The sequence below is a fragment of the Streptomyces sp. NPDC056503 genome, assembly GCF_042794995.1.
Taxonomy (GTDB): Bacteria; Actinomycetota; Actinomycetes; order Streptomycetales; family Streptomycetaceae; genus Streptomyces.
Genome location: NZ_JBHTST010000002.1, coordinates 1 through 57671, shown reverse-complemented (window position 1 = coordinate 57671; position 57671 = coordinate 1). Strand labels below are relative to the sequence as shown.

40 protein-coding genes and 1 pseudogene (1 of these 41 running past the window's edge) are annotated in these 57671 nt (G+C 74.6%); 9 read left to right on the top strand and 32 right to left on the bottom strand.

The annotated features are described in order from the left end of the window. From ACFQ8C_RS00915 to ACFQ8C_RS00895, 5 genes are all read left to right on the top strand, one after another. Positions 1–560 carry the 3' end of an extracellular solute-binding protein gene (locus ACFQ8C_RS00915; protein ID WP_383450731.1) on the top strand. The gene continues 703 nt to the left of window position 1, outside the view, so the window shows 560 of its 1263 coding nt (coding positions 704–1263); its start codon lies off the left edge, out of view; it ends in the stop codon at positions 558–560. Positions 561–563: 3 nt separating this feature from the next. Then, positions 564–1493, top strand: coding sequence for a carbohydrate ABC transporter permease (locus ACFQ8C_RS00910; RefSeq protein WP_383450728.1), 930 nt, complete (start codon positions 564–566; stop codon positions 1491–1493). After that, positions 1490–2344 carry a carbohydrate ABC transporter permease gene (locus ACFQ8C_RS00905; RefSeq protein WP_383450726.1) on the top strand — a complete coding sequence of 285 codons (855 nt, stop codon included), beginning with the start codon at positions 1490–1492 and terminating at the stop codon, positions 2342–2344. The genes ACFQ8C_RS00910 and ACFQ8C_RS00905 overlap by 4 nt, the downstream gene beginning before the upstream one ends. Before the next feature lie 61 nt (positions 2345–2405). Further along, complete coding sequence (locus ACFQ8C_RS00900; RefSeq protein ID WP_383450724.1) at positions 2406–3989, top strand: beta-N-acetylhexosaminidase; 1584 nt, start codon at positions 2406–2408, stop codon at positions 3987–3989. A gap of 85 nt (positions 3990–4074) precedes the next feature. Continuing rightward, the gene (locus ACFQ8C_RS00895; RefSeq protein WP_383450722.1) at positions 4075–5526 is read left to right on the top strand and encodes a cellulose binding domain-containing protein; all 1452 of its coding nucleotides are present in this window, start codon (positions 4075–4077) and stop codon (positions 5524–5526) included. 61 nt (positions 5527–5587) lie between these two features. Here the strand turns inward: ACFQ8C_RS00895 and ACFQ8C_RS00890 are convergent, their stop codons facing one another. From ACFQ8C_RS00890 to ACFQ8C_RS00875, 4 genes are all read right to left on the bottom strand, one after another. After that, on the bottom strand, positions 5588–6022 hold the full coding sequence (locus ACFQ8C_RS00890) for a PLDc N-terminal domain-containing protein (protein ID WP_383450719.1): 435 nt from the start codon (positions 6020–6022) through the stop codon (positions 5588–5590). A 67-nt stretch (positions 6023–6089) separates the two neighbouring features. Beyond that, complete coding sequence (locus ACFQ8C_RS00885) at positions 6090–6746, bottom strand: HdeD family acid-resistance protein (RefSeq protein ID WP_383450716.1); 657 nt, start codon at positions 6744–6746, stop codon at positions 6090–6092. Positions 6747–6957: 211 nt separating this feature from the next. Continuing rightward, positions 6958–9342 carry an FtsX-like permease family protein gene (locus ACFQ8C_RS00880; protein ID WP_383450714.1) on the bottom strand — a complete coding sequence of 795 codons (2385 nt, stop codon included), beginning with the start codon at positions 9340–9342 and terminating at the stop codon, positions 6958–6960. After that, on the bottom strand, positions 9339–10031 hold the full coding sequence (locus ACFQ8C_RS00875; protein WP_383450711.1) for an ABC transporter ATP-binding protein: 693 nt from the start codon (positions 10029–10031) through the stop codon (positions 9339–9341). Before ACFQ8C_RS00875 ends, ACFQ8C_RS00880 begins: the two co-directional genes overlap by 4 nt. Positions 10032–10280: 249 nt before the next feature. Here ACFQ8C_RS00875 and ACFQ8C_RS00870 point away from each other — a divergent pair, with 249 nt between their 5' ends. From ACFQ8C_RS00870 to ACFQ8C_RS00860, 3 genes are all read left to right on the top strand, one after another. Further along, positions 10281–11579: a sensor histidine kinase gene (locus ACFQ8C_RS00870; protein ID WP_383450708.1), complete on the top strand. Its 1299-nt coding sequence runs from the start codon at positions 10281–10283 to the stop codon at positions 11577–11579. Continuing rightward, positions 11576–12292, top strand: coding sequence for a response regulator (locus tag ACFQ8C_RS00865; RefSeq protein WP_383450705.1), 717 nt, complete (start codon positions 11576–11578; stop codon positions 12290–12292). The genes ACFQ8C_RS00870 and ACFQ8C_RS00865 overlap by 4 nt, the downstream gene beginning before the upstream one ends. Before the next feature lie 124 nt (positions 12293–12416). After that, positions 12417–13100, top strand: coding sequence for a phosphatase PAP2 family protein (locus ACFQ8C_RS00860; protein WP_383450703.1), 684 nt, complete (start codon positions 12417–12419; stop codon positions 13098–13100). Positions 13101–13118: 18 nt separating this feature from the next. Here the strand turns inward: ACFQ8C_RS00860 and ACFQ8C_RS00855 are convergent, their stop codons facing one another. From ACFQ8C_RS00855 to ACFQ8C_RS00730, 26 genes and pseudogenes are all read right to left on the bottom strand, one after another. Beyond that, entirely contained in the window at positions 13119–14444 is a 1326-nt protein-coding gene (locus ACFQ8C_RS00855; RefSeq protein WP_383450700.1) for a glutamate-1-semialdehyde 2,1-aminomutase, read from the bottom strand. Positions 14445–14452: 8 nt separating this feature from the next. Continuing rightward, the gene (locus ACFQ8C_RS00850; RefSeq protein WP_383450697.1) at positions 14453–15004 is read right to left on the bottom strand and encodes a dTDP-4-dehydrorhamnose 3,5-epimerase family protein; all 552 of its coding nucleotides are present in this window, start codon (positions 15002–15004) and stop codon (positions 14453–14455) included. Beyond that, positions 15001–16236 carry a polysaccharide pyruvyl transferase family protein gene (locus ACFQ8C_RS00845; protein ID WP_383450694.1) on the bottom strand — a complete coding sequence of 412 codons (1236 nt, stop codon included), beginning with the start codon at positions 16234–16236 and terminating at the stop codon, positions 15001–15003. Before ACFQ8C_RS00845 ends, ACFQ8C_RS00850 begins: the two co-directional genes overlap by 4 nt. Then, the gene (locus ACFQ8C_RS00840) at positions 16233–17180 is read right to left on the bottom strand and encodes a glycosyltransferase family 2 protein (RefSeq protein ID WP_383450691.1); all 948 of its coding nucleotides are present in this window, start codon (positions 17178–17180) and stop codon (positions 16233–16235) included. The genes ACFQ8C_RS00845 and ACFQ8C_RS00840 overlap by 4 nt, the downstream gene beginning before the upstream one ends. A 98-nt stretch (positions 17181–17278) precedes the next feature. Beyond that, a complete protein-coding gene (locus tag ACFQ8C_RS00835) occupies positions 17279–18577 on the bottom strand; it encodes a hypothetical protein (protein WP_383450689.1) in 1299 nt (432 codons plus the stop codon). Next, positions 18574–19857 carry a DUF4910 domain-containing protein gene (locus tag ACFQ8C_RS00830; RefSeq protein WP_383450686.1) on the bottom strand — a complete coding sequence of 428 codons (1284 nt, stop codon included), beginning with the start codon at positions 19855–19857 and terminating at the stop codon, positions 18574–18576. The genes ACFQ8C_RS00835 and ACFQ8C_RS00830 overlap by 4 nt, the downstream gene beginning before the upstream one ends. Further along, positions 19845–20870, bottom strand: coding sequence for an NAD-dependent epimerase/dehydratase family protein (locus tag ACFQ8C_RS00825; RefSeq protein ID WP_383450685.1), 1026 nt, complete (start codon positions 20868–20870; stop codon positions 19845–19847). The genes ACFQ8C_RS00830 and ACFQ8C_RS00825 overlap by 13 nt, the downstream gene beginning before the upstream one ends. Before the next feature lie 3 nt (positions 20871–20873). Continuing rightward, positions 20874–21521 carry a PIG-L deacetylase family protein gene (locus tag ACFQ8C_RS00820; RefSeq protein ID WP_383450683.1) on the bottom strand — a complete coding sequence of 216 codons (648 nt, stop codon included), beginning with the start codon at positions 21519–21521 and terminating at the stop codon, positions 20874–20876. Further along, entirely contained in the window at positions 21518–22309 is a 792-nt protein-coding gene (locus ACFQ8C_RS00815) for a glucose-1-phosphate cytidylyltransferase (protein WP_383450681.1), read from the bottom strand. The genes ACFQ8C_RS00820 and ACFQ8C_RS00815 overlap by 4 nt, the downstream gene beginning before the upstream one ends. Further along, positions 22306–23541 carry a class I SAM-dependent methyltransferase gene (locus ACFQ8C_RS00810; RefSeq protein ID WP_383450678.1) on the bottom strand — a complete coding sequence of 412 codons (1236 nt, stop codon included), beginning with the start codon at positions 23539–23541 and terminating at the stop codon, positions 22306–22308. Before ACFQ8C_RS00810 ends, ACFQ8C_RS00815 begins: the two co-directional genes overlap by 4 nt. Then, positions 23541–24749, bottom strand: a complete 1209-nt coding sequence (locus ACFQ8C_RS00805; protein ID WP_383450676.1) for a glycosyltransferase — start codon at positions 24747–24749, stop codon at positions 23541–23543. Before ACFQ8C_RS00805 ends, ACFQ8C_RS00810 begins: the two co-directional genes overlap by 1 nt. A 7-nt stretch (positions 24750–24756) precedes the next feature. Further along, positions 24757–25977, bottom strand: a complete 1221-nt coding sequence (locus tag ACFQ8C_RS00800; protein WP_383450674.1) for an O-antigen ligase domain-containing protein — start codon at positions 25975–25977, stop codon at positions 24757–24759. After that, on the bottom strand, positions 25974–27509 hold the full coding sequence (locus tag ACFQ8C_RS00795) for a right-handed parallel beta-helix repeat-containing protein (protein WP_383450938.1): 1536 nt from the start codon (positions 27507–27509) through the stop codon (positions 25974–25976). The genes ACFQ8C_RS00800 and ACFQ8C_RS00795 overlap by 4 nt, the downstream gene beginning before the upstream one ends. 80 nt (positions 27510–27589) lie before the next feature. Continuing rightward, on the bottom strand, positions 27590–29548 hold the full coding sequence (locus tag ACFQ8C_RS00790) for an alginate lyase family protein (RefSeq protein WP_383450671.1): 1959 nt from the start codon (positions 29546–29548) through the stop codon (positions 27590–27592). Next, positions 29545–31734: a bi-domain-containing oxidoreductase gene (locus ACFQ8C_RS00785; RefSeq protein WP_383450669.1), complete on the bottom strand. Its 2190-nt coding sequence runs from the start codon at positions 31732–31734 to the stop codon at positions 29545–29547. The genes ACFQ8C_RS00790 and ACFQ8C_RS00785 overlap by 4 nt, the downstream gene beginning before the upstream one ends. Positions 31735–31750: 16 nt before the next feature. Continuing rightward, the gene (gene asnB, locus ACFQ8C_RS00780; RefSeq protein ID WP_383450667.1) at positions 31751–33685 is read right to left on the bottom strand and encodes an asparagine synthase (glutamine-hydrolyzing); all 1935 of its coding nucleotides are present in this window, start codon (positions 33683–33685) and stop codon (positions 31751–31753) included. 2 nt (positions 33686–33687) lie between these two features. Then, positions 33688–35202 carry a Wzz/FepE/Etk N-terminal domain-containing protein gene (locus ACFQ8C_RS00775; protein WP_383450664.1) on the bottom strand — a complete coding sequence of 505 codons (1515 nt, stop codon included), beginning with the start codon at positions 35200–35202 and terminating at the stop codon, positions 33688–33690. Next, the gene (locus ACFQ8C_RS00770; protein WP_383450663.1) at positions 35199–36596 is read right to left on the bottom strand and encodes a Wzz/FepE/Etk N-terminal domain-containing protein; all 1398 of its coding nucleotides are present in this window, start codon (positions 36594–36596) and stop codon (positions 35199–35201) included. Before ACFQ8C_RS00770 ends, ACFQ8C_RS00775 begins: the two co-directional genes overlap by 4 nt. Further along, positions 36593–37840, bottom strand: coding sequence for a glycosyltransferase family 4 protein (locus tag ACFQ8C_RS00765; protein ID WP_383450660.1), 1248 nt, complete (start codon positions 37838–37840; stop codon positions 36593–36595). Before ACFQ8C_RS00765 ends, ACFQ8C_RS00770 begins: the two co-directional genes overlap by 4 nt. Next, complete coding sequence (locus ACFQ8C_RS00760) at positions 37830–39146, bottom strand: nucleotide sugar dehydrogenase (protein WP_383450657.1); 1317 nt, start codon at positions 39144–39146, stop codon at positions 37830–37832. The genes ACFQ8C_RS00765 and ACFQ8C_RS00760 overlap by 11 nt, the downstream gene beginning before the upstream one ends. Before the next feature lie 73 nt (positions 39147–39219). Then, a complete protein-coding gene (locus ACFQ8C_RS00755; protein ID WP_383450655.1) occupies positions 39220–40698 on the bottom strand; it encodes a sugar transferase in 1479 nt (492 codons plus the stop codon). A gap of 395 nt (positions 40699–41093) precedes the next feature. Further along, entirely contained in the window at positions 41094–41867 is a 774-nt protein-coding gene (locus ACFQ8C_RS00750; RefSeq protein WP_383450653.1) for an SDR family NAD(P)-dependent oxidoreductase, read from the bottom strand. 95 nt (positions 41868–41962) lie between these two features. Beyond that, positions 41963–42274: pseudogene (locus ACFQ8C_RS00745) on the bottom strand (4'-phosphopantetheinyl transferase family protein); the annotation flags it as partial. 235 nt (positions 42275–42509) lie between these two features. Then, positions 42510–48356, bottom strand: coding sequence for an SDR family oxidoreductase (locus ACFQ8C_RS00740; RefSeq protein ID WP_383450650.1), 5847 nt, complete (start codon positions 48354–48356; stop codon positions 42510–42512). Beyond that, positions 48353–49807 (bottom strand): acyltransferase domain-containing protein, encoded by a 1455-nt coding sequence (locus ACFQ8C_RS00735; RefSeq protein WP_383450648.1) that lies wholly within the window; start codon positions 49805–49807, stop codon positions 48353–48355. Before ACFQ8C_RS00735 ends, ACFQ8C_RS00740 begins: the two co-directional genes overlap by 4 nt. A gap of 205 nt (positions 49808–50012) precedes the next feature. Further along, the gene (locus ACFQ8C_RS00730) at positions 50013–50300 is read right to left on the bottom strand and encodes a hypothetical protein (RefSeq protein WP_383450647.1); all 288 of its coding nucleotides are present in this window, start codon (positions 50298–50300) and stop codon (positions 50013–50015) included. A gap of 240 nt (positions 50301–50540) precedes the next feature. Between ACFQ8C_RS00730 and ACFQ8C_RS00725 the strand changes: the two genes are divergently transcribed. Beyond that, complete coding sequence (locus ACFQ8C_RS00725; protein WP_383450644.1) at positions 50541–52817, top strand: collagenase; 2277 nt, start codon at positions 50541–50543, stop codon at positions 52815–52817. A gap of 205 nt (positions 52818–53022) precedes the next feature. Here the strand turns inward: ACFQ8C_RS00725 and ACFQ8C_RS00720 are convergent, their stop codons facing one another. After that, entirely contained in the window at positions 53023–54867 is a 1845-nt protein-coding gene (locus ACFQ8C_RS00720; RefSeq protein WP_383450642.1) for a hypothetical protein, read from the bottom strand. Then, a partial coding sequence (locus ACFQ8C_RS00715; RefSeq protein WP_383450639.1) for a DUF5682 family protein occupies positions 54864–57671 on the bottom strand: 2808 nt, incomplete at its 5' end. The genes ACFQ8C_RS00715 and ACFQ8C_RS00720, both read right to left, overlap by 4 nt.

Sequence of the window (57671 nt, the reverse complement as noted above, 5' to 3'; positions counted from 1 at the left end):
GGCTCCAGGCGCTCGGCAAGGGCCCCAAGGACTCGGACGAGTCCCGCCCGCTCCAGGCCGAGGTCGTCGCCAAGGGGCAGATCGCCCAGGTCATCGCCACCCCGGGCGGCGCCAACGTCATCGCCCAGAACAACCCCGAACTCAAGGGCAAGCTCGGCTTCTTCCCCATCCCCGGCAAGACCGCCGACAAGCCCGGCGCCGTCTTCACCGGCGGCTCCGACCTCATCGTGCCCGCCGTGGCCAAGCACCAGGACGAGGCGTACACCTTCGTCAAGGAGCTCACCGGCGACGCCTGGCAGACGAAGCTCGCCCTCGCGATGAGCTACGTCCCCAACAAGACCACGCTCGCCACCGCCGTGGCCTCGGACCCGGGCGCGGCGGCCATGGCGGTCGGCGCCGCCAACGGACACGCCACCCCCAACACCCCGCAGTGGGCCGCCGTCGAGGCCAAGAACCCGATCAAGGACTACATGACGGCCGTCCTCACCGGGCGCGACGCGAAGACCGAGGCCGCCAAGGCGTCCCGGTCCATCACCACCGCGCTGAACAGCGGTTCCTGACGGATGACGAGCCGATCCGTCCGGCGGCCCGGGCACGCGCGCCGCCCCCTCGCCCTCGGCCCGTACCTGCTGATCGCACCCGCGGTCCTGGGGATGCTCTACCTCCTGCTCTATCCGTTCGGCCGGGCCCTGCTCATCTCCTTCCAGGACTTCGGACTGCGCCAACTGATACGCGGCGAGGCCGAGTTCGTCGGGCTGCGGAACTACCGGACCCTGCTGACCGACCCGGTCTTCTGGGAGGTCGTCCGCCGCACCTTCCTCTTCATGGCCGTCAACGTCGCCGCCATCATGATCCTGTCGACGCTGGTCGCCCTGATGACCGAACGCCTCGGCAGGATCGGCAGGACCGTGGTCCTCAGCTCGCTGGTGCTGGTGTGGGCGGTGCCCGTCGTGGCCGCCACCACCGTCTTCCAGTGGCTGTTCCACTCCGAGTTCGGCATCGTCAACGAGACCCTCACCGACCTCGGCTTCCACTCCTTCGAGGGGTACGCCTGGTTCGCCGACGGCCGCGCCGCCTTCACCATCCTCGTCGTCCTCATCGTGTGGCAGTCGGTGCCCTTCGCCGCCGTCACCCTCTACTCGGCCCTCACCACCGTCCCCGGGGAACTCTACGAATCCGCCCGTCTCGACGGCGCCGGCGGCCTGCGGATCTTCCGCTCGGTCACCTTCCCCCTCGTGCGGCCGATCTTCCTGCTCGTGCTCTCCCTCGAAGTGATCTGGACCTTCAAGGCGTTCGTCCAGATCTGGGTGATGACCCGGGGCGGCCCGGGCGACGCGACGACGATCCTGCCCGTGTACGCCGTGCAGACCGCCCTCGCCAACCAGCGCTACGACCTGGGCTCCGCCGCCTCCATGGTCACCGTCCTGCTCATGAGCGGCGTCCTCGTCCTCTCGTTCCGCCGACTCTTCCGCCAGGAGGGGGAGCACCTGTGAACACCACCCGCGGGCGCGCCCCGCAGCGCGCACTCCGCCGGCTCCCGCTGTACGCGGCGGCCACCCTGACCGTGACGGTCTGCCTCTTCCCCGTCTACTGGATGGTCGCCACCGCCTTCAAGCCGTCCCGCGACATCCAGTCGTACGAGCCCCGGCTGATCCCCGCCGAATGGACCTTCGACCACTTCCGCACCGCGGTGGGGGCCGACGGCTTCGGCCTCTTCTGGCGCAACAGCGCCCTGGTCACCCTCGGGGCCGTACTCCTCGCGCTGGTCGTCGCGCTCGGCGCGGCGTACGCCGTGGCCAGGCTGCGCTGGCGGGGCCGCCGCCAGTTCATGCTGGCGGTGTTCATCGCGCAGATGGCGCCGTGGGAGTCGCTGGTCATCCCCGTCTACATCATCTCGCGCGACACGAACATGCTCGACCGGCTGCCCACCCTCACGCTCGTCTACTTCATGATCACCCTGCCGTTCACGGTCGTGGTGCTCCGCGGCTTCATCGCCGGCATCCCGCCCGAACTGGAGGAGGCGGCCCAGGTCGACGGCTGCACCCGCGTCGGCGCCTTCCGGCGGATCGCCTTCCCCCTGCTCGCGCCGGGGCTGATGGCCACCTCGCTCTTCGGCTTCATCACCGCCTGGAACGAGTTCACCTACGCCAACTTCCTCATCATCAAGCAGCAGGACAGCCGGACGCTGCCGGTCTGGCTCTCCTCCTTCCAGACCACCTTCGGCACGGACTGGGGGGCGACCATGGCCGCCTCCACCCTCTTCGCCCTGCCCGCGCTGATCGTCTTCCTCGCCCTCCAGCGCCATGTGACCTCGGGCCTCACCGCCGGAGGCGTCAAGGGCTGACCGAAGCGACCACCACCCCCGTCCGCCTTCCGCGTCCCGCAGAGCACCGGAGTCAGAACCCGTGGACCTGCCCCCTCCCGCCCCCGCGCCCCCCCGCCCCGACCTCACCCTCGTCCCCCGCCCGACCCGGCTCTCCCCGCGCCCCGGCCGGTTCCGCGTCGACGACACCACCCGGCTGCGCGTCGCCGCCGGCGCCGAGAAGGCCGCCGACCTCCTGCGCGGCTACCTCGGCGCCGCCGTCGGGCCGCGCCTGGACCACGCCGACGACGGTGCCTTCGTCCTCGCCCTCGACCCCGCGCTCACCGGCCTCGGCGAGGAGGGGTACGGCCTGACCGTCTCCGCCCAGGGCGTACTGCTGCGCGCGGCCCGGCCGACGGGACTGCTGCGCGGCGTCCAGACCGTCCGTCAGCTGCTGCCGTACGAAGCCCTCGCCGCGCCGCCCGGCGGGGGAGTCGAACTCCCCGGCGTGGAGATCACGGACGTGCCCGCGCAGCCCTGGCGCGGCATGCTGCTCGACGTCGCCCGGCACTTCCAGCCCGTGTCGTACCTGCACCGCTTCGTCGACCTCCTCGCCCTGCACAAGCTCAACGTGCTCCAGCTCCACCTCACCGACGACCAGGGCTGGCGGATGCCGGTGGCCGCCCACCCCCGGCTCACCGAGATCGGCGGCCGGCGCACCGAGTCGATGGTCGGCCCCGCCGGCAGCGACCGCTTCGACGGCCGCCCCCACGGCGGCGCCTACACCCGCGCCGAACTCGCCGGCCTCGTCGCCCACGCCGCCGCCCGGGGCGTCACCGTCGTACCGGAGGTCGGCGTCCCCGGGCACGTGCGGTCCGCGCTCGCCGCCTACCCCGAGCTCGGCAACCGGCCCGGCCTGCCCCTCGACGTCTGGACCCACTGGGGCGTCTGCGCCAACGTCCTCGGCGTCGGCGACCACGTCCTCGACTTCTTCCGCACCGTCCTGGACGAGGTGATGGACCTCTTCCCGTCCCCGTACGTCCACATCGGCGGCGACGAGGTCCCCACGGAGGAATGGGAGTCCAGCCCGGAGGCCGTCGCCCGCGCCGCCCGGGAGGGGCTCGCCGGCCCGCGCGCCCTGCACGGCTGGTTCATGGGCAGGATGGCCGACCACGTCGTACGGGCCGGTCGCCGCCCGGTCGCCTGGGCCGAGGACGGCGCGGCGCTGCCCCCCGCCTGCACGGTGATGAGCTGGCGCACCCCCGAGCACGCCTGGGCGGCGGCACGCCGGGGCCACGACGTCGTCCACGCCGACCACCGGCGTACCTACTTCGACTACGCGCGAGGCCCCGGCCCCGGCGAACCGCCCGCCCAGCCCGGCCACACGATCGACCTGCGCTCCGTGTACGGCGTCGGCGCCGACCTGCTGCCGCCTCCCGGCGAGCCCGGTCTCGCCGGGAAGGTCCTGGGCGTCCAGGGGCAGCTGTGGACCGAGTTCGTGCCGACGCCCGGGCACATCGAGTACCTCACCTACCCCCGGCTGTGCGCCCTGGCCGAGCGGGCGTGGAACCCCGCCGACGACTGGCGGGACTTCCGCACCCGGCTGGACGGGCACCGGGCGCGGCTGTCCGCGCTCGGCGTCCCGCACGACGCCCCGGAGGACCGGACGGCGCACGTCCCCGCGTGAAGCGGCCCTCCCGGCACCACCCCGCACCTCCCGCACCCCCGAACCCTCCCGCCGGACGGCGGGAGCGAACGAAAGGAACCGTCGGATGAGAACCCGTACCACCAGCCGTTCCACCAGGGCGGCCCTCGCCCTGACCGCCCTCGTCGGCAGCGCGGCCCTGGCCACCCTTCCCCTCGCCACCGCCTCCGCCTCCTCCTCGGACGCGGCGGCCGCCGGGATCGCCGTCCAGTACCGCACCAGCGCCTCGGGTGCCACCGCGGACCAGAGCGAGCCGTGGCTCAAGGTGCGCAACACCGGCACCACCGCGGTGGAGTTGAGCCAGGTCAAGGTCCGCTACTACTTCAAGGCCGACTCCCCGACCGCCACGTACCGCTTCGCCTGCTCCTGGGCCGTCAGGGGCTGCTCGGCGATCACCGGCACCTTCGGCACCCTGGCCGCCCCCACCGCGACCGCCGACCGCTACCTGGAGATCGGCTTCACCCCGGCGGCCGGCTCCCTCGCCCCCGGCGCCGACACCGGCGACATGCAGCTGCGCTTCCACCAGACGAACTGGCAGACCCTGACCCAGGGCGACGACTACTCCTTCGGCGGCGCCCAGACCTCGTACGCCGACTGGGGCAAGGTCACGGCGCGGCTCGCCGGAGCGTCCGTGTGGGGCACCGCCCCCGCCGGCAACGAGCCGACCGACCCGCCGACCCCGACCGACCCGCCCACCGACCCGCCGGCCGGCGGCGCGACCCTCTTCGACGACTTCTCCTACACCTCCCACACCGACCCGGCCCTCGCCTCCCACGGCTGGAACGTCCGCTCCAACTCCGGCGGCCCCGGGGTCCCCGGCGCCACCTGGGACCCCTCGAAGGTCACCTTCGTCGCCCAGAGCGGCAACACGGTGATGAACCTGGAGACCTCCAGCGCCGGCACCGGTGCCACCACCACCCACACCGAGGTCCTCACCAAGGCCACCAAGTTCAGGAACGGCACGTACGCGGCCCGGGTCAAGTTCTCCGACGCGCCCAAGTACGGCCCCGACGGCGACCGGATCGTGCAGACCTTCTTCACCATCAACGACCTCAAGGCCCCGATGGCCGACGACTACGCCGAGTACGACTTCGAGTACCTCCCGAACGGCGGCTGGGGCGAGCCGGCCAACATCCTCTACACGACCTCCTGGGAGACCTACAACCCCGACCCCTGGCAGGCGGTCAACCAGCACAGCGAGAGCCGCACCAGTTTCGCCGGCTGGCACGACCTGGTCGTCACCATCGACGACAGCCGGATCACCTACTACGTCGACGGCGCGGTCTTCGGGACCCACGACGCCGCCTACCTGCCCGAGCGGCCCATGTCCATCAACTTCAACCAGTGGCTGATCGACCTCAACGGCCAGCCGTCCACCACCCCGCGCGCCTACGACCAGCAGGTCGACTACGTCCTGCACGTCAAGGACCAGGTCCTCACCCCGGCCCAGGTCTCCGCGAAGCTCGCCTCGCTGCGCGCCGCGGGCACCACCTTCGTCGACGAGGTCCCGGCCTCCTGACCCCACGCGAGGGCAGGGCGGGACCCGCCGAAGCGGATCCCGCCCTGCCCGGACGCCGTCCCTAGGCGGCCTTCGCCTCCGCGGGCGGTTCGTCGGTCAGGACGAGGGCCTTCGCCCTGCGGAACTCCTCCTCCGTGATGTCGCCGCGCGAGCGCAGCTCGGAGAGCCGGGCGAGCTCGTCGACGCTGCTGCGCCGCTCGGTGCCCCCGGCGGTCTTGCGGATGTACGCGTCGAAATCCTGCTGCTGGGCGCGCGCCTGGGCGATCTCGCGGCGGCCCATGTTCTTCCCGCGGGCGATCACGTACACGAGGACGCCGAGGAACGGCAGCAGGATGACGAAGGCCAGCCAGCCCGCCTTGGCCCACCCGTTCATCTCGTGGTCCCGGAAGATGTCCATGATGATCCGGAACAGCAGGATGAACCACAGGATCCACAGGAAGAACCAGAGCATGCTCCAGAACACGCTGAGGAGTGGATAGTCGTAGGCCAGGTACATGTTCTTCTCCGTTCTGCGAACCACGGGGCCGCGGGGCCGCCTGTGCGGCGCCGGCGCCGTGCCCGGCTCAGGCCGAGGTGTGGGTGTCCGGACCGTCCGTGATCCCCGCCTTGCGCAGGGCGGAGCGCCAGGCCAGGGCGAGCGCGGTCTCGGCGAGGCCCAGCAGCACGAGCCAGAGGCCGAGCAGCCGGGTCAGGATCCGGGCCGATTCGGCCGGCATCGCCAGCACCACGATCCCGGCCGCGATGCCGAGGACGGCGACCGCGAGGACCAGGCCGCGGTGCGGCAGGTTCTTGCTGGAGAGGGCTCCGTACAGGGTGACGACGCCGGAGACCAGCCAGACCGCGCCCACCACGAGGGAGAGCGCGCCGACCGTCTGGAGCGGATGACGCAGGCACAGCACGCCGCCCAGCACGAACAGGACGGCCACGAGCAGCCCCGGCAGCCGCTCGCCGGCCTCGCGGCGGCCGAAGACCGTGACGAACCGGAAGCCGGCGGACACCAGCAGGTAGAGCCCGATCAGCACCCCCAGGACGTGGAGGGTCACATCGGGCCAGACCAGCGCCAGGACGCCCGGCACGAGCGTCGCCACCGCGCCGCCGAGGAGCCAGAGCCACGACCGTGCCAGCCGTGCCAGCTGGTCCTCCGGATCGGGGGCGGTCGCGGTACGGGCAGTCGGGTGGTGGGGTCCGCCGGGGGGCGGAGCCCCGGATGAAGAGGCCATGTCTCCTCCTCCCGCGCCGAAGGGCGGTCGCGTACGCGGCGGGTCACGGGACCGGGCGGCGCGACCGTACGCGGGCCACGCCCGAAGAAACCGACGGATATCTCCGTTACATCCGATATGTGGCGTATTGAACGTACCCTGCGGCGGACCGGCTGTCTCGCGGAGAGTCAACGGCGGGACACGGAGCAGGACGACGGCCCGCCCTGCCGCCCTACTCCGCCCGCACGGCCGTGGCGGTGCGGGCCCTCGCGGCCCAGCCGGCGGGCGGCAGGGCGCCCAGCACGGCGATGACCAGGCCGCCGAGGACGAGCGGCACCACCTCGGCCGCGCCGTAGACGGCGACGACGGAGCCGGGCAGGCGCAGCCCCACGCTCTCGCCCATCGCGGGGAGGACCCGGCCGTGCAGCGTCACGCCGAGCGGGACCCCCACCACCCCGGCGGCCAGCCCGGTCACGACCACCGAGGTGAGGACCATCGTGACGGTCTGCCGAGGCGTCATGCCGAGCGCCTTGTGGACACCGATCTCCCGCACGCGCTCCCGCGTGTCGAGCAGGACGCCGTTCAGCACACCCAGCGCGGCGACCGCCACCAGCATCAGCGTGAGGCTCACGGAGAGCGCGCCGAGCGTGAGGACCATGTCGCTGTTCCCACCGAGCCCGCCGGCCCGCGCGGTGGCCCCCGAGGACGCCAGTTCCGCGTTGAGTCCGTCGACGTAGGAGGCGACGTCGGTCCCCGGTACGACCGCGATGTGGTGGCTCGCCCGCGCAAGGTCGGGGAGCACCGCCGACAGGTCCCGGCGCGGGAGCCCGGGACGCGCCGCGGTGAGGGTCGCCACGTCGGTGAAGACCTGCATGCCGTCGTTGCGGGGGTCGAGGACCTCGCCGACGATCCGGACCCGGACGGGCCCGGCGGGTCCGTCCAGGGTGACGGTGTCCCCGGCACGGGTGCCCGTGGCGGACAGGAAGGGAGAGGGGACCACCGCCTCGCCGGGCCGCTCGATCCAGCGGCCCGAGACCATCGTGTAGCCGCCCCAGGAGGCGTCGCCGGTGAAGGCGACGACGTCCACGATGCCGGTCAGGCCGGATACCGTCGCCCGCACCGTCGCCGCGCTGTAGTGCCTCGCGGTACCCGGCGCGGCCTCCACGGCCCGGGCGATCCGGGCGGGATCGGGCGCGGGCGGGCGCTCGGCGCGGACCCCGCCGGGCCCGAAGTCCGGCGGCGGCGCGGGCACGACGACGTCGGCCGCGTCGTGTGCCTTGGCCTTCATCACCTGACCGAGCGAGGCGCTCATCCCCACCGTGAACGTCACGGCGACGGTGCCGAACAGGATCGCCGCCCCCATGGCCAGTGCCCGGGCGGGCCGGGCGAACGGCCGGGCCAGGCCCAGGGCCACCGGCCGCGGCAACGGCAGCCGACCGGCCGCACGGGCCGCCCACCGGCCGCGCCCGGCCGAAGCGGTACGCCCGACGGCGAGCGCGTCGACGGTACGCAGCCGCCCGGCCCGCCAGGCACTCGCCCAGGCCGTCACCGCCACCAGACCGAGGACCCCGGCGACCACCGCCACGTCGACCCACGGCGCGACCACCAGGGACGGGGTGCCGTAGACCTCCCCGGCCTCGGCCAGGATCGGCACGGCCAGCAGGAGGCCGGTGAGGAGACCGAGCGCGGTCCCGACGGCGGCCGGCACCAGAGCCTGGCCCACGTACGCCCGCACGACCTGAGCCGGCGTGAAGCCGACGGCCTTGAGGATGCCGATGCGGCGCGTCGCCGTGCCGACCGCGGACGCGACGACGTTGCCCACGATGAGCACCGACATCACCAGGCCCAGGGCGCCGAACGCCATCAGGAAGGGGACGTAGACGGCGGTGTCCTGCTCGGCGGACTCCCTGACGGTGAGCCACGACTGCCGGCCGACGGCCGCCCCGGGGGGCAGGCCCTCCGTCACCGCCTCGCCGGCCGCGGTCACCGCCGCCGCCGTGTCGGCGCCGGTGAAGCGGTAGAGCATCTGGAAGCCGGACGTGCCGGAGGCGGCGAGCGCCGGCATCTGGGACGGAACCACCCAGGCGTCCGCGGTCTCCGTGACCGAGCGCCCCACGCCGACCACCGTCAGAACCGGACGGCCGGGCAGGCCGGGGAACGAGACCTCCGCACCCAGGACCGCCGCGAGCGGGGAGCCGACGGCCAGGACGACCTCGCCGGAGCGCGCGGCCCACCGCCCGTCGAGCAGCGCCACCGCGTCCACGTCGCGGCCGGGATCGCCCCGGCCGACCACGGTCATCGGCCATCCGTCCCCGGGCCCCTCCGAGCGGGGGACGACCGTCGCCGTACGGAACGGCCCGGCCGCGGCGCTCACCCCCTCGGCGCGCGCCGTCCCCGACAGCGGCCCGGCGCCCACCTTCCCCGCGTCGAAGCGCACGGACAGGTGCGCGCCGCGCTGTCTGGCGAAGGCGTCGTCGAAGGGCGCGCCCGAGACCGCCAGCAACGATCCGCCGAGGACGGAGGCGGCCACCGCCATCATCGTGGCCAGCGCGATCACCAGTGTCTGCACCCGGCGCCGCCGCACGCCCGCGCGGACCACCGTGCCGAGCGCGCTCACCGGGCGGCCCCCGACCGGACGTCCTCGGCGATCCGGCCGTCGGCGATCCGCACCGTACGGTCCGTGCAGGACCGGGCCAGCGCGAGGTCGTGGGTGACCACGACGACGGTCTGTCCCTCCGCGTGGAGGTCGGAGAGCAGTCGGCTCACCTCCTGTCCGGCGGCCGTGTCCAGGGCCCCGGTCGGCTCGTCGGCCAGGAGCAGCGCCGGCCGGTTCATCAGCGCCCTGGCCACCGCGACGCGCTGCCGTTCCCCGCCGGACAGCCGTCCCGGGTAGGCACCGCCGTGCCGCCCGATGCCCAGCAGCTCCAGGAGTTCGGCCGCCCGTCGCTCCGCGCGGCCCCGCGCCGCGCCGGCGAGCCGCGCGGGCAGGGCGACGTTGTCGAGGACGGTCAGGTCGTCGAGCAGGTGGAAGAACTGGAACACCATGCCGATCCTCGACCGCCGGTAGAGCGCCGCCCCGGCCTCGCCCAGCCGGTCCACCCGCACCCCGTCCACGCTGACGGTCCCGGTGTCCGGCCGGTCCAGACCCGCGATCAGGTTGAGCAGCGTCGACTTGCCACTGCCCGAGGGGCCGACGATCGCGACCGCCTCGCCCCGACGCACCGTCAGCGACACCTCGTGCAGGGCGGGTGGCCCGTCGTCGTACCGACGGCTCACCTCACGCATGTCGATCACCGGCAGGGTCATGGGGGTCTCCTCGCGGGACGCGGATCGGGGCAGGACGGCCGTGGTCGGCTGCCCGAACGCTAGGAGCGGCCCCCGGCCGCCCGCGTCGGCCGCCCGGACCCTGTGTGGTACCGCGCTGGGACCAGTACCGGAGACGTCATCCCCGAGATGTAGGCGACCGATGTACGCCGAGCCGCGGAAACGGCCGCGCAGGCGGATCCGCCGGCCTCGCGCGACGGCGAGAATGAACCGGTGACGGAGCCACGGACGATGCCGGGAAGACTGCGGGACACCGCCCGCGGGGCGTTCCGCGACCTCAGGGTCCCGAGCGGACCACCGCCGCGGCCTACCCGCCGGGCCTGGCGCTTCGACGTGCTGACGGCCCTGCTCCTGGGCGTCGTCACGGTCTACTACGGCATCGACAACGTCGGCGTCGTCGTGGTGCGCGAGATCGCACCCGGCACGGAGCGGGTCGTCCTGGCGCGCCCCTCGGGCCCCGGCGGCCTGGCCCTCATGGTGACCCTCGCCGCCGTCGCCTCGGGCGCGCTGGCGTTCCGCCGCCACCGGCCCCTCGCCGTGCTGTGCGTGGTGACCGCCGCGACCCTGGCCACCCCGCAGAGCGTCCTGCGCCTGACCTTCTACGCCTTCGTCATCGCCGTCTACAGCGCCGCCGTGTACAGCCCCTACCGTGTGGCGACCCTGGCCGCCCTGCCCCTGGCGGTCCTGCTCGTCGGCACCTCGGGGAACTCGGTGACGCCCATCGTCCCGAACGAGTACATCGCCCTGCTGATCCTGATCCCGATGGTGATGGCGGCCGTGGGCCTGCGCACCTGGAAGCTCCGCACCGACGAGGGCCGCGCCCGGCTCTCCGCCCTGGAACGCGAACAGGCCGAGGCGCTGCGCAGGGCCGTCGAGCACGAGCGGGCGCGGATCGCCCGCGAACTGCACGACGTCGTCACGCACAACGTCAGCGTGATGATCATCCAGGCGGGTGCCGCCCGCACGATCATGGGAACCTCCCCCGAGCAGGCCGGCGAGGCGCTGCTCGCCGTCGAGGCGGGAGGACGGGCGGCCATGACCGAACTGCGCCACGTCATGGGCCTGCTGACCATGACCGACGAGGACGGGGACGAGGACCGGGACGGCACCGGGGACCTGGCCGGCCACGAGGCGGAACTGGCCCCGCAGCCCGGCCTGGACCAGTTGGACACGCTCGTGGCACGGGTCAGGAACGCCGGGCTGCCCGTGCACCTGACGGTGACCGGACCGCCCCGGCCCCTCCCGCCGGGACTCGAACTCGCCGCCTACCGCGTGGTCCAGGAAGCGCTGACCAACACCGTCAAGCACGCGGCGGGCGCCACCGCCGCCGTCACCGTCGAGTACCGGCCGGACCGGCTCCGGGTGGAGGTCACCGACTCCGGCGGTCACCCGACCACGGGCACCGGGAGCGGCCGGGGCCTGATCGGCCTCCGTGAACGCCTCGCCGTCCACGACGGCACCCTGCACGCCGGCCGGCGCCTGACCGGCGGCTACCGTGTGGAGGCCCTCATCCCCCTGGAGACACCATGACCCGGCCGCTGCGCGTGCTCCTGGCCGACGACCAGACCCTGGTCCGCACCGGATTCCGCCTGATCCTCGGCGTGGACGGCATCGACGTGGTCGCCGAGGCGACCAACGGGGCCGAGGCGGTCGAGGCCGTCCGCCGCACCCGCCCCGACGTCGTCCTCATGGACGTACGGATGCCCGAGATGGACGGCCTGGAGGCCACCCGCCGCATCCTCTCCGGAGCCCCGGACGCCACCGACGCCCCCCGCGTCATCATCCTGACCACCTTCGACCTCGACCGGTACGTCTACGCGGCCCTGTCCGCCGGCGCCAGCGGCTTCCTCCTCAAGGACGTCACCCCCGAGCAGCTGACGGCGGCGGTCCGCACCGTCCGCACCGGCGACGCCCTCCTGGCGCCCGCCGTCACCCGCCGCCTCGTCCGGCGCTTCACCCGCCGCGACGCCGGCACCGTCGCCCTCCACCGCGACCTCGCCGCGCTCACCCCGCGCGAACTGGAGGTCCTCGGCCTGCTGGCCCGCGGCCTGAGCAACGCCGAACTCGCCGCCCGCCTCCACCTCGCCGAAGCGACCGTCAAGACACACGTCGCCCGCATCCTCGCCAAACTCGGCCTGCGGGACCGCGTCCAGGCCGTCATCGCCGCCTACGAGACAGGACTGGTCAGCGCCGGTGGCAGCCCCGACGAGCGGGCCGACGGGCACCCCGACGAGCCGGCGTAGTCCACGGGGATCCGGCGGCGCGGTGATTAGGGTGGTTCCGGGCAGGGGCGCGGGCGTCGCCCGGCAGCCCCGATGGTCCCGGTGACTCCGGGTCCCGGTGGTCCTCGGGAGAGGGAGAGGCACGATGAGCGGCGCTGGGCCGGGTTCGGTTCGGGACGGGGGAGCGGTGTCGGGGGTCGTACCCGCCGCGGTGCGCGGGGCGCTCGGCGCGGCGGGGGCCCTGGCCGCGCTGGCGGTGGTCGTGCTCGGACTGTGGGTCGGGGGGGACGGCGTGCCCGGCAGGGCGGACGTGTGGGCGGGGGGCGTTCTGGACGCCACGGCGCCGTCCTGGCGGACGGCCGCCGAGGCCACGGACTTCCTGGGAGAGCCGCTGGGGGCGGTCGTGCTGGTCGGGGGCACCGTGACCGGGTGTCTTCTGCTGCGGTGGCCGCGCGCGGCGGCGCTCGTCGTGGCCGCGGTCGGGACGGCGGTGGCGGCGACGACGCTGCTCAAGCCCGTCGTGGGACGGACCATCCACGGCGGCTACCTCGCCTTTCCCAGCGGGCACACCGCCTTCCTGACCGCGTTCGCGCTCGTGGTGGCGCTGCTCGCGACCGGGCGCCTCGGCCTCGGCCGGCCGGCCGGGACGGCACTCGTTCTCGGGGCGGGGCTGGCGGCCGGCGCCGCCATGGGATGGGCCCAGGTCGTCCTGGACGCGCACTACCCGACCGACGTCCTCGGCGGCTGGTGCACCGCGCTCGCGGTGGTGCCGGCCGTCGGCTGGGCCGTCGATCGGGTCGCCGGCGCCGCCCGGTGGGGGCGGCGCTGACCGCGCGTCACACCGGCCCTACGCCAGCCGGCGGAACACCGGCTTCACCGGCCGTCCGGTCAGCCAGGGGGTGGGGTCGGCGGCGTCCAGCGCCTTCCGGTAGACCGCGCACGCCTGGGCCACCACGTCGACGGTGTGGTCGATGTCCGCGTCGCTGAGGGCGCTGCTCACCACGAAGGACGGCGCCAGGACCCCGCCCGCGAGGAGCCGGTGCAGGAACAGGGTGCGGTACTCCTGCGACGGCTGCCCCCGCTGGTCGAGGGTGGCGAAGACGAGGTTGCTCGGGCGGCCGCGGACGACGAGGTGGTCGCCGACGCCCATGGCGGCCGCGGCCTCGCGGACCCCGGCCGCCAACCGCTCGCCCAGGGCGTGCAGCCGTGCGCTGACGCCCTCCTCGACGTAGGTGCTCTGCACGGCCATCGCGGCGGCCAGCGCGTGGGTCTCCGCGCCGTGCGTGGTGGACAGCAGGAAGACCCGCTCGCCGGAGTGGCGCAGGCCGCCCCGCTCCATCAGCTCGCGGCGGCCGGCCAGCGCGGAGACCGCGAAGCCGTTGCCGAGGGCCTTGCCGAAGGTCGAGAGGTCGGGGACGACGCCGTACAGCCCCTGGGCGCCCGCCTCGGACCAGCGGAAGCCGGTGATCATCTCGTCGAAGACCAGCACGCACCCGTGCCGGTCGGCCAGTGCGCGCAGCCCGGCGAGGTAACCGGGGGGCGGCTCGGCCTGGGTGGCGGGTTCGAGGATCAGGCAGGCGATCTCGCCCTCGTACCGGGCGAGCAGTTCCTCGGTGGCGGGCAGGTCGCCGTACGGGAACCGGACGGTGAGGTCGGTGGTCGCGGCGGGGATGCCCGCCGGCATCGGCGTGGTGCCGATGAACCAGTCGTCGACCGAGAAGAAGGGGTGGTCGGCGCAGACGGCCACCCGCGCGCGTCCGGTGACGGCGCGGGCGAGGCGGACCGCCGCGGTCGTGGCGTCGGAGCCGTTCTTCGCGAACTTCACCATCTCCGCCGTGGGCACGGTGGCCAGGAAGCGCTCCGCGGCCTCGATCTCCACCACGGACGGCCGGACGAAGTTGCTGCCGCGCCCCAGCTCCCGCCGCACCGCCTCGACGACGCGCGGGTGGGCGTGGCCGAGGCTGACCGACCGCAGGCCGGAGCCGTACTCGACGTAGCGGTTGCCGTCGACGTCCCACACATGGGCGCCGTGGCCGTGGCTGATGACCGGGGCCAGGTGCTCGGGGTACTGGTCGTCGCCCTTGGCGTAGGTGTGCGCGCCCCCGGGGACCAGGGCGTGCAGGCGCTCGTTCGCCGCCCGCGACCGGGGCAGCTCGAACCCGTCGGTGTCCATGTCCCGCCTCACCTCCCCAGCCGCTTCAGGACGTCGGCGAGGCTCGGCGCCTCCTGGTCGCGCCGGGACACCGAGGTGACCGGCAGCGGCCAGGGGATGGCGAGGTCCGGGTCGTCGAAGGCGATGGTCACGTCCTCGGACGGGTCGTGCGGGCGGTCGATGCGGTACGAGACGTCGGCCGGGCCGGTGAGCGCCTGGAAGCCGTGCGCGCATCCCGCCGGGACGTACAGGGTCGCCTGCGTCTCGCCGGACAGCTCGAAGAAGGCCCGGCCCAGGTAGGTCGGCGAGTCGGCCCGCAGGTCGACGACGACGTCGAAGACCCTGCCGTACGAGCACCGCACCAGTTTCGCCTCGCCGGCGCCGGAGCGCAGGTGCATCCCGCGCAGCACGCCCTTGACCGAACGGGACAGGCTGTCCTGGACGAAGGCGTCCGGGTCGAGGCCCACCGAGCGGACGACCTCGGCGTCGAAGGTGCGGCAGAAGGAGCCGCGTTCGTCGGTGTACGGCGTCGGTTCGAAGAGGTGGGCGCCGGCGATCGCCGGGACTTCGGTCGCTTTCATGAGGCCTTCCGCAGGGTGGGGGCAGGGGCGGGGGTGCGGCCGCCGGCCGGGAACAGGGCCGCGGTCAGGGCGGTGAAGTGGCGGGCGAGGCCGCGCGCGGCGGCCTCGTTGCGCTCGGCGAGGGTCCGGCGCAGTTCGGCGGCGTGCTTCTCGAGCGCCCGGAACCGTTCGAGCAGCAGGTCGGCGTCGACCTCGCGCGCCGGATGGCGGTACTCCCCGAGGCCCATGCTCTCCATGAGCGCGTCGCTCTTCGCGGCGTAGCTGAGCGCGAGGGTCGGCGTTCCCGTCCGCAGCGCGCAGACCAGGTTGTGGTAGCGGGTCGCCACCACCGTCCCGGCCGCCGCCGTCTCCGCCATCAGCTCGGCCAGCGAGCCGGCCTCGGCGGCGGTGACCAGCGGCGAGTCCACCGCGTCGAGGATCGCGGCGACCACCGGCGCGTCGCAGGCGTCGCCGGTGAGCAGCCGGACCCGCCTGCCCTCCTCGGCCAGGGCGCGGACGAAGCGGGTCGTCCCGTCGACGTAACGGCGGTGGATCTCCTCGGCCACCGCCCGGTCGTCGTTGCCGCCGTGGAAGTCCATGACGCCGACGCAGACCGTGCCCGGAGTGCCCGGCCGGTCCGCCGGGGGAGCGGGCGGTGCCGGCAGGGCGAACGCGAGGTCCGGGTGGACCGCGTCGCCCGTGGTGTCCACGCCCATCGCCCGCATCGCGTCACGCGACAGCACGTCCCGGTAGGAGCGGTACGCGGCCAGCCGCGCCGACCAGCGGACCAGGGCGCGGGTCGGCCGGTCGGCGATCGGGGCGGCGCCGACGCCGACCAGCGCCACCGGGGTACGCAGCAGCCGGCCGCTCGCGCAGAGCAGGAGGAGGGAGTACGGGAAGCCCCACGGCCGCAGCGGCAGCGTGGCCTCCAGGACGCCCATGCCCGGCACGATCACCAGGTCGTGCCGGCGCACCCAGGCGGCGGTGCGGACGGCGTCGACGAGCTTGCCCAGCCCCTTCCCGGCGACCGCGCCCGCCCGCGAGGCGGTCCGGTACTCCCCGCGGTACCAGTGCAGCCGGGTCGCGGGGATGCCGAACCGGGCGGTGACGGTCGCGGGGCCGCCGCACAGCGCGTCGACGACCGCCGTCGGGTGCTCGGCGCGGAGGAACCCGAGCACGGCTTCGAGCGAGCCGTCGTTGCCGAGGTTGCCGGAGCCGAGCAGCCCGAAGACGCCGACGCGCACGGGGGTCACCGGCGCCCGCCCTCGCGCCCGGCGACCAGGGCGTCGACGGAGACGGTGAGCTTGGCCGGGTCGACCGGGGCGCGGTCCTCGACCCGCTCGCCGGCGCCCGGCCGGGCCCGGCTGGCCGCCCAGTCCGCCAGGTGGCGGTAGCAGGCGCGCCGGTCGGCGGGGGAGAGCGGCGCCCGCCGGATCGCCGCGACGAACCCCCAGACGTACTCGGCGAGCAGCCGCGGCGTCGGGTGCAGCGGCCCGGCCCGGCGCGGGTCCAGGTTGACGCAGCGGGAGCGCTTGGAGGGGTTCGCCCGCTCGGCGCGGGTGGGGTGGTCGCGGCGGAAGTACAGCAGCTCCGGCACCTGGTGGAAGGGGCCGTTGAGGCCGATCTCGGCGACGAAGGTGCGGTCCGCGTGGTGGTAGCTGTCGTGCGGCCGCACCCGGCGCAGCACGTCGGCGCGGATCACGCCGTAGAAGTCGTCGCCGCCGGGCTCGAACAGCATGCTGCGGAAGCGCTCGGGGGCGTGCGGCGAGGCGGTGGCGAGCCCGTACTCGTACGGGACCTTCACCTGGCCGTCGCCGTCGATGACGGCCTGGTCGGCGTGGGCGAGGATCACCTCCGGCCGCTCGTCCAGGGCCTCCACGCAGCGCCGCAGCAGGTCCCTGGCGTACAGGTCGTCGTGCGAGGCCCACTTGAACAGTTCGCCGCGGCACTCGGTGAAGACGTAGTTGTGGTTGGGCGCCGCCCCGATGTTGCGGGCCAGCCGGAGGTAGCGGATGCGCGGGTCCCGCGCGGCGTACGCGCGGCAGATCTCCTGGGTCCCGTCGGTCGAGGCGTTGTCGGAGACGACCAGCTCGAAGTCCTCGTAGGTCTGGCCGAGGAGGGCGTCGAGGGATTCGGCGAGGTACTCCTCGCCGTTGTAGACGGGCAGGCCGATGCTGAGCCGGGGGCCGGCGGTCATGATGTCCTCACTTCACGGAACTTCGCGGAACTTCGCGGAACTTCGCTGGATCTCTCGGGACGTGACAGCTCTCGGTACGTGACGGGACGGAGGGGACTTCACGGGGCTTCGCGGACCGGGTCGTGGTGGTGCTCGCGCAGGGCGGACCGCAGCTGGAGCCACCACACGGCCGAGCTGCCGAGGGTCGCCGCGGCGACGCCCCAGGCCGAGCCGACCGCGCCGGCGGCCGCCGCGCCGCCGAGACCGCCGGCGGCGTAGCAGGCGGAGGCGAACAGCTGGGCGCGCAGGCTGCGCCGGGCCGCGCCGAGCGCGCGCAGCCCGGCCGCGGCGCCGGTGCCGAGACCGGCGCCCGCGACCCCGAGCGCGGCCGGGACGACGAGCTGCGCGGCGGAGTGCCAGACGCCGCCGAGGACCAGCTCCCCGGCCCGGTCCGGCACCAGGAGCAGCGCCGCGCCCCAGACGAGCGCGGCGACGGCCTGCCCGCCGCCGAGCAGGAGGCAGAACCTGCCGAGCCGGTGCGGGGCCCGCTTGAGGACCCGCGCCGCCTCCGCCACGGTGACCAGGGACAGACCCATCAGCACGGCGAGGAACGGGCCGAGGAGCAGCTCGGCGCCCCGGACCGCGCCCACCGCGCCGACCCCGGCGAGCGCGCCGAGCCCGTACGCCCGCAGCTGGCCCGCGCCGCTGAGGCTGACGTTCTCGACGAGGTACCGGTAGCCGAGGTCGCTCTGCTCGCGCAGCCAGCCGCGCGCCTCGGCCACCCGGGGGCGGATGCCGGACTGGAGACAGCCGTACGCGGCGGCGACCGCGGCGGACCCGCCCCAGGCGAGCAGGAAGGCGGCCACGCCGCCCACCCGGGCCGCCACCACCAGGGCGGGGACGAGCGCGACGCCCCACACCACGTCGTTGACGAACGCCTTGCGTCCGTCACCGGCGGCGAAGAACGCGAACCGCCAGGCGTCCTGGAGCAGCAGCGCGGGCAACACGACCCCCAGGCAGGCGAAGGCCGCCCCCACGCCGCCGCCCAGGGCGAGCCCGGCCGCCAGGCACACCGCGCCGACGGCGGTGCCGACGCCGAGCGCGGCGCCCGACGACCGGGCCGTCGCCGACCGCCAGGACGCCGCGGGCACCGCGCTGAAGCGCACCACCAGCGGATCGGTGGCGACGCCCCGGGAGACGTTGAGGACCACGCCGTACGTCACCCAGGCGAGGCTGAAGACGCCGAACGCGGCGAGGCCCAGCGAGCGGGCCACGTAGATGCCCACCGCGAAGTTGGTCATGCTGGAGGCCGCCTGGTCGGCGAGGCCCCAGGACAGCCGGCCGGCGAGCGCCCGTCGGCCGGACCCCCTCACGGGGGCCTCCTCCTTCTCCTCCTCCTCGGTGGTCACCGGCCTCACGCCTTGATCAGCCCGGCGCCGCGCAGCGCGTCGGCCGCGGCGGCCACGGTGTCGAACGGCAGCCCGGACCGCTCCGCGACGTCCAGCAGACCGAGCTCGCCGTCGGAGAGGCTGAGCACCCACAACATGGCCAGCTGGGCCTGCTTCGCGTCGCTGCGGCCGCCGAGCGAGTCGTACAACCCGCGCCGGCCGAGCTGCGGCTCGCCGTACGGCGAGAGGTTGACGTACCGGCGGTTGCGGTCGAGCACGGCGAACGCCTCGCGGCAGACGGCGAGGGTGTCCTCCATCGCCTCCGGCGAGACGAAGTCCGGGTCGTCCGCCGACGTGTGGTACTCGGGGTAGCCGCCGTACGGCGTCCGGCTGAGCGAGCCCACGCCGAGGTCGAACCCGGGCGAGCAGTACTGCCGCTCGTCATAGCCGTACGGAGTGAACCCGACGATGTCGTGCGGGCGCTCGGACGCGGTCAGGACGTGCCTCAGCACCCGGTCGATCTCCGCGTCGCCGCGCCTGCTCCGCTTGTACGTCAGCCGGCCCCGGTCGCCCGCGCAGGCCAGCACCAGGCCGTGCTTGACCCGGTCGATCCGCTCGGCGTTGCGGGCCAGCCAGGTGATCGCCCCGATGGTGCCGGGCGCGAAGACGAACCGGTAGGTGTAGTACGGCGTCCCCTCCGCCAGGGCCCGGGCCAGGAAGGTCGCCACGGCGATCCCGGCCAGGTTGTCGTTGGCCAGCGACGGGTGGCAGACGTGGCTGGAGACGATGACCTCGTCGGCGACCTGCCCGGGGACCACGTGCTCGGCGTAGGTGAGGTGCCCGTCGGCGAGCGTGGAGTCGATCCGTACCTCGTACTCGCCGTCCGGCAGCGCGTCGAGGGTCTCCTGCGCGAGGCAGAACCCCCACTCCGGCTTGTAGTAGCTGGTGCGGTACGGCACCAGGCCCGGCTGGTCCGGCAGCGTGTACAGGTGGTCGCGCAGCTCGGACAGCGGCATCGTCGCGGCCACCGGCACGCTGTAGCCGAGCACGTGGAGGCTGGACGCGGCGAAGTCGACGACCCGCCGGCCGGCGGAGTCGGCGACGTACGCGTCCCGGATGTTCCACTCCTGCGGCACCGTCCAGTCGAGCACCCGCGTCCCGGTCGGCACCTCGTGCGTCCGGAGCGGGAGGTACTCGCCGACGATGTCCAGGGTGGCGCGGACCCCGTCGCCCGTGATGCTCCGGCACAGCGGGTACAGCCGCTTCACCAGGGCGTGCATCTCCTCCCCGGGCGTCGTCATCGGCGCCACCGCAGGGTGTCGTCGACGGTGCCGGCGCCGGACGCCGCGCGGAGCACGGCGAGCCGGGTGAAGCGGCGCTCGAAGTCCTCGCGGTCCAGGGCGTGTTCGCGGTAGGCGTCGGCGAGTTCGAGCGCGCCCCGCTTCACCGTCCACTCGCAGTCGAAGCCGGGGATCGCCGCCCGGAAGCGGGAGAAGTCCACCCGGTACGACCTCGGGTCGGCGCCGGTCTCCCCGGTGATCACCACCTTCGAGCCCTCCACCGCCTCGGCGACCTGTCCGGCGATCTCGGCGACCGTGACGTTGTTGGCCTCGCTGCCGATGTTGAACGCCCGGTCGTGCACGGCCTCCTGAGGGGCGGTCAGCGCGGCGGCGAAGGCGCGGGCGATGTCGGCGGCGTGCACCAGCGGACGCCACGGCGTGCCGTCGGAGAGCACCAGGACCTCGCCGGACAGCAGCGCGTGGCCCACCAGGTTGTTCAGCACGATGTCGGCGCGCAGCCGGGGCGAGAAGCCGAAGGCGGTGGCGTTGCGCATGTACACCGGGGTGAAGTCGCCGTCCGCGAGCGCGTGCAGGTCGTCCTCGACGCGCACCTTGGACTCCGCGTACGGCGTCACCGGCCGCAGCGGCGCGTCCTCGCCCACCAGCTCGTCGCCGCCGGCGGCGCCGTACACCGAGCACGTCGACGCGTACAGGAAGCGCCGCACCCCGGCGTCCCGGGCCAGCCGCGCGAGGCGCACCGAGGCGTGGTGGTTGATGTCGTAGGTGAGTTCGGGCGCCAGCGACCCCAGCGGGTCGTTGGAGAGCGCGGCCAGGTGGATCACGGCGTCCACCCCGGCCACGTGCTCGGCCGTGACGTCGCGCAGGTCCACCCGGTGCCCGGCCGGGTCGGCCGGCGACGGGCCGAGGACGCAGTCGGCGAACAGCCCGGAGTCCAGGCCGACGACCTGGTGCCCGGCGGCCTCCAGGACCGGGGCCATCACGGTGCCCAGGTAGCCCTGGTGCCCGGTCAGCAGTACGCGCACGATTCATTCCCCCAGGTCGAGAGTGAGTTTGGTGACGTCGAAGGCCTCGGCGTAGCGCGCGTGGCATTCGATGCCGCGGATCCGGGCGAGGCCGAGGAAGGCCTCCCGGTCGTACCAGGGCCGGTGCCGCTGCGAGGGGTAGTGCTCCTGCAGCAGCCGCACCTTCTCCTCGGCGGTCTCCGGCGTCAGCGGCTGGTACGCCGTCGGACGGCCGAGGTCGGCGTCCCACTTGACGATCTCGTAGCCGAGCACGAGATGGTCGCGGAACGCGGTGGGCATCAGCCGGGCCAGGCCGCGGTGGTCCTGGTGCGCGTCGGCGGTGCGCGGGGCCAGCACCACGTCCGGCTCCGTCCCCGCCCGCAGCTCCTCGACCGCGGCCTTGGCCTCGTCCCAGTAGGCGGGCAGCCGGCCGTCCGGCAGCTTGAGGACGGTCAGCCGCAGATCCGCGTCCGGGCAGAAGGCGGCGAGCGCGGCCCGCTCCTCCTGCTCCCGGTCGCCGCCACCGCCGGTCAGCACCAGCGCGTCGACGCGGACGCCCGGCCGGGCGCGGCAGAGCGTCAGCAGCGTGCCGCCGGCGCCGATGGCGATGTCGTCGCAGTGCGCGCCGACCGCGACGACCCGCCGCGGCCGTCCGGCCCCCAGCCGGATCACGCGGACCTCACCGCGTCCCGCTCCCACACGGCCCACGGACGGTCGCCCCGGGTGTAGGCGTCGTCCAGCGCCGCCCGCTCCTTCACGGTGTCCGTCGGCTTCCAGAAGCCGCGGTGCCGGTGGGCCACGAGACGGCCCTCCTTGGCGAGCCCGGCGCAGCCGTCCGCGACCAGGTCCCCGTCCTCCGGTATGTGGTCGAAGACCTCCTGGCGGAGCACGAAGTAGCCGCCGTTCTCCCACAGCGGCAGTTCGCTCACCGGGGTGATGCCCCCGACCAGGCCGTCCTCGCCCAGCTCCACGCAGTGGAACGAGGACTGCGGCGGCACCACCATCATCGACGCGCCGGCGTCGCGCCGCGAGAAGCGGTCGATCATCTCCGGGAGCGGGGCGTCGGTGAGCACGTCGGCGTAGTTGGCGAGGAACATCTCGTCGCCGTCCAGGTGGTGGCGCACCCGGCGCAGCCGCTCGCCGATCGGCGACTCGATGCCGGTCTGCGCGAAGGTGATCGTCCAGTCCGCGATGTCGGTGGTGAGCAGCTCGGTCCGCCCGCCCCGCAGCACGAAGTCGTTGGACGTCGTCTCCTCGTAGTTGAGGAAGAACTCCTTGATGTGGTGGGCGCCGTACCCGAGGCACAGGATGAACTCGGTGTGCCCGTAGTAGGCGTAGTAGCGCATGACGTGCCAGATCAGCGGCCGCGGGCCGACCATCGCCATCGGCTTGGGCATGTCGTCGGAGGCTCCGGCGCGCATGCGCAGCCCGTAACCGCCGCAGAACAGGACGACCTTCATCGCGTCACCTCGACGATGCTCAGTTCCGGGATGGGGAAGACCAGTCGGCCGCCCCAGTCGTGCACGAAGGACAGCTGCTCGACCAGCTCGGCCCGCAGGTTCCACGGGAGGACGAGCACGTAGTCCGGCCGGTCGGCGGCGATCCGCTCGGGCGACAGGATCGGGATGCGGGTGCCCGGGGTGAACCTGCCGTGCTTGTAGGGGTTGCGGTCGACCGTGTACGCGAGCAGGTCGGGCCGGATGCCGCAGTGGTTGAGCAGGGTGTTGCCCTTGCCCGGGGCGCCGTAGCCGACGACCGTCTCGCCGCGCTCGGCCGCCTCGATCAGGAAGCGCAGGAGGTCCCGGCGCACCTTGGCCACCCGCGCGGAGAACTCCGCGTACCCGGACAGCTCCTGGAGTCCGGCGGCCTTCTCCCGGTCGAGGACCTCCGCGACCCGCCGGGACGGCTCCCCGGCCGCCTCGGACGGACGGGCCCACAGCCGGATGGAGCCGCCGTGCGTGGGCAGCAGCTCGACGTCCACCAGCGAGAGACCGCCGCTCGCCAGGGCCCGGATCGCCGACGCCACCGTGTAGTACTGGAAGTGCTCGTGGTAGATCGTGTCGTACTGGTTCTCCTCGATCAGGGTCAGCAGGTGCTGCACCTCGATGGAGACCCAGCCGTCGTCGGCGACCAGCGCGCGCAGTCCCTCGGTGAACCCGACGACGTCGGGGATGTGCGCGTACACGTTGTTGGCCACGACCAGGTCCGCCGGGCCGTGTTCGGCGCGGACGGCCGAACCGGTCCGCGGGGACAGGAACTCCGTCACCGTCGGCACGCCCGCCTCCCTCGCCGCCGCGCCGACGTTCACCGACGGCTCGACGCCGAGGCAGCGGATCCCCCGGTCCACCACGTGCTTCAGGAGGTACCCGTCATTGCTCGCGACCTCGACCACGAAGGAGTCCCGGCCGAGCCCGAGGCGCTCCACGGCGCCCGTGACGAAGGCGCGCGCGTGCTCCACCCAGGACGTCGAGTACGAGGAGAAGTACGCGTACTGCGTGAAGGTCTCCTCCGGGGTGATCAGCGGCGGGATCTGCGCCAGCCAGCACTCGGTGCAGACCCGCAGGTGCAGCGGGTACGCGGGCTCCGGCAGGTCGAGCCGGTCCGCGGCGAGAAAGCTCTCGCACGGCGGGGTCGCCCCCAGATCGACGACGCTCGCCAGCGCCGCCGAGCCGCAGAGTCGGCATCGTGTCATCAACTGCCCCCCATCGATTCCGTCCGCCCCGCGATCGCGGCGCGGTACTCCTCCACCAGGCGCTCCAGCCCGACGGCCGGGCTGAAGAACCGCTCGTAGCGGCGCCTGGCCGCCCGGCCCATCTCCTGGTTGCGTGCCGGATCGGCCACGATCCGGCGCACCAGGGACGCCAGCGAGGCGACGTCTCCCGGGCGGTGCAGCAGCCCGGTCACCCCGTCCTCGACGAGTTCGGCGAACCCGCCGTGGCCGGCGGCCACGGCCGGCACCCCGGCCGCCATCGCCTCCGCCACGACCAGGCCGAAGGTCTCCCTGGACAGCGACGGGGCCACCACGGCCACCGCCCCGGCGACGGCCTCCCGGCACCGGGCGGGGTCGTACAGGCCGACGAACCGCACGTCGTCCCGGTCCGCCGCCCAGGCCGCCACCTCCCGGTCCAGCGGTCCCGCGCCGGCGATCACCAGCGGCACGCCCACACCGCCCTCCGCCGCGAGCCGGTCCCACGCGGCCATCAGGAGCGGTATCCCCTTGGTCTCGGTGAGCCGGCCCAGGAAGAGCAGGTGTCCGCCGGGGCCCGTGCGGCCCGTCCCCGGATCCGGCACGAAGTTGTACTTCACCGCCAGCCGTTCGGCCGGCATGCCGGACGCCACCAGGACCTCGCGCTGCGCCGCCGAGATGCAGAGGAAGCGCTCCACGCCGGACCACCACCGGCGCCGGTTGACCGCCAGGCCGAGCGCGAGCGGCACCGTCGCCAGCCGCGAGTCCCGGTAGCAGCCGTGCCGGACGGCGGCCAGCGGCACCTTCGGCCCGACGCACTCGCCGCACGGCCGGCCGTCCCGGTGCAGCGTGCCCGGCGGGCACACCTGGGTGTAGTTGTGCAGCGTGGCGACGGCCGGTATCCCGGCGTCGGCGCAGGCGGCGAGGACCGAGGGGGACAGCAGCGGGAAGACGTTGTGGACGTGCACCACGTCCGGCCGTTCGGCGCGCAGCCGCGCGGTCAGCTCCCTGCGCACCGCCGCGTTCCACGGCACGAGGAGCGGCACCGCCGCCTTGCCGAGGAGGGAGCGGGCGCCGATCGAGTCGCTGCGCCGCTCGAAGAGTCCGACCCGGTGGCCGGCCGAGCGCAGCAGCTCCACCTCCTCGTCGACGACCCTGTTCTCCCCGCTCGGCTGCGTCGAGGAGTAGCGGTTGTGCACCACAAGGACATGCATGCTCAGGTCACCTCCTGGCCCATCGCGGGACGTGTCGTGCGGGAACGTCGGCCGCCGGCGGGGGAGCCGCCGGGGTCGGGGCCACCAGCAGCGAGGCGGCCAGGGTCAGGTGCAGCAGATACGCCGAGGCGTCGCCGAGCCCGACCTCGGTGTACGAGGAGAGCGCGCAGTAGCTGATCAGGAAGATCGCGCAGGCCCTCGGCAGCGACGGCGGCCGCAGCAGGGCCACGCCGCCGAGCACGACGAGGAGCGCCGCCACCAGGGTCACGCCGAGCAGCCCCTGTTCGTGGTAGACGGCGAGCCAGCTGTTGTCGATCGGCAGCCCGTCGAAGGACTTGTCGCCCAGGCCCATGCCGAAGACCTGCTCCCCGGCCGTCCGGGGCACCGCGAGGAGGGCGTCCCAGACCTTCGCCCGGCCGGTGAGGTTGGAGAAGTTCTCCTGGCTCTGTCCGCGCAGGAACCACGCCCGCAGCGCGGAGCTGAAGACCACCGCGGCCACCGTGGCGCACAGCACCGCCCAGGCGAAGACCCGGCGGGCGGCCGCGCTGGTGAGGAAGAGCGAACCGACCGCGAGCACCAGTCCGATCAGCAGGCCGAGCGTGGCCGTCCGGGTGTGGGTCATGGCGAGCAGGACGAGCGACGGCGCGATGACCACCGCCGCGCCGACCCCGGTCGTCCGGCGGCCCAGCAGGAGCAGCACCGTGAGCCCGATGACCACCGCCGCGTACTGCCCGATCTGCGGCGGCGTCAGCGGCCAGAGCGCCCCGACGAGCCGCCCGCCGTAGTACTCGGGCATCGCCGTGCCCGGTGCGACGACCAGGCCGGCGGCGACGAGGCCGAGCACCGCGAAGTACATCCGGATGTGCAGGCGTACGAAGGCCAGCCCGCCGTTCCACCACCGGGTGAGCAGCCACAGCGTGGCGACGAAGAGCGCCAGCCGGGCGCACCTGAACAGCGCGCCCAGGCCGACCTCCAGGTGCACGCTGGCGATCAGGCTCGGCACCAGGAGCAGGGTGAGCAGGAAGACGAAGGCGCTGGCCCGGAAGCGCAGCGGGCGGTTGACGGCGAGCGCCAGCGCGAAGGCGACGACCAGGGCGCCCATGGTCAGCATCTGGATGAGCGAGCGGGGGATCGCGACCACGGTCTTCGCCCCGGCGGAGCCGAGCGTGTTGAGGGCGAGCAGGGCCCAGGCCGTGCCGACGGCCTTCGGGACGCGGTCGGCGGTCATCCCCGACCACCTCCCCGGGGACGGAAGGTGCTGCCCGCGTCCTGCCGGTACGGCGCCGCCCGCCACCGCCCGGCGTCGAGGACGCGGCCCTGGTCGCGGGCGACGAACGTCCACGGCCCGGCGTACGCGTCGTCGTGCCAGCGGTTCTCCTGCCGGTGGGTGATCGCCTCGGCGACCGCCCCGCCCAGGTAGGGCGACCAGTCCGGCGCGGTGCCGGTGTTGGCCAGTACCGCCATCCGGCCGCAGGCGCCCGCGCACGGGACGACGGACGGGTCCAGCAGGAACCGGTTGTGGTGGATGTCGACCCGCTGGGTCTTCCAGCGGCAGTCGGAGTGGAGGGGCGCGGTGGCGATCGCCGGCCGCGCGCAGCGGGCGGTGTCCTCCACCAGGAGGGTGCAGTAGTCGGCCGAGGTGTTCGACGGGCTGTTGCAGAAGCGGTCGGCGTTCTCCCAGAGGGTGATCCCCGACCAGTTGTCCTCCAGCACGTTCCCGTGGATCTCGATCCGGTCGGTGCGGGCCGGGACGCGGGGTTCCCCGCCGGACTCGGAGACGTAGACCGCCGCGTACGGGAAGTCGTCGCCGTCCTCGGCGGCGGCGCTCCCTTCCGCCCAGGCGTTCCGCCGGATCGTGTTGTTCCGGACGACCGCGTTGTAGCTGGTCTCGTAGATCAGCGCGGCACCGTCGTTGGCCTCCAGGAGGTTGCCCTCGACGAGGAAGTCGTTGTTGTCGGTGTCGGCCCACAGCCCGGCCCCGCGGTTGTCGTGCACCCAGTTGCCGCGGACGTCGGCGCCGTCGACCGCCCAGAACTTGATGCCCCCGGAGCAGCCGCACCCCGGCTCCCGCCGCTCCCAGTCGTCGGTGTTGTTGCCCGTGACCTCGTTGCCCTCGACCACCAGACCCCGGATGGAGTCACCCGTCTTGTAGGCGTTCATCCCGTACTGGCCGTTGCCGCGCAGACAGCTGGAGCGCAGCCGCTGACGGGCGCCGGCCATCAGTCCGGCACCGGAGTTGTCCTGGATCCTCGTGTGCTCGATCACCCAGCCGTCGGCCATGTCGTGGTTGACCACGCCCTCGTCCTTCGGCGCGGCGAAGCGCTGCACCGTCAGGTGGCGGATGACGACGTCGGGGGCGGTCCCCCCGAACGCGTACTGGTTGACCTCGCGGCCGTCGAGCACCGCGCCGGGCGCGCCGAGGTAGCGGTTCCCCCGCTTGGCCTCGACCTGGGCGTAGGGGTCGGGGCCGAAGGTGTGCGTGCCCGGGCGGAGCCAGAAGGTGGTGCGCGGGGGGTTGCTCTCGGTCTTCGCCACCAGGTCGCCGACGACCGACGGGTCCACCGTCACGGCGCCCGCCGGTGCCCGCGCCGGCCCGGCGGCGGGCGCGGCACAGACACGGGCCGCCGACGGGGCGGGTGCCCCGGTCTTCCCGTCCGACCCGGTGTTCCCGGAGGCCCCGGTCTTCCCGTCCGCCGAGGTCTTCCCGGCCGCCCTCGGCGGGACGCCGGACGTGCCCGTGCAGCCGGTGGCCACCAGCATCACCAGGACCAGTGGCACCAGCAGCACCAGCGGTGCCCTCGGCACCGCCCGGTGCCGCCCCTCTCCCACCACGCGCCCCCCTAGCCGTGGAACCTGAGTACGGTGGTGAACCCGGCCGCGCCGTCGGCGGAGCCGGTGCCGATCAGCGCGGTGGCGGGCTCCTTGCGCCCGAAGCCCGCGGAGTACCAGCCCAGCGGCGGACGGCTCTCCCCGCGGTGCGCCCGCCACGACAGCTCACCGGGCAGGTCGAGCACCGCGGAGCGGTCCTCGCCGTCCCGGGTCCAGGTGAGCACCGCCCGGTTCTCCACCAGTTCGGCGGTGACCGACGGCCCCAGGTGGAACGCCAGACGCACCCGCCCAGGCTCTCCGTGGACCTCGTCGAGGATCGTCAACTCCTGTGATTCCGGATCCAGTTCGACCCTACGGCGGTGCACCACGCCCTGGTAGCCGTCGTGCTCCGCGCACCACCGGGCCACCCCCTCGCCGGAGGCGTCCGCGACCAGGACGCGGGTGCGGGCGTGCCGGGTCCACAGGAACGGGCCGCCGGAGACGGACTGGTCGCCGTCGTCCCACTGGAGCGTGTTGTGGCCGAGGGTGGAGCGGAAGTAGCCCCGCCACTCCGGCTGCCCGTGGTAGCAGTACGTCCCCGGGTCCGCGAGCACGTCGACCCCGTCGTGCCGCACCTCCACGGACAGCGCGTCCGCGTGGGCGTGCGCGGCGATGGACAGGAAACCGTGCGGACCGCCGTCACAGCGGCACCAGATCTCCCCGGGCCCCCGCAGGATGGTCATGCCCGCGTCGGCGAAGTGGGCCGGCCGGCTCGCCGGGCGGGAGACGGCCGGTGCGGCCCCGCCCTTCGCGTACGGCCGGACCAGCGCGGCCAGCAGCGGGGTGCGCACATCCGTGCCGGGCACCTCCGGCCACCACGGGAGCCGGCCGAAGACGGCGTCCCCGGTGGCCAGCAGCGAGCCCCAGCGGTCGGTGCCCGCGCCGTCCACGACGAGACCGTGGCCGTCGTCCGCGTCGCCCTGGCGCGGCGGCCGCAGCCGGCCGTCGACGACGGCCGCGAGCGCGTCGGTCATCCGCAGCAGCACCAGCCGGACCGTCCTCGGGACCGGCACACCGGCCGCGTCGGCCTCCGCCACCGCCGCCAGGCCGAGTTCGAGGACCAGGCCGTGGTACTCGGTGGCCAGCTCCCGGTTGAGGCCGGAGAGGAAGGTGTTGCCCCGCAGGTTCCGCTCCAGGGAGCGCAGCGCGTCGGCCCGCCACCGTGCCGAGGAGGGGAACCAGCCGAAGGCGCAGGCCGCGGCGAACTGCCCGGCGGCCTCGGCGACGACGTGGTTGTTCGCCGAGGAGCCCCGGCTGGGGAAGGCGGCCAGCCAGCGCTGGTGGTGCCAGATCTGGCGGAGCGCCACCGGGTTCCGCTCGAACAGCCCGGGCGCGCCCGGCCAGCCGTCGAGCAGCCGCCGGACCCACACCCAGGACAGCAGGCGGATCCCCAGCTCGATGCCGCTGGTCCAGTGCACCCCGCGCAGCGGCGCGTTCGCCGTCCACCAGGACCGCAGGTGCTCGGCGACCCGCTCGGCGTACCGCTCGTCACCGGTGAGCGCGTAGGCGGCGGCCAGCACGGTGAGGTACTGGTGCCGGGACGGCTCCCAGATCTGCTTGATGTCCCCGACCGCCTCCTCGTCCCGGTACGGCACGTCGAAGGCGTAGCCCCACGGAGCCCGGCGCCCGGTCTTCGGGTCGTGCCACCAGTCCGGGGCGACCAGGTCGTCGCGGTCCACCCCGAAGTACGTGGCGTGCCCGGCCATCAGCCGGTCCGCCTCGGCGAGCAGCCGCTTCGCCGCGTCCGGCGGCACCGCCGCGAGCGTGCCGGCGGGCAGCACCGCGGTGAAGCGGGCGCCCGGCACGCTGGGGACGTCCGGCCGCGCCGACCGCCACCGCCGCCGGCGCACCGCGTCGCCCACCCGGCCGCCGACCTCCCGCGGCCCCATCCGGGAGAGCCGCCGCAGGTACCAGCCCGCGCCCATGGTCATCGGGCCGCCGCCAGCGACACCGGTACACCGGCCGCGAGGCCCGCGGGTACGGCGAGGGTCGCCGCCGTCGTGGCGACCAGCGACTCCAGCGGCACCGGCATCGGACCACCGGTCCGCACGGCCCTGACGAACGCGGCCAGCTCGGCGGCCTGGCCCTTGTCCCGCGCCTTCGGCAGCCGCGAACTCACCCACCGCTTGCGGCCGTCGTACACCGAGGCGCGGACGAAGTCGTCGAGCCGCAGCACCCTGCCGTCCGCGACCAGGTCCAGCGTCTCCTTGGGGAAGCCGGGCGCGCCGCTGGTGACGTAGCTGAGGGTGGCCGTGGATCCGTCCGGGTAGCCGAGCACGACCTGGAGGTCGTCGTTGCCGGGCGGGGCGACCGCGTACACCGACACCGGGTCGGCCCCCAGCAGCCAGCTCGCCGTGTCGACGAAGTGGCCGCCCTCGCCGGTGAACCGCGAGCCCTCGGAGCCCTGCCGGAGGTACCAGCTGCCGTGGTCGAGCCGGCCGGCGTTGACGAGGTACCGCAGGCTCGCCGGGCCGGTCCGGGCGCCGAACCGCTCCCGGGCCTCGCGCAGCAGCGGCGAGAACCGGCGGTTGAAGCCCACCTGGAGGCGGTCGTTGCCGGACTCCTCCACCGCCGCGAGGACGCCGGCCAGCTCGTCCTCGGTGAGCGCCAGCGGCTTCTCCACGAAGACCGCCTTGCCCGCGAGGAGCGCCCGCCGGGTGAGGTCGGCGTGCGAGCTGTGGCGGGTGACGACGAACACCGCGTCGACGGACCGGTCGTCGAGGACGGCGTCGAGGTCGGTGGTGGCCCGGACGAAGCCGAACTTCCGCCGGGCGTTGGCCGCGGACAGCGCCGTCGTGGTGACGACGGCCGACAGCTCGACGCCGTCCCGCCCGGTCAGATGCGGCAGCAGCATCGACGACGCGTAGTTCCCCGCGCCCACGAACGCGAGCCGCACCGGCCGCCCGGCGGCCCGGGCGGGGGCGGACGGTCGCTCGCCGCGCCGCACGGCGGGCACGGCCACCGCCGGTGCCGACCCGGCCTCCGCGGCCGCCCCGTCGGGGTAGCGGAACAGCACCGCCACGGCCTTCAGCCCGCCGTCCTTCATCCGCCCGTACGTCTCCACGGCGTCGTCGAAGTCCGCGACGTGGGACACCAGGGGCTCCACGTCGACCCTGCCCCGGGCGACGAGATCGACGAAGCACGCCAGGTTGCGCCGCTCGGTCCAGCGCACATGGCCGATCGGGTAGTCGCGGCCCTCCAGCTCGTACTCCGGGTCGTAGCGCCCCGGGCCGTAACTCCGGGAGAACCGGACGTCGAGCTCCTTCTCGTAGTACGCGTTCCACGGCAGGTCCAGACGGCACTTGCCGATGTCGACGACCCGGCCCCGGTCCCGGCACAGCCGCGCGGCCAGCTCGACGGGCTGGTTGCTGCTCCCGCCGGCCGCCAGGTACACCTGGTCCACGCCGTGACCGGAGGTCAGTTCGGCGACCGCGTTCGCCACGACCGCCGAGTCCGGGTCGCCGCAGGCCGCCGCGCCCAGCCGCTCCGCGAGCGCGCAGCGCTCCGGGTCGGGGTCGACGCCGACGACCCGGACGCCCGAGGCGGTGAGCAGCTGCGCCACCAGCTGCCCGATCAGCCCGAGGCCGATGACCAGCGCCACCTCGCCGAGCCGCGGCTCGCCCTGGCGGACCCCCTGGAGCGCGATCGCCCCGACGGTCCCGAAGGCCGCGTGACGCGGCGCGAGGCCGTCCGGCACCGGGGCGTAGAGGTTCTTCGGCACCCAGTTCAGCTCGGCGTGCAGCGCGTGCTCGTTGCCCGCGCAGGCCACGAGGTCGCCCACCTTCACGTCGTCGACGCCCGCGCCGACCTGCTCGACCACCCCGCACAGCGAGTAGCCCAGCGGCGTGTAGGAGTCCAGCTTGCCCATCACCTTGCGGTAGGTGGCGGGCACGCCGTTGGTGGCCACGCTCTGCACGACCTTCGCCACCTGGTCGGGCCGCGAGCGGGCCTTGCCCACCATCGACATGCCGGCCTCGGAGACCTTCATCAGCTCGGTCCCGGTGGATATCAGCGAATAGGCGGTCCGGACGAGCACTCCGCCCGGCTTGCACCCGGGCACCGGCACGTCGAGCAGCGCCAGCTCGCCGCTCTTGTAGTTCTGCACTACCTGTTTCACCGAAGTCCTCTTGTCTCTACGCAGTGAGGGAAGGGCCCTGGCCGGCCGCGGAGGTCGCGCCGCGGTACCAGTACTCAAGGGTCAGGACGTGCCACAGATGCTTGGAGTAGTCGTGGTGCCCGGCGGCGTCCTCGGCGACGAGCCGCCGGAGCGCGTCCCGCCGCAGCAGGCCGGAACGGACCAGCTCGCCGTCGTTCACCACCTCGCGTACCAGCGGCGCCAGGTCCCGGCTCATCCAGGCGCGCAGCGGGGCGCTGAACAGGCCCTTGGGCCGGTACACGACCTCCCGGGGGAGGACGGACGACGCCGCCTCCTTCAGGACGGCCTTGCCCTGCCGCCCGACGATCTTGCGGTCGCCCGGCACGGCGAACGCCGCCCTGACCACCTCGACGTCCACGAACGGCACCCGCACCTCGGTCGACGCCGCCATGCTCGACCGGTCCGTGTAGGCGAGGTTCAGCCCCGGCAGGAACATCCGGGCGTCGCCGAGGCACATCCGGTTGACGAAGTCGTCGAGGTCGTTGTCCCGGTAGACGTCGGCGTGCTCGGTCAGCACGTCGTCGACCGTCCCGGCCAGGTCCGGATCGACCAGGGCGAGCAGCTCGGCCCGGTCGTACAGGGTGTAACTGCGGCGGAACGCCGTCTCCTCCGGCAGCTCGGCGAAGGACAGGAACCGCTTCGCGAAGCGCACCGACCGGTACCCCCGGCGGGCCGTGGCGACCGGCAGCCGGTCCACCACCCCGGACACGCCCCGCCGCAGCGGCCGGGGGACCCGCTGGTACCGCAGCGCCACCAGGTTGGCCAGGTGCTTGCGGTACCCGGCGAACAGCTCGTCCGCGCCCATCCCCGACAGCATCACCTTGACCCCGGCCTCGCGGGCGGCCGAGCAGATCAGGAAGGTGTTGATGGCGGCCGGGTCGCCGATCGGCTCGTCCAGGTGGTACGTCATCCGGGGCAGCAGGTCCAGCACGTCCGGGGCGATCTCGATCTCGTGCAGCTCGACCCCGAACCGCTCGGCCACCCGGCGGGCGTAGCGCAGGTCGTCCGGCATCGCCTCGAACCTGGCGTCCTCGGCGCGGAACCCGATCGTGTAGGCGGAGATCCCGGGCCGGTCGCGGGCGGCCAGCGCGGTCAGATAGCTGGAGTCCAGACCACCGGACAGGAAGGTCGCCACGGGCACGTCGGAGAGCAGATGGCGCCGGGTCGACTCCTCGACGACGGCGGCCAGGTCCGGCACCTCGCCGGCCCGGGCCCGCTCCCGGCCCTCGGCGGCGACCTCCCGCAGGTTCCAGAACCTGCCGCGCTCCACCCGACCGTCGGGCCGGCACCGCAGCCAGCTCCCCGGCGGCAGCTTCTCCGCCTCCCGGAACGCGCACCGCGAGTCCGGCACCCAGTAGTACAGCAGCGAGGCCACCAGCGCCGCGTGGTCCACCTCCAGGGACCCGCCGGTCACGGCCGCCAGCGCCTTCAGCTCGGAGGCGAACACCAGACCCTCGCCGCGCCGCAGCAGGAACAGCGGCTTGATGCCCAGCTGGTCGCGGACGAGGACCAGTTCACCGGTCCGCTCGTCGAAGATCCCGAACGCGAACATGCCGCGCAGCCGGGGCAGGCAGTCCGTGCCCCACCGCCGCCACGCCTCCAGGAGCACCTCGGTGTCCGACGTGCCGCGGAAGCGCACCCCGGCGGACGCCAGCTCGGCCCGCAGCTCGGGCGCGTTGTACAGCTCGCCGTTGTACGTCAGGACCAGCCCGTCCGACTCCATCGGCTGGGCGCCTGTCTCCGACAGGTCGACGACGGACAGCCGCCGGTGCCCCAGGTGCACCTCGCCGTCCCCGACGGGACGGCTGTACCGGCCCGCTCCGTCCGGCCCCCGGTGGGCGAGCGTCTCGGTGAGCCGGTCGGTCACCGCCTTCCCGTCCGGCCACCGGTACGTGCCCGCGATGCCACACATCTCTACCGTGCCTCCTGGTCGCTGTCCGGGACCCGGGCGGCCCGCAAAGGCAGCCGCTCCGTCCGCCACCGGCCCGTCACGTTCCGCGGGACCGGCCGTTCGTTCTGTCCGCGCGGCGCGGGGTGGGGCCCGTCCCACAGCGTGCCGTCCGTCCGGTCACGCGGATCGGGGTCCACCAGCACCACGCCCACCACCGGCACGCGCTGGTCGGCGAGGTGCCGCGCCACGCTGTGCAGCCAGGCGACGCTGCCGTACCCGGCCCGTACGAAGAGCACCGCCCGGGCCCCGAGATGCGGCAGGTCCGCCCACGCCGCACCCGGCGCCACCGAACCGACGCCGATCCGGCGCTCCCGGTGCGACAGCTCCGCCGCACCCTCGCCGTCGACCACCACCGGGTCCCCGGGGCCCGGCCGGCGGCCCGCCAGCGGCAGCCCGGGCAGCCCGTCGATCACGGCCACCGGCCCGTCCGCGCCCAGCGCCCGCGCGAGGTCCAGGGCGATCGCTCCCGTCTCGCGCGCACAGCCCAGTTCGAGTAGCGACACCGGTCCGGCGGAGCCGCGCACCGTGCGGGCCAGCGACCGGGTGAGCCGTTCGCGCGCCTCCCGGGTCCGCCGCCGCCACGGCCAGGACCGGCGCGGCAGCTCCGCGACGACCGAGGCGCCGAGGTGCGCCGCGATCTCCCGGCGCAGCACGGGACGGTCCGCCACCACCGAGCCGACCGCCGCCACCGCGAACCCCAGGGCGAGCCCGAGGACCAGTCCGATCGCCGCGTTGGTGGCGGCGGACTTCGGCAGCGAGTGCGGCACCGCGCGCGGGGCGTCCACGATCTGCGTACCGGCGACGAGGTGCGGCGTGCCGATCCGCGCCTCCGCCGCCCGCTGGTCGAAATCCGAGATGCGCGAGGTCAGTTCGGCCCTGCGGGCGAAGAGCGACTCCATGTCGGCCGACGCCTTCGGCCCCTTCTCCCGGGAACCCTCGCCGATCGTCTCGTTGACCCGGGAGAGCTCGTCCCGCATGCGGTCGCGCTGGTCGAGCAGTGCCTTCGCCTCCGCGTCCGCCGTCTCCCGGATCCGCCGCACGTGGTCCGCGACGAACGCCTTCGCGAGCGCCTCGGCCCGGGCCACCGCCTCCGCCTCGCTGTCACCCGACACCGTGATCTGCATCAGGTTGTTGGTCAGCCCCAGCCCCTCGTACTCCTCCATGAAGTCCTCGGGCTTCTCGGCGGAACCGAGGGAGCGCAGGGCCTCGCCGGCGATGCGGGTGGTGCGCAGCAGCGCGACATCCGTACGGATCAGCGTCCCGGGATCGTTCGGCTGGTCCTCCTGGTGCGCCACCAGCACCTTCGTCATCGCCGTCGGCGGCGGCACCAGCACGAAGGCGAGCACCGCGCCCGCGAGCACTCCGAGCAGCGCCAGCGAGGACCAGAGGCGTCGCCGCCTCCGCACCGCCGCCAGCAGCGTCTGCAGGTCGATCAGCGGAGCGGCGGCCGCCTGCTCCTCCTCCGTACGCGTCGTCACCAGGCACCTCCCGCCCTGTCGCCGCTCCCCGCGAACGCCGGCGCGCCCGCGGGCCGCGCCGGTCCGGAGCCGCGCGCCGGGCGGCCCCGGACCACGCCCGCCAGGACGAGACCGACGACCTCCTGCCCGGCGTCCGCGCACGCCCCGGCGATGCCCCCGAGCTCGGCCGCGGTCCAGCTGCCCGGACTGACCACGACCACGACACCCGACTCGTCGGCCCGGTCCGGCAGCAGCGGATGCGACACCGTCACCCCCACCAGCCGCATCAGCGGGTGACCGCCGTCCGGGGCGGCGGCGCTCCCGGCCTCGGCGACGAGCTCCTCGGCGGCCCGGCACGCGATCTCGTCGCCGTCCGGGACGACGACGAGCAGCCGGCCGCCGGCCGGCAGCCGCTCCCCGAGCCGGGCGCACACCCGCCGGTAGCGGATCCGCCGCCCGGACTCGTCGCCTGAGCTCCGCGGCGCCGGGACGTCCCAGCGGACGTCGAGCCCGAGGAGCCGACGGAGCCGGACCCGCGGGCCACGCGCCCGCGCCCGGTGCGCGGGACGTCCGCCGGGCACGTCCACGGAGCCGACGAGCACCGCGCCCAGCGCGGCCGCGATCTCCGGTTCGGTGCGCGGCCGCCGGCTCATCCGCGCGGCGGCGAGATGGGCCACGACCGTCAGCAGGAAGAACAACACCGCGCCCGCCACCACGAGTTGGGTCCGCGTCGGCGGCGCCTCGCCGGCCGGCCGGACCGCCGGCCCCATGACGACCATCGTGGCCTTCCCCGTCTTGCCGGCCGCCGGATCCGTCTGGTCCAGCTTGGTCATGGCATCGCGCAGCGCCGTACGCAGCTTCTCCAGCTCCGTACGCGCCTGCACGCTCTCCACCGTCCGCCCCGGGTCGGCCGCGTCGGCCAGCTCGGTGATGCGGCGGCTCGTCCGCTCCACCGCCTCCCGCAGCGCCTCCAGCCGCGTCTCGGCCTCCGGGTCGGTGTTCCCGCCGACGATCCGGGTGGCGAACGCGACGAACTGCCGGGCCGTCTCGTCGGAGAGCCGCTGCGCCCGGACCGGCGTGTCGGCCGTGCCCGAGATCTTGATGATGTTCCCGTCGGCGACCTCCGCGCTGACGCGCTCGCGCAGCTCGGTGCCGTCCGTCCCGTTCCGGTCGAGCGCGGCGGCCACCCGGTCGATCACCACCGAACTGGTCGCGACCTGCGCCTGGGTCAGCAGCTCGCGCTCCTCCCACGCTCCCGGCAACAGGACCGACACCGAGGTGGAGTACCGCGGCGGGAGCAGCAGCGAGGTGCCGTGGCCCACGAGCGCGCCCACCAGCGCGAGGAGGGTGAGGAGCCGCCAGCGCCGACGGAGAATGCGCCCGAGGGTGACCAGGCGTATCGTGTCGTCGCTCAACGGCGCGGCCTCGTCCCCGCCCGGCCCCGGACGCCCCCCGACAGCGCGGCGGCGTAGGCGGCGAGCAGCGCGCGCTGGGAGTTCCGCCAGGCGAGCGGGCCGCCGATCCGCTCCTGGCCGGCCTTGCCCATCAGGGCCCGCTTCTCCGGGTCGTCGAGCAGCAGCGCGACGAGCCGGGCGAACTCCGTCTCGTCGTTCGCGGGCGCGTAGACGGCGGCGTCACCCGCGGAGACGCGCGCCTCCCGCAGGTCGAACGAGACGATCGGCCGGCCCATCACCATGTACTCCAGGACCTTGTTCATGGTCGACACGTCGTTGAGCGGATTGTGCGGGTCGGGGGAGAGGCACACGTCCGCGGTGGACAGGTAGCGCGCCAGGTCGGCGTCCGGTATTCGCCCGGTGAACTCCACCCGGTCCGAGAGGCCCAGCCGCCGGGACAGCTCCACCATCGCGTCGAAGGTGTCGCCGCCGCCCACGAACACCGCGTGCCAGTCGGTGCGCCCGAGCTCGTCGCGGAGCCTGGCCAGCGCCCGCAGGGCGTAGTCGACGCCGTCCTGCGGACCCATGACACCGAGGTAGCACAGCAGATGGGGCTTGCCGCGCTTCAGCTCCGGCTCGGGAGGCACGGGACGGAACCGCTCGGTGTCGGGCGCGCTGCGCACCACGAACACGTCCTCGGCCCGCCGGCCGCCGCGGCGCACCGCCACGTCCCGGTAGCTCTCGTTCGTGGCGAGCACGACGTCCGCCGCCCGGTAGGTCATCCGCTCCAGCGCGCACACGGCGCGGTAGAGCAGGTCCTCGCCGCGGTCGAAACGGGAGAGGTACAGCTCGGGCACCAGGTCGTGCTGGTCGAAGACGAAGCGGGCGCCGCGCCGCTTCAGCCACCACGCCGGAAGGAACAGCAGGTCGGGCGGGTTGCAGGCGTGCACGACGTCGACGGGACCGACCTCGCGGGCCAGCCGGGCCGTGTGCCACAGCGCGGAGCCGTACTCCCGCAGGTAGCCGGCCGGGCCTCCGGTGGCCGCGCGCAGCGGGTAGCGGTGGATCCGCACCCCGTCGATCTCCACCTCCCGCTCCGTGTCCCGCTTGCTCCCCATCGGGCAGATGACGTGCACCTCCCAGCCCGCGTCCCGGAGCGTCGCGCACTCCTGCCACACCCGCCGGTCGAACGGCACCGACAGGTTCTCCACCAGGATCAGCGCGCGCCGGCGGTGCCGGTCGCCGCTGGTCTCTTCACCAAGCAAGGCCCACGTACCCGGGTTCGGCCCGCCGCGCGTCGGCGTCGGGAAGGTGGATGAGGTCGATGATCATCTGCCGGTCCCCGTGGGGCAGCGCCGCCAGCACGGCCGGATCCCTGGTCCCGACGAGGCACACCTCGGCGTGGTCGAGCACCTCGTCGACGGAGTCGGCGAGCAGCTGCGCGAGGTGCGGCAGCCGGTTCTCGATGTACTCGCGGTTCGCCCCCAGGAGCCGGGAGAGGTTTACGTTGGCGTCGTGGATCCGCAGGTCGTACCCCTTGCCGAAGAGCCGCTCCGCCAGCTCGACGAGCGGACTCTCCCGCAGGTCGTCGGTGCCGGGCTTGAAGGACAGCCCGAAGAGGCCCACCCGGCGCTTCCCGGTGCGCTCGACCAGCTCGACCGCCCGCTGGAGGTGGTCGGCGTTGGAGACGAGCACATGGGAGAGGATGGGCACCGACACGTCGGCCCGCCGCGCCGCGTGGACCAGGCTGCGCAGGTCCTTGGGCAGGCAGGAGCCCCCGAAGGCGAAGCCAGGCCGCAGGTAGGCGGGGCTGATGTTCAGCTTGCGGTCGGCCAGGAAGACGTCCATCACCTGGTGCGAGTCCACCCCGAGCGCCTGGCACACCGCGCCGAACTCGTTCGCGAAGCCGATCTTGAGACCGTGGAAGGCGTTGTCCGCGTACTTGATCGCCTCGGCCGTCGGCACCGGCACCCGGAACACCTCGCCGGGCAGCCCGTCGTAGAGGGCGACCACGACGTCGCCGCTGGCCGTGTCGAGTTCGCCGACGACGGTCTTCGGCGGGTCGAAGAAGTCCCGCACGCTCGTGCCCTCGCGCAGGAACTCCGGATTGACCGCGACCCCGACGTCCACCCCGGCCGTGCCGCCGACGTACTTCTCCAGGATCGGCACCAGCAGGTCGAGGCAGGTGCCCGGCAGCATGGTGCTGCGGAACACGACGGTGTGCCGCCCGCCCCGCTCGGCCAGGGCCGCGCCGATCTCCTCGGTCACGCGCTCCAGGTAGGTGGTGCACAGGCTGCCGTTGGACTCCGAAGGCGTCCCGACGCAGACCAGCGACACCTCGCTGCCCAGGATCGCCTCGTGGACGTCGGTGGTGGCGCGCAGCGCCCCGCCCTCGACGACCTCGGCGACGAGCTCGCCGATGCCCTCCTCGACCACCGGCGCCCGGCCGGCGTTGACCAGGTCGACCTTCACCGGGTTCACGTCCACCCCGATGACCTCGTGCCCCAGACTGGCCAGGCACGCGGCCGACACGCAGCCCACGTAGCCGAGCCCGAACACGCTCACCCTCATGACCCGCTCCTCCCCCCGGGCAGGCCCTCCCGGCCCGCCCTCAGCCCACCGCTTCGAAGCCGAACTCCCCGCATCAGTAAGCCCCCTGACCATGGATCACCGCGCGGAAGGTCTTCCAGAGGATCACCGTGTCCAGGGCGAGCGACCAGTCCTCCACGTACCGCAGGTCGAGCCGGACCGCCTCCTCCCACGACAGGTCGCTCCGCCCGCTGATCTGCCAGAGCCCGGTCAGGCCGGGCTTCACCAGCAGCCGCCGCCGGATGTCCGCGCTGTACGCCGCGGACTCCTCCGGCAGCGGCGGCCGCGGGCCGACCAGCGACATCGACCCGGCGAGTACGTTGACGAGCTGCGGGAGCTCGTCGAGCGAGTACCGGCGCAGCACCGTGCCCACCCGGGTCACCCGGGGGTCCCGGCGCATCTTGAACAGCAGCCCGGCCCCCTCGTTCCGTTCGGCCAGCTCCGCCCGCGCCAGGTCCGCCCCGGCGACCATGGTCCGGAACTTCAGGATCGTGAACTCGCGGCCGTCCTTGCCGACCCTGCGCTGCCGGTAGAACACCCCGCCCCGGCTGTCCACCAGGACGAGCAGCCCGACACCCACCATCAGCGGCGACAGCAGCACCAGCAGCAGCGCCGCGCCCAGCCGGTCGACGACCTCCTTGACCGCCCGGCGGCCCCCGGTGAAGGTGGGCATGCTCACCCGCAGCAGCGGTATCCCGAGCACCGCGTCCACGTGCAGCCGGGGGCCGGCCACCTCCATCAGCACCGGGGCCACGACCATCTCGGCGTCGCTGCCCTCCAGGTTCCAGGCCAGCCGTCGCAGCCGGCCCGGCGACCAGTGCGGGTCCGGGGTGACCGCGACGACCCGGAAGCCGTCGCGGTGCACGTGGTTGGCGACGTCCGCCAGCCGGCCGACGACCGGCACCCCGTCCAGCTGGTCGCCGTCGGGCCCGAGGCCGTCCGTCGTGCACACCGCGTCCACCCGCCACCCCAGGTGCGGGAACTTGCGGGTCCGGGTGATGAGGTCGCGTACGGTCGCCATGCTCCCGGCGGCGAGCACCGGACGCAGACAGCGCCCTTCCTTCCGCTGCTTGTGCAGCCACAGTCGCAGCAGGTACCGCGCCGTCATCGTGACCAGCGCGATCGCGGGGATCGCGACGAAGATCCAGAGCTTGATGTTGCGCGAGGTGAGCGCGATCCCGCCGAGTGCCAGGACGACGGTCGCCATGAACAGCGAGCGTCCGAGCCGCCGGAACTCCTCGGCCCCCTGACCGAGGACCGCCGGAGCCCACGACCGGCTCACCGCGAGCGCCCCCAGTACCAGCAGCTCGGTACCGAAGGCGAGAATGCCCCACTTCTCATGCCAGTTGGCCGCGTCCCTGGCTCCGAAGAAGTCGCCGATCGCGCCCACTACGAGGGCGGTGGCCACGGTGTCGCTGGTGATCACGGTACGGCGGTACCGCTGCTCCCAGTCCATCGCCGGCCGACTTATCTCCCCGTTCGCCAGGCGCTCACGCGCAGACGGAAACGGGCTGAGTAATCCCCCTTGCCGCACAGAACCCCCCAGGTCCCAGTGGAAAGACGCACTCGCCCTGCACTGTTCCTCAGCTCGGGAGGCCCCCACCCTCCCCGTACCGCACCCAGGCCCACGAGAACCGATCACCCCAGATCCGGCACCAGGGACATGAACGCTGGTCTTCCACCGTGCCGGACTTAAAGATCATTACTGGTCGCCTCGTGCTCGATCAGCTGAAGCATGGTCAATCTAGAGCATGGGAACCGGGTTGGAGAGAGGATGTGTGTAATTTGTGCGTAAGCTTTGGGAGTTGATCCACGGGCCGCTCACCAGTCCCGTACGTCTTCACGCCAACAGGTGCTCCACCGGCCACACGGATCACCTGAGTGAACGTCAACTCCAAGCCAACAGAAGGTAATTAGGATCTTCTGGGCTCAGACCGTGGTGCCGCCGTCCACCGGGATGCAGGCCCCGGTGATGCCGGATCCCGGGTGCGAGGCGAGGAGCAGCACGGCGGCGGCCACCTCCTCCGGGCGGGTGAGGCGACCGGTGGCCGTCCGGCCGGTGAAGTGGCGGATGAGCCCGGCGTAGTCGGTGCCCAGCACGCGGGCCGCCTTGGGGCCCTGTTCGGTGACCCAGTCGGTCTCGACGGCACCGGGGCAGACGCAGTTCGCGGTGATCCCGTACGGGCCCACCTCCTTGGCCAGCACCCGGGTCAGACCGATGAGGGCGTGCTTGGCCGCGGCGTAGGCGCACAGGCCGGGGTCGGGGTCCCGCCCCTCCATGGAGGAGATGGTGACGATGCGCCCGGAACGCTGGGGAACCAGGTGGGTCAGGGCGCGGCGCGTGGTGAACAGCGCCGTGTCGAGGTTGAGCGCGAGGGTGCGGTGCCAGACCTCGTCCGTGATGTCGGCGACGGTCGCGAAGTCGGTCGCCCCGCCGACGTTGTTGACGACGATGTCGAGGTGGCCGTAGCGGTCCACGACGGTGTCCACGGCCCGCTCGGCGTCGGGGCGGTGGGTGGCGTCCGCGACGCAGAGGGTGATGTCGTCGCCGGCGTCGAGACGGGCGAGCGCCCCGCGGCCGCGCTCCTCGTCGCGGCCGGTGACGACGACCCGGGCGCCGTGGTGGTGGAGGGTCCGCGCGATCGCCAGTCCGATGCCGCGGGTGCCTCCGGTGACGAGGGCGGTCCTGCCGGTGAGGTCCATGGGGTCTCCCGTTCTGGGGCGGGGTGCGGATGCCGGAGGGCGAGGGTGACGGTGTGCGGGACGCCGGGCAGCCGGAGCGGTACGAGCCGCCAGCCGCGCGGGGCGAGGTCCCTGCCGAGGCGTACCACGGCCGGCCGGGGACGCAGGGCGATCTCCACGTCCACCAGGGCCCGTGGCAGCGGCCAGCCGAGCGCCTTGGCCATGGCCTCCTTCGCCGTCCACAGCCTCAGGAACGCGGCGAGCCGGTCCGCGGCGGGCCGCTCGGCCAGCGCGGCGCGCTCGGCCGGGCCGAGCGCGTGGAGCAGGAGCGCGGGGGAGGGAGGACCGGGCAGGTGCTCGACGTCGATGCCGATCGCGGGACGGGGACCGCCGGACGCGGCGGGCGACGTCAGGGCGGCGACCGTCACCGGACCGCTGTGGGCGGCCGTGAGCACCAGCGGAGGGAGCCCCTGCCCCGGCGCGAGGGCGGGACGGCCGAGGGGGTCGCGGGTGAGCCGGAGGGCGTCGGCGTCCCGGCCCCAGCGGACGGCGACCGCGTGCCGCAGCAGGGCCCGGCCGCGCCCCCGGCCCGGCGTGGCCGGGCCGAGGTGCCACCAGACCTCCACCGCGCCGGCCGTGCCGGGCAGGGAACGGGACCGGGGGTCAGGCGGAGGCAGACGTGTCACGGGCGTCCCCCGGCGCGGGGACGGCGGGGGAGGCGACCGGCCCGGGCAGGTGCGCGAGGACGGTGGAGCGCATTCCGGTGATCTGGGCGATGACCCGGCCGTCGTCGGCGGAGGCCGTGCCGACCTCCGTGGCGGGGGAGTGGTGCAGGCGCAGGCCGTCGGGATGCGCCGCGATCAGGGCGTGGTCGTCGCCGGGCTCGAAGAGGGCGATGCGCTCGATGGAGCGGGGGACGGGGACGGGACGGCGGCCGTCGGGAGCCGGCCGGAGGGCCGGCGTGCGGGCGAGGCTGTCGAGCAGGGTGCAGGGGGTGCCGAGGCGGGGCAGTCCGGAGAGGGCCCGGACGTCCGGCCGCCAGCGCGCGGTGGTGCCCAGCGGGCCGGTCCCGCATTCCCCGGTGGCGCGGAAGACACCGGTGAGCAGGACCGGAGACGCGGACGAGTAGTAGGGGTCGTCGACCGGCCGCGAGGCCGTGACGGGAGGACCGTGCGGGTGCGGCACGGCGGGCGTGCCGCCGAGGTGGACGGTCGCGCGGAAGTGCTCGCGGTCCCGGGCCAGTTCGCGGCCGTCCGGCGCGAGGACGGAGGAACGGACGGTGACGGCGACGGCGCAGCCGTTTCCGGAGTCGGCGCGGCGGGCGTCGACGCGGAACCGGGCGGGCCTGCCGTCGGTGCGGGCCCGGACCCAGGCGCTGAAGACGAGGTGGTCCACGCTGCGGACCGGCATCCCGGGCGCCAGGGAACGGGCGGCCTGGACGGCGATGTCGGCGAGCAGGACGCCGGGCACGGTGGGCCGTCCGTCGACGAGGTGGTCGAGCAGGAAGCCGTGGGCGGCGAGGTCGAGTTCGAGGTGCCAGGCCGCCCGCCCGCCCCCGGGGCCGTGACGGCGTTCGACCGGCTCCGGCAGCAGCCCCGGCGGAGCGGGGACCACCGGTGGCGCGTCGGGGCGCGGGGCCGCCGGACGGGGGGTGACCAGGCCGGGGAAGCGCCGGGCGAAGGAGCGGTGCTCGGCCTCGCCGACGAAGGTGACGAGCCTCTCCTCGGACCGGGGACGGCGGCGCAGCTCCGTCAGGAAGTGGTCGACGCCCTCCGCCGTGGTCATGCGGGACAGACGGTCGGTGCGGGCGGTGTAGGACTGGACGATCGCCCCGGAGCCGAGCCCGGTCTCGTCCCAGACGGTCCAGGCGATCGTGTACTCGCCCGCGGGACCGGCCTGGGCGGCACCGGACAGGAAGTCGTTGGCCGGGGAGTAGTCGCTCTCGCCGGGCAGGCCGGCGACCCCGGTGACGGAACCGAAGTTGCACCACAGGCGCGGGGCGAGCGCCCCGGTGAAGGCGGACCGCAGGTGGTGGTGGCCGTACAGCTTGACGTCGCGGATACGCCGCATGCCGGGCAGGGTCTTGCGGACGATGTCGCCGGGATGGTGCAGGCCCGCGCCGTTGAGGAGCAGGTCCACCCGGCCCTCGCGGTCCCGGACGGTGTCGGCGAGCGCGTGGACGGCCTTGGCGTCGGTGAGGTCGCAGGTGTGGAAGTGGACGTGGTCCTCGCCGCACAGTCCGCGCAGCGCGCGCAGGGTCAGGGCGGACTCGCGGGCGTGCAGGAGCCGGTCGAAGGCCCCGCTGATCTCGCGTACCGGCCGCTCCGGCCGGCGACCGCGCTCCTCGGTGATGTACCGGGCCCGGGCGGCGGGCAGCTCGTCCTCGGCGGCGTCGAGCAGGTCGCCGGGGAGGTCGGCGAGCCGGCCGGACCCCACGAGGTGGACGCGGAGGGGCGTCAGACGGGCCAGGCCGAGCAGGCACGCCGCCGTGATGCCGCGCGCCCCGCCCGTCGCCACGACCACGGCCCCCGGGGCGAGGGGGAGGTCGCCGTCCGGTGGGGGAGCCGCGTCCTCGGCGAGCCGCTGGACGTAGCGCGCGCCCTCCCGGTGGTGCACGACGGGCAGGCCCTCGGCGGGCCGCGCCAGCTCGTCCTCCAGGGCGGCCAGCGCGCCGGGCGCCGAGGCCGTGTCGCCGACCACGGCGCGTACCGTACAGCCGTCCAGCTCCCAGGCGAGGGACTTCACGAGACCGGTGAACAGATGCGCGTGCGGCGGCGGATGACCGTCGGTGAACGGCGCCATCACGACCACGCCGCAGGTGCCGTCCGCGACGAGACGGTCGCGCAGCTGTCGCACGGCCCAGAACGCGGCCTCCTGGAGGGCCCGCACCTCCGCCGACGGCGGGGCGGGCCAGCCCCCGGGCGGGTGCAGGTCGACGACGATCCGCAGATGCGTGAACCCCTCGGGACTCTCGGCCAGGACCGAGTCGACGACGGCCTGCGGATCCTGCCCGGCATCCAGCGTCACCAGGCGACCGGAGGCGCCGGCCGCCCGTACCCGGGGTCCCAGGTCACCGGCGTGCCGGGACCCGGAGATGACGAGGGTGCGGGCCGGCAGCGGACGGATACCCGTCCGGGGAGCGTACGGGCCCCGCCGTTCCCAGCTCAGGGTGTGGCGCCGGGTCGACGCCGCGGGCGCCGGCGGGGGAGGGGACGCGGGCGCCGGCGCCGGGCGGTCGGCGGCCGTGACGCGGGCCACGACGTCGACCAGGTCGTCTGCGCCGCCGTAGGACCAGCCGCCCCGGGGCGCGGCCACCGCAGGCAACGCCTCCAGCAGGGACGGGACTTCGGCCAGGACCGGCCAGTCGCGCGCCGCCGCGACGGACGCCCGGGTCAGCAGCAGGGCGAAGGCCCCCTCGGCCAGGCGCAGGGGATCCCCGATCCCGTACAGGCGGCCGAACAGGGGCCCACTGGCTCCGTTGACGCCGATCACCAGGGCCAGGTCCAGCTCGCCGCGCCGCAGCAGGGCGGAGGCGGCCCGCACCGCCGTACGGCCGGAGGAGACGCCGGTGTCCAGCGTCATGGTCGGCCCGTGCAGGTCGTGCGCCGCGGCGACGCGCGCGGGAATCACGTTGGGCATCAACCCGGCCAGGGTGTCCTCTCCGGGCTCGGGAAGAGCCCGGACCGAGGCCAGCAGCGCGTCGGCCGCCCGCTCGAAGGCCCCCGGATCGAGCCCCGGAGGAGCCCCGCCGCGCAGGCTCTCGGCGAGCGACGCGGCGTAGCAGCGGAGGGTGACCTCGGGGGCGCGCGCCGGGACACCCGCATACGCGGCGAAGACCCCGCACCCCTCCCGCAGCCCCTCCCACCACGGGGAGCCGTCCGGGGCGCGGAGCCCGGCCGCCACCTGGAGGGTCATCAACTGCGCCCGGTCGACGGCCGCCACGGTACGCGCGGGCATGCGCACCTCTCCGAAGGGCGGCGCGGGGTACTCGTCGCCGAACGAGTGCCGCTCGGCGGGCGGCAACCCCGCGGCCAGCCGCCGGGCCACCTCCTCCGCACCGGGCGTGCCCGGCAGATGCGCCGACCAGGCCACCGCCACCACGGGGTCGTCGCCGACGGGCTCGGGCAGGGAGGCGGGCGCGGACTCGCCGGGGCGCGGCGCGTCCTGGAGCAGGAGGTGCGCGTTGGTGCCGCCGAACCCGAACGAGGACACACCGACCGTACGGGGCCGGCCGGACGGACGGGGCCATGGCACCGGCCCCGTCGGCACGCGCGGGGCCGCCGGGTCGTCGGGCACGTCGTAGGGGGCCTGCGGCGGGATCACGCTGTGCCCCAGGGCCTGGAGCGCGTGGATGACGGAGACCACGCCCGCGGTCCAGCCGGTGTGCCCGACGACGGACTTGTTGGACGTGCACCAGGCGTGCGGCAACTGCTCCTTCATGACGCCGCGTTCCACCCGATCCCCGACCGGGGTGCCGGTCGCGTGCGCCACCACCCACTCGACCCGCTCGGCCGGGATGCCGGCGACGGCGCGGGCGCGGGCCAACGCCCGCTCCTGGCCGGTGTGATGGGGCGCGTGCACCGCGCGGCCGCGCCCGTCGGAAGCCGCGCCGAACCCGGCGAGGACGCCCAGGACCCGGTCCCCGTCGGCACGGGCCCGGTCCAGCCGCTTGAGGGCGACGAATCCGGCCCCGTCGGAGAACAGCACCCCGTCGGCGCCGTCGCCGAGCGCCCGCACGGCACCCGACCGGCTCAGCCCCCGCAGCTGCGAGAAGAGCACGCTGTAGCGCGGCCCCAGGGAGAACACCCCGCCGCACAGGGCCACATCGCACTCCCCGTCCAGCAGCGAGCGCACCCCCAGGTCGAGCGCGTAGAGCGACGACGAGCAGGCCGTGTCGACCACCCGCACCGGCGTGGCCGCGGGCAGCAGCCGGGTGACCGCCCGGCGTACGGCAGCCGCCGGCAGATGGTCCGACAGGCGGCCGGCGCGAGGATAGAAGCCCCGCAGATGAGCCCGCAGGCGCTCGCGGAGCCCGTCGTCGACGCCGGTCGGCCAGTGCGAGGCGAGCCCCTCCGCGGCGGCCTCGACGAGGAGGCTCTCCTCGACGTGCTGGGACCCCTCGGCCCACGCCCCGACGAAACAGGCCGCGCGGGATCCGGCCCCGGAGGCGAGGTCGGCGGCTCCGCACTGGGCGAGGGCGGTGTGCGTCCAGGCCGTCAGGAAGTCCTCGCCCTCGGGCGGCAGCGGCCGGACGTAGCCGGCGACCCGGCTGTAGGTGCGGTCCGAGGCGGGCCGGGGCGACCAGAAGTGTTCGAGCGCGAACCGCTCCCGCGGCTCGCTGAACTGGGGCACGCCCTCCACGAGCCGCTGCCACAGCATGTCCGGACCGTCCACGCCGGGCGCCACCAGTCCCATGCCGACCACGGCGACCGTCCGCTCCTCGGAGCCGGAGCCGGAGCCGGAGGAGGCGGCGGAGTCGGAGGCAGCGGAGGCGACCGGGGGCGCGGAGTGCCGGACCCGTACGGGTCGGGACGTGGCCGCGACGGGGGTGCCGGTGCTGGTACGGGGGTCGGTGCCGGTGCCGGTGCCGGTGCCGGTGTCGGTGCTGGGGTCGGTACTGCCCCCGGTACTGGTCCCGATCCCGATCCCGATCCCGGTGCTCGCTCCGTCGCCGTCGCCGTCGCCGTCGGCCGAGGTCGTCGGGTGGGGCGTGAGCATGGCCCGTCCCACCGAGAGCCCGCCGTCCGCCAGCAGACACTGTCCGGAGATCCAGCGCGCCTGTGGCGAGGCCAGGAACGCCACCAGCCTGGCCAGGTCCTCCTCGGTGCCCAGCCGCCCCAGCGGAGCGGCCGCGCGGCAGGTCGCCCGCAGGTCGTCCGCACCGGGGAAGAGCGCGGCCGTGGGATTGTCCAGCAGGCCGGCGGAGGCGGTGTTCACCCGGATGCCCTGAGGTCCGAGGTCGGCGGCCAGGTAGCGGGTCATCGCCTCCAGTGCCGCCTTGCACACCCCCACCAGCAGGTAGTTGTCCATGGCCAGGCCCGCGCCGATGGACGAGACGTTCACGATGGCCCCGCCCCCTCGGGCGGCCATGAGCGGCGCGGCCGCGAGGGCGCACCAGCGAGCCCCGTGGAGGTTGGTGTCCACGGCCCGCTGCCATTCGGTGTCGGTGAGGTCGTCGTAGCGGGCGAAGACCCCGCGCGCCGCGTTGTTGACGAGGACGTCCACGCCGCCGTGCTCGTCCGCGACCGCCGCGAACATCGCGGCGACCTGCTCGCGTTTGGCGACACTGGCCCGTAACGCCTGGGCACTGCCCCCGGCACCGAGGATCGCGGCCACCGTGTCCTCGGCCGCCCGGGGCGAGTGGAAGTAGTTGACGACGACGTGGGCGCCGTGCCGGGCGAGTTCCCGGCTGATGGCCGCCCCCACGCCCTTGCCGCCCCCGGTGACGACCGCGACCTTCCCCTGGAGGTCGGGCGCCGCCGGGACCTCGGGAGGGACGTGTCGGCTCATGCCGTCACCTCCCGCGCGCCCGCGCCCCGCGCGGGCAGCGTGCCCAGCAGGCCGGCGAGCGCGTGGAGCGTGGTGTAGCTCGTGAGGCGGGAGCCGTCGGCGGGCAGCGTCCGCCCGTAGCGCTCGGCGGCCTGGGCGAACAGTTCCGTCTGTTTGATCGAGTCCACTCCCAGATCGGCCTCCAGGTCCGCGTCCTCGGTCAGCACCTCCGGCGGATACCCGAGCGCGTCGGCGTACAGCGAACGCAGCGTCTCCACGACGGCCGCCCGGTCGGTGACGGCGCCCTCGGTCCCGTCCTCGGCCCCGTCCCCGTCCCGCAGGCCCTTCCTCACGCCGTCCCCGACATCGTCTCCGAGGCCTCCGACGCCTCCGATGTCGTCCTTCTCCTGCTCCTCCCGCTCCCTCTCGGCGCGGGGCCCTGCCGGTACGAGCGTCCGGCCGTCGTCCCACCGCTCCAGCGGCTCGCGGGCCACGGGCACCGGGACGCCCGACGCGACACCGGCGAGCGCGGCGGCCACGTCCCGGCCCCCGGCCCGGCGGCGCAGCGGCGCGATGACGCGTACGCCGGGCACCGTCGCCGCCACGAGGTCGCTCAGCACGCCCCGGGGGCCGCACTCCACGAACACGTCCACCCCGTCCGCGTACAGGGTGCGCACCGCGTCGGTGAACCGGGTGGGCCGCACCAGATGGGCGGCGACCAGATCGGCCACCCCGTCCGGGCCGTCGAGCCGGCGTCCCAGGATCGCCGAGTGCAGGACGTGCCGGGCCGGGGCGGTGCGTAACCCGGCGGCGCGGCGGGCGAAGTCCTCGGCCACCGCCGCCAGGGTCCGGTGGTGGAACGCGTAGGGCACCCGGAGCCGGGTGGCGCCGATGCCCAGCGTCTCGGCCGCCGCCCGGACCCTCTCCAGCGCCTCGGCGGGACCGGACACCACGCACTGGCGCGGGCTGTTGTCCGCGGCCACGGTCACCTCCCACTCGCCCAGGCCCGTCAGCAGTCCCTCGGCCCGGGACACCGACACCGCGAGCGCCACCATGCCGCCCTCGACGGGCGGGCACGCGGCGAACGCCTCGTCGCGGGCGGCCACCAGGGCCATGCCCTCCTCCAGGCCGTACACGCCGGCCGCGGTGAGCGCCACCAGCTCCCCGAAGCTGTGCCCGATCAGGATCCGTGGACGCAGTCCGTGACGCTCGGTCAGGAGGCGGAAGAGGGCGGTCTCGGCGGCGAAGAGCGCCACGTGGAGGTCGGCGGGGCGGGTGGCCGCCAAGTCGGCCAGGGACGGGGCCCGTTCGTCGAGCAGCAGGTGCGAGGGTGCGTCGCGCCCCAGGCGTACCGCCGCCGCGTCCAGCTCGTGAAGCGTTTCGAGGACGAGCGGCTCGTCCTCGGCCAACAGGGCGAGTACGCCGGGAAGATAGGCGCCCTGCCCGGGGAACATGACAGCGCAGTCCGTCACAGCGGATCCTCCGTGACACGTGGGTGAACAGCCAGGAAGGTTCAGGGCAGAGCGGGGGGTGGCGACATCGGCCGGCGGACCGGCTCCGCCTGTCCGCTCCCCTTGCCCGCTCCCCTGCCCGTAAATGTTCTCGTCGCGTCGTATGACCTGTCACCACCCACATCGATGACAGGCCATACGCCAGTGTGAATTCCGCCCGGCGGGGTCAGCCCAGTCCGCGATGGGCGGCCCACAACCCCGCGGCGCGGTCGGCGGCTTCGGCCACCAGGGCCGCCAGGGCGGGCTCGTCGGGGACGGGGAAGGACACGTACGCGCCCCGGCCGCCGGCCACCGGCCGGCCGTAGGCCTTCACGGCGAGGCGGCCGTCCGGGAGGAGCCGGACGTTGAGGGTGGTCAGCGTGAACGCCTCGTCGCGCCGGGTGTCGGTCCATCGGAGCGCCTCGGGGATCGTGACGTTGATCGCCAGAGCGCTCACTTCCAGGTCGCTGCTCATCCGGGGATGGTCTCACGCGAGGCCGTGCCGGGCGGAACTCCCGCCCCGGAGGGGAGGCGCGCCCTCCAACCCGCTTCCGCGACGAATCCTGTCAGAGGTCTTCCAGAACAATGCGACATGTGAAATTTTACACGTCACATGCTCAGCCGCCCGTGCTCCCGCACGTGGCCCCAACGGCCCCGGAGGCCCCCACAGATGCGTCCCTCCCGGATATCGAAGACCCGCGCGCGAAGACTTCCCGTGCTCGGCGCGGCCGTCTTCCTCACGCTCGGCCTGTTCGCGCCGCAGAGCCAGGCCGCCCCCGGCGGCGCCGCGAACCCTCCCGGCCCCGCCGCCACCGCCTCGGTCCACCGGTCCTTCCCGGTCCCCAAGTCGCCCCACGCGATCAGCGACAACCCCCGCTTCCGGCTCTCCTCGCAGGACTCCGCCGAGGAGTCCGGCCCGCGCCCCGCCCCCGTGCGCACCGCCACGGCGAGCGGGCAGCGGTCCTCGTCCGCCGCGGCGGACGCCTGTGGCGACCTCTCGGGCGTCGTCGACGCCACCGGCGCCGCGCTGGTCCAGCAGCTCAAGGCGCTGCCCCAGATCACCTGTACCTACCCGCTGTTCGGGCTCACCGGGGAGGACGCGCGGAAGGCCTTCCGCGAGGCCCAGATGGTGACCGTCGCCGACGCGCTGCGCGCGGACTCCGCCACGTACGCGGGCGACAACAGGACCGCCACCGGCCAGCTGGTGATGTTCCTGCGGGCCGGCTACTACGTGCAGGACAACAACGCGGACGTCGTCGGCGACTACGGCACCGCCCTGCGGAGCGCCGCGCGCGGCGCGCTGGACGCCTTCTTCGCCAACCCGCGCAGCAAGGACGTCACCGACGCCAACGGCGAGATCCTCAACGAGGTCGTCACGCTGATCGACAGCACCCACGAGGCGGGCCGGTACGCCGGTGTCGTGAAGTGGATGCTCGGCGGCTACGACGCCACGTGGCCCGACCGGATGAACCTCGCCATGCAGCACGTCGAATGGGTCGTCGACAACGGCTTCAAGGCCAGGAACGACGACCGCGGCTGGCGCGCCGCCCTCAAGGCCGACCCCGCCATCCTCGACACCTGGGCCGGCTTCGTCACGCGCAACGGCGCGCAGCTGAACCGCCTGGACGTCGTCAGCAACGTCGGCCGCCACCTCGGCCACGCCCTCGACGTCCCCGAACTCCGGGACCGGCTCCGGCCGTTGCTGAAGGACCTGATCAACCGGTACCCGAACGTCGGCCCCACGGCCCCCCTCACCATGAACCTCGGCTGGGCCACCCGTCAGTACGACCGCGGCAACTGCGCCGCCTACGCCATCTGCGACCTCGGCTCGCGCGTGCTCCCCGCCGTCCTGCCCGTCCAGCACACCTGCACCCCCGAACTGAGGATCCGCGCCCAGGACATGTCCCCCGAGCAGCTGGCGAGCACCTGCACCAGCCTGGTCAACCAGGACGCCTACTTCCACCGGATCATCGGCGACGACGGCGCGATCCCCGGTGACGTCAACACCAACCTGGAGGTCGTCGCCTTCGACGACTACACCCAGTACGCGCTGTACGCCTGGGCCGTCTACGACATCGATGTCGACAACGGCGGCATGTACGAGGAGGGCAACCCGGCCCTGCCCGGCAACCAGGCCCGCTTCATCGCCCACGAAGCCAGCTGGCTGCGCCCCGACTTCGAGATCTGGAACCTCAACCACGAGTACACCCACTACCTCGACGGCCGTTACAACATGTACGGCGACTTCGAGGCGGGCATGACCACGCCGACCATCTGGTGGGTCGAGGGCATCGCCGAGAACATCTCGTTCGGCTACCGCGACGAGCGCAACGCCGACGCCATCGCCGAGGCCGGCCGCCGGACGTACCGGCTCAGCGAGCTCTTCGACACCGTCTACGGCCAGGAGGAGGACCCCGAGGTCAACTCGAACCGCGTCTACCGCTGGGGCTTCCTCGCCGTCCGCTACATGCTCCAGAAGCACCCCGCCGACGTCCGGACCGTGCTCGGCGCGTACCGCACCGGCGACTGGGCCGGTGCCCGCACCCACCTCAAGCAGACCATCGGCACCCGCTACGACGCGGACTTCGCGACCTGGCTGACCACCGACTGCGCCACCGCCGACTGCGGTCCGCTGCCGGAGGCCTCCGTCGCCCCCGCCCCGCTCTGCGCGCAGGCCGACCCCCGCCAGTTCGACCGGAACTGCCGTCGCGAGGGCCTCGCCGCCACCACCGGCAACTACAGCTACCACTTCGTCTACCTGCCGGCCGGCGTCGAGCGGCTGACGATCACCAGCGGCGGCGGCACCGGCAACGCCGACCTCTACTACGGCGGCGGCAGCTGGGCCACCACCGGCAGCCACCTGGCGAAGTCCACCGGCGCCGGGAACAGCGAGACCCTGACCATCGACGATCCGCCTTCCGGCTGGGTCTACTTCAGCCTCGCCGCCGCACAGGACTTCGGCGGCGTGACCCTCACCACCCGGTCCGAGTAGGCGTTCTCCGCCGGGGCTCACCGAGCCCCGGCACCCTTCCGCCCCACGCCCGGCGAATCCACCGCCCCCGTCGGCGGCGACAGGTCAGGACCGACCTGGACGACGTCATGCCGGGCGGCACCGGCACCGTCGACGGCTTCGTCCTCGCCTTCCGAGCCGAGCCGAGCCGACGACCCCCGGGGTGCGCAGGCACCCCGGGGCACGCTCAGGACCAGGAAGCCAGCACCAGCGCACGCTCGGCGGCCTCCAGGTGCACCGCCGACGCCAGCCACGCCCGGGCGTACGCGTCCGAGGAGGCGTCCACCAGCCGGCCGAAGGAATCCCGGGGCCGGCGGTCCGCCTCGGCGGCCAGACCCTCCGCGAGGTCGGCGGCCCCGGCGAGACCCGCGCGCCGCAGCGGCACCGCGAGGGCCGCCCGGTCCCCGGCCCTGGCCGCCTCGGCGACGGCCCGGCGCCCGCCCGCGACACCGGTCTCAAGGAGCCGGCGGACCCGCCACAGCGGCGCGTCGGCCAGCGGATCCGGCCCCGACGGCATCGGGGCCGGGCCGCCCCGCCCGGGGCGCGGGAAGTGGTCGCCCTGGAGACGGTCGTAGCCCAGGTCCGCGCGGCCGCGCCACTCCTCCGGCAGCCGCGGCGTGTACGACGCGCCCGGCACCGGGCCCACCGCCAGCGGCCGGAGCGTGGCCGCCCGGTCCGGGTCCGGGCGGCCGAGGACGCGCAGGGCGAGCCCGGGGAACCCGCCGATCCGGCGCAGGTTGGCCGTGTGCGGCAGTTCCGGGTGGGGGTGGGCGACGCGCAGCCGCACCAGCGGCCCGCCGCCGAGGACCCGGGCCAGAAGATGGTCGTCGGCCGCCCCGAGCACCTCCACGTCGCAGCCGACCAGCGCCGTCTCCGCGCCCGCCTCCAGCGCGGTCGCCACCGCCTCCCGTACCGGCCGGGCGAAGAGCGCCGCCACCGGCTCCTCCGACCAGTCCACGCCGCGTACCGGGGTCGCGCGGACGCCCCGGCCCGCACCGAGCCGCCCGTCCGCCGAGACGGTCGCGCCCGCGATCAGCAGCCCGCCGCGTGCCAGCCCGGCGTGGTCGAGCACGGCCCCGCCCAGCGCGACCGACGCCGTCCCCGCCCCCTTGGCCCGCCCGACACCGCCCGGCCGCACGTCGGACAGGGTGTGCAACGCGCCCTCCGGGCCGAGGAGATGGGTCGTCACCCCGCCGTACCCCGTCGCGGACAGCACCGGCTCCCGGCACAGTCCCAGCACCCGGAGGCTGCCGCCCCGCTCGTACGCGCGCCGGCCGCCTCCTGCCGCCTCCGGCCCCGCCACGCCGGCGGCGAGCGCGAAGGCGCCGGCGAGCAGCTCGCGGAACGCGGCCGTCAGGTCGGACAGCCGCTGCCCCCTGCCCTGCCCACGCGCGGTCCGCAACCCCCGTACGACCCTGAGCGCCGCGGCCTCGGCGCGGGGCAGACCCGCCAGCCGGGCCGTGTGCGCGGCACGCAGCAGCTCGGCCTGGACGACCGTCCCGCCCGCGGTGACGCCCGCGGCGAGCGCCTCGGCGGCGGCTTGCCAGAGCGCCGACGCGGCACCGACCTGGGCGGGCGTGAGGGGCGGTGGGACGTCGTCCTCCACGGCGGACCCGGCCGCGCGCGGCGGTCCGCCGGCCCGCTCGGGCGCCGGTGACGGGGCCTCCGCCGCCCCGGCTTCGACCCCGGCTTCCGCCGCGGCCGACCCGCCGGCCGGGTGCGCCACGTCCACGTCCGCGTCCGCGATCGGCGCCGCGCCCAGCACGGCCGCGCGGTGCAGACAGCGCGGCGCCAGGAGACAGCTGCACACCACCTGACCGGGCTCGGTCACCGCGCCCGACGGGCCCGGCCGGAGGGTGACCAGGGTGTCCTCGCCGAACGGCACCTCCACGGTGCCGTCGGGGCCCGCCGTCGCCCTCCCGGCGCACTCGGCCACAGCGGCGTCGAGCTTCTTGCGGAGCCGCGTGGTCAGCTGCTCGACGGCCTCGGCGAGGACCTCGGGAGCGACGGACGGCAGGGGTTCGGTGCTCAACGGGCTTCTCCACGGAGGCGGTCGCCGACCCAGCGGGCGAGGGCGAGCGGGCTGAGGGCGGCCACCGGCATCCCGGCGGCGACGAGTCGGCGCGCCACCGGCACCGAGTAGCGGGGTGCCCCCGCGTCGTCGAGGGCGGCGCAGCCGAGGAGGTGCGCCCCGGAGGACGCCAGCGCACGGACCTCCCCGAGGAGCCCGGAGAGCGGCGCGCCCTCCTCGAAGTCGCTGACCACGACGACGAGGGTGCGGCTGGGCACGGTGACGAGCGTGCGGGCGTGCGCGAGGCCCGCGGCGATGTGCGTGCCACCGCCGACCCGTACTTCCAGGAGCAGCGACAGCGGATCCTCGACCCGGTCGGTGAGGTCCACCACCTGCGTGGAGAACGCCAGGAAGTGCGTGGACAGCGTCGGTACGCCGCCCAGGACGGCGGCGGTCAGGGCGGACCAGACGACGGACGCCTCCATCGACCCGGAGACGTCGACCACGAGGATCAGCCGCCAGTCCGCCTCCCGGCCCGCCCGGGTGCCGAAGACCGGGCGCTCCGGCACGACCACGAGCCGTCCGTCGTCCATCCGCCGGGTGTGCGCCAGGTTGGCCCGCAGCGTCCGGGCGAGGTCCAGACGGCCGCCGGGCCGCCGGGTGGGCCGGGGCGAGGCCAGCCCGGACAGGGCCGGACGCACCCGGGTGGCCAGCTCCTTCGCCAGCTCGTCGACGAGCCGCTTCACCAGCGGCCGCAGCCGCGCGACCTGAGCCTCGGGCATGCCGCCGGCCAGCGAGAGTACCGAGGACAGCAGCTCCACCGACGGACGCACGGCGGCCGGGTCCAGCTGGGTCAGCACATCGGACCGGCCCGCGTCGGCGGCGTCCGCGAGGACCTCCTCGCGGACGTCGGCCCCGAACAGCGCCTCCAGCTCCTCGGCCCACTCGCGGGCCGTCGGGAACGACGCCTCCTGCCCGCCGCCCTGTCCGGCCACGCCCCCGTCGAGCCCCTCGGAACCCTCGCCGCGCCCATGGCCGTACAGCTCGTCCAGCGCGTGGGCGTACCGGCGGGCCCGACCGTTCAACCGGTCCGCGTGCCGGCCGAGCAGCAGCCGCCACCGGTCGGCGGTCCCGATCCCGCGCTCGGGCACGGGGAGCGCCCCACCCGCCGGTACGCGCGCGTCCTCCTCGGCCACCGGTACGGGAGATGCCCCGGCGGCGGGCAGCGCCAGCGTCTTGAGCGCGGCCGACCCCGCCGCGTCCGCCGCCGCCCACAGCGCGAGCAGCTCCGGCGGGGCGTCCAGGGAGAGGTCGAGACGGTCCCCGAGCCGCTCGGTGACGGTGGTGAGCAGCCGCTCGCGAGCGGCCGGGGACAGCGCGTCGAAGCCGCCCCGCAGCGCCGGCAGACGGTCGAGGAACTCCTGGTCGGCCAGCGTGTCGACCCGGTCCAGGAGCGGTGCGAGGGCGTCCGGGGACACCTGGAGCAGAGGCCCGGCCGCGGTGAGCAGCCCGGCCAGCCGCTTCGCGAGCGCACGGCGCGCGTCCGGTCCCGTGGCGCCGTCGATCCACCCCGCCGCCCGCTCCCCGAGCCCGGCGGCCGGATCGAGGTCCAGCAGGACGCGGACCGCGAGGGCCGCGCCCTGGACGAGCGGCGCCCCGTCCGCGGCGAGCTCGGCCAGCGCCCGGTCCATCCGCAGGCCCAGCTGCCGCGCGGCCGTCCGGTCGGCCAGCGCCACCAGGGCCGCGGCGTCGGCGGGCGCGTCGCTCCCGGCGAGGCCGGGCAGAGCGCGGACGGCGGCGTCGAGGAGTTCACCGGCCAGCACCCCGGCGGCGGCGCGCGTCCCCTCCGTGGTGCCGGGGTAGTGCCCGCGCCGCAGACCCTCCAACAGGTCCAGGGCGTCGAGGAGTTCGGCAAGGCCCGCGCTCTCGGGCAGTATCTCGGCCGCCTCCCGCAGCCGGTCCCCGACCAGCTCGGGCAGGTCGCAGCGGGCTGCCGCGGTGAGCCCCGCGAGCACCTGCGCCGGCGTCGGCCCGCCGTCGGCGGCCTCGCGCCGCGCGGTCTCGTTCAACGTGCCGGCCGCCGCCTGCGCGGCCGTCACGCCACGCACCCCGGCCAGGTCCAGCCGCGCCGGAACCGAAGGCGTCCACGTCAGACGCCACTTGGTGCCCAGCGCCGTGCCGTCCCCGGTCGCCGCCACGGCGACCGGTTCACCGTACGAGGCGCCGATGACGAGCAGCCGCTGGAGCAGCACCTCGCGACGACCGTCCAGCGGCGACCGCAGCGGATCGAGCCGCACCTCGCGCGGCTCGGGCTCGTCCGGACGCGGCAGCCGGAGACCGGCCAACTCCTCCTCCACGGACGGCCCGAGCCCGGAGCGGGGAGCGTGCGGGGTGAGCCGCCCCCGCACCGTACCGACGAACACGGCCTCCAGGGCACGGGCCAGGGCCCGCCCCCGGCCGAGGGGCTCACCCTGCCCGAGCACGGTGGTGACGGCCTCCAGCAACTCCCCCCGTCCCGGAGCCGGCAGCCCGCGCAGCGCGGCCAGATCGCAAGCGAGCCGCAACGCCTCGGCGGCCTCGCCCGTACCGGCCGTGTGGCCCGCGCGCCGCAGCTCCCGGCACAGCCCCGTCAGCGAGGCGGCGGCCGCCTCCCGCAGCCGGTCCGGCACCCCGCCCGCCTCGAAGACGGCCTGCTGCCACCGGGGGTCCCGGATCCCCGCCGGGTAGCCCGACCGCGAGTCCAGGAGGTCGAAGGAGTACGGCACGAACGAGGTGACGGCCGCCCCGGCCTCGGCCGCCCCGGCCTCGGCCGCCCCGGCCTCGGC

Coding starts and splice junctions, on each gene's coding strand:
- ACFQ8C_RS00795 (WP_383450938.1), bottom strand. CDS start 27,509: ATGCTGGTGGCCACCGGCTGCACGGGCACGTCCGGCGTCCCGCCGAGG.
- ACFQ8C_RS00890 (WP_383450719.1), bottom strand. CDS start 6,022: ATGTACCTGGCCTACGACTATCCACTCCTCAGCGTGTTCTGGAGCATG.
- ACFQ8C_RS00865 (WP_383450705.1), top strand. CDS start 11,576: ATGACCCGGCCGCTGCGCGTGCTCCTGGCCGACGACCAGACCCTGGTC.
- ACFQ8C_RS00730 (WP_383450647.1), bottom strand. CDS start 50,300: ATGAGCAGCGACCTGGAAGTGAGCGCTCTGGCGATCAACGTCACGATC.
- ACFQ8C_RS00810 (WP_383450678.1), bottom strand. CDS start 23,541: ATGACACGATGCCGACTCTGCGGCTCGGCGGCGCTGGCGAGCGTCGTC.
- ACFQ8C_RS00805 (WP_383450676.1), bottom strand. CDS start 24,749: ATGCATGTCCTTGTGGTGCACAACCGCTACTCCTCGACGCAGCCGAGC.
- ACFQ8C_RS00760 (WP_383450657.1), bottom strand. CDS start 39,146: ATGAGGGTGAGCGTGTTCGGGCTCGGCTACGTGGGCTGCGTGTCGGCC.
- ACFQ8C_RS00815 (WP_383450681.1), bottom strand. CDS start 22,309: ATGAAGGTCGTCCTGTTCTGCGGCGGTTACGGGCTGCGCATGCGCGCC.
- ACFQ8C_RS00855 (WP_383450700.1), bottom strand. CDS start 14,444: ATGGACACCGACGGGTTCGAGCTGCCCCGGTCGCGGGCGGCGAACGAG.
- ACFQ8C_RS00860 (WP_383450703.1), top strand. CDS start 12,417: ATGAGCGGCGCTGGGCCGGGTTCGGTTCGGGACGGGGGAGCGGTGTCG.
- ACFQ8C_RS00740 (WP_383450650.1), bottom strand. CDS start 48,356: ATGAGCCGACACGTCCCTCCCGAGGTCCCGGCGGCGCCCGACCTCCAG.
- ACFQ8C_RS00850 (WP_383450697.1), bottom strand. CDS start 15,004: ATGAAAGCGACCGAAGTCCCGGCGATCGCCGGCGCCCACCTCTTCGAA.
- ACFQ8C_RS00870 (WP_383450708.1), top strand. CDS start 10,281: ATGCCGGGAAGACTGCGGGACACCGCCCGCGGGGCGTTCCGCGACCTC.
- ACFQ8C_RS00800 (WP_383450674.1), bottom strand. CDS start 25,977: ATGACCGCCGACCGCGTCCCGAAGGCCGTCGGCACGGCCTGGGCCCTG.
- ACFQ8C_RS00885 (WP_383450716.1), bottom strand. CDS start 6,746: ATGGCCTCTTCATCCGGGGCTCCGCCCCCCGGCGGACCCCACCACCCG.
- ACFQ8C_RS00895 (WP_383450722.1), top strand. CDS start 4,075: ATGAGAACCCGTACCACCAGCCGTTCCACCAGGGCGGCCCTCGCCCTG.
- ACFQ8C_RS00750 (WP_383450653.1), bottom strand. CDS start 41,867: ATGGACCTCACCGGCAGGACCGCCCTCGTCACCGGAGGCACCCGCGGC.
- asnB (WP_383450667.1), bottom strand. CDS start 33,685: ATGTGTGGCATCGCGGGCACGTACCGGTGGCCGGACGGGAAGGCGGTG.
- ACFQ8C_RS00910 (WP_383450728.1), top strand. CDS start 564: ATGACGAGCCGATCCGTCCGGCGGCCCGGGCACGCGCGCCGCCCCCTC.
- ACFQ8C_RS00790 (WP_383450671.1), bottom strand. CDS start 29,548: ATGACCATGGGCGCGGGCTGGTACCTGCGGCGGCTCTCCCGGATGGGG.
- ACFQ8C_RS00875 (WP_383450711.1), bottom strand. CDS start 10,031: ATGACCCTGCCGGTGATCGACATGCGTGAGGTGAGCCGTCGGTACGAC.
- ACFQ8C_RS00840 (WP_383450691.1), bottom strand. CDS start 17,180: ATGACCGCCGGCCCCCGGCTCAGCATCGGCCTGCCCGTCTACAACGGC.